This window comes from Roseibium salinum, from assembly GCF_026240905.1.
GTDB classification, from domain to species: domain Bacteria; phylum Pseudomonadota; class Alphaproteobacteria; order Rhizobiales; family Stappiaceae; genus Roseibium; species Roseibium salinum.
Genome location: NZ_JAPEVI010000001.1, coordinates 172015 through 229685, shown reverse-complemented (window position 1 = coordinate 229685; position 57671 = coordinate 172015). Strand labels below are relative to the sequence as shown.

51 protein-coding genes and 2 pseudogenes (2 of these 53 only partly in view) are annotated in these 57671 nt (G+C 62.1%); 27 read left to right on the top strand and 26 right to left on the bottom strand.

Annotation, left to right across the window (positions count from 1 at the left end):
- Together ON753_RS00955 and ON753_RS00950 are read left to right on the top strand one after the other, a co-directional pair.
- On the top strand, positions 1–2192 hold the 3' portion of the coding sequence (locus ON753_RS00955; RefSeq protein ID WP_265960674.1) for an arylsulfatase. The gene continues 343 nt to the left of window position 1, outside the view; the window shows 2192 of its 2535 coding nt (coding positions 344–2535); the start codon falls outside the window, past its left edge; it ends in the stop codon at positions 2190–2192.
- A 25-nt stretch (positions 2193–2217) separates the two neighbouring features.
- Positions 2218–3213 (top strand): formylglycine-generating enzyme family protein, encoded by a 996-nt coding sequence (locus tag ON753_RS00950; protein WP_265960673.1) that lies wholly within the window; start codon positions 2218–2220, stop codon positions 3211–3213.
- 23 nt (positions 3214–3236) lie between these two features.
- Here ON753_RS00950 and ON753_RS00945 read toward each other — a convergent pair whose 3' ends face one another.
- Positions 3237–5378, bottom strand: a complete 2142-nt coding sequence (locus tag ON753_RS00945) for an ATP-binding protein (protein WP_265960672.1) — start codon at positions 5376–5378, stop codon at positions 3237–3239.
- Entirely contained in the window at positions 5378–6118 is a 741-nt protein-coding gene (locus tag ON753_RS00940) for a response regulator transcription factor (RefSeq protein ID WP_265960671.1), read from the bottom strand. Before ON753_RS00940 ends, ON753_RS00945 begins: the two co-directional genes overlap by 1 nt.
- A gap of 210 nt (positions 6119–6328) precedes the next feature.
- On the opposite strand from ON753_RS00940, the gene ON753_RS00935 reads away from it, so the two are divergent.
- The 6 genes from ON753_RS00935 to ON753_RS00910 all read left to right on the top strand — a co-directional run bounded on the left by ON753_RS00935 (position 6329) and on the right by ON753_RS00910 (position 13828).
- The gene (locus ON753_RS00935) at positions 6329–7369 is read left to right on the top strand and encodes an ABC transporter substrate-binding protein (RefSeq protein WP_265960670.1); all 1041 of its coding nucleotides are present in this window, start codon (positions 6329–6331) and stop codon (positions 7367–7369) included.
- 206 nt (positions 7370–7575) lie between these two features.
- Complete coding sequence (locus ON753_RS00930) at positions 7576–8604, top strand: ABC transporter substrate-binding protein (RefSeq protein ID WP_265960669.1); 1029 nt, start codon at positions 7576–7578, stop codon at positions 8602–8604.
- A gap of 85 nt (positions 8605–8689) precedes the next feature.
- Positions 8690–10921, top strand: coding sequence for an ABC transporter permease (locus ON753_RS00925; protein ID WP_265960668.1), 2232 nt, complete (start codon positions 8690–8692; stop codon positions 10919–10921).
- The gene (locus ON753_RS00920; RefSeq protein WP_265960667.1) at positions 10918–11979 is read left to right on the top strand and encodes an ABC transporter ATP-binding protein; all 1062 of its coding nucleotides are present in this window, start codon (positions 10918–10920) and stop codon (positions 11977–11979) included. Before ON753_RS00925 ends, ON753_RS00920 begins: the two co-directional genes overlap by 4 nt.
- A 16-nt stretch (positions 11980–11995) precedes the next feature.
- The gene (locus ON753_RS00915; protein ID WP_265960666.1) at positions 11996–12805 is read left to right on the top strand and encodes an inositol monophosphatase family protein; all 810 of its coding nucleotides are present in this window, start codon (positions 11996–11998) and stop codon (positions 12803–12805) included.
- Positions 12806–13009: 204 nt separating this feature from the next.
- Entirely contained in the window at positions 13010–13828 is an 819-nt protein-coding gene (locus ON753_RS00910) for a class I SAM-dependent methyltransferase (protein WP_265960665.1), read from the top strand.
- 60 nt (positions 13829–13888) lie between these two features.
- Here the strand turns inward: ON753_RS00910 and ON753_RS26775 are convergent.
- Positions 13889–13987, bottom strand: a pseudogene (locus tag ON753_RS26775) (IS5/IS1182 family transposase); the annotation flags it as partial.
- A gap of 20 nt (positions 13988–14007) precedes the next feature.
- Positions 14008–15060, bottom strand: coding sequence for a LacI family DNA-binding transcriptional regulator (locus tag ON753_RS00905; protein WP_265960664.1), 1053 nt, complete (start codon positions 15058–15060; stop codon positions 14008–14010).
- Between the two features lie 310 nt (positions 15061–15370).
- On the opposite strand from ON753_RS00905, the gene ON753_RS00900 reads away from it, so the two are divergent.
- The 12 genes and pseudogenes from ON753_RS00900 to ON753_RS00845 all read left to right on the top strand — a co-directional run bounded on the left by ON753_RS00900 (position 15371) and on the right by ON753_RS00845 (position 27110).
- Positions 15371–16660, top strand: a complete 1290-nt coding sequence (locus tag ON753_RS00900) for an ABC transporter substrate-binding protein (RefSeq protein WP_265960663.1) — start codon at positions 15371–15373, stop codon at positions 16658–16660.
- 84 nt (positions 16661–16744) lie between these two features.
- On the top strand, positions 16745–17626 hold the full coding sequence (locus ON753_RS00895) for a carbohydrate ABC transporter permease (RefSeq protein ID WP_265960662.1): 882 nt from the start codon (positions 16745–16747) through the stop codon (positions 17624–17626).
- A 9-nt stretch (positions 17627–17635) separates the two neighbouring features.
- Positions 17636–18475, top strand: a complete 840-nt coding sequence (locus tag ON753_RS00890; RefSeq protein WP_265960661.1) for a carbohydrate ABC transporter permease — start codon at positions 17636–17638, stop codon at positions 18473–18475.
- A 25-nt stretch (positions 18476–18500) separates the two neighbouring features.
- Entirely contained in the window at positions 18501–19595 is a 1095-nt protein-coding gene (locus ON753_RS00885; protein WP_265960660.1) for an ABC transporter ATP-binding protein, read from the top strand.
- Positions 19596–19694: 99 nt separating this feature from the next.
- A complete protein-coding gene (locus tag ON753_RS00880) occupies positions 19695–21638 on the top strand; it encodes a heparinase II/III domain-containing protein (RefSeq protein WP_265960659.1) in 1944 nt (647 codons plus the stop codon).
- Between the two features lie 193 nt (positions 21639–21831).
- Positions 21832–22563, top strand: a complete 732-nt coding sequence (locus ON753_RS00875; RefSeq protein WP_265960658.1) for a spermidine synthase family protein — start codon at positions 21832–21834, stop codon at positions 22561–22563.
- Positions 22564–22732: 169 nt separating this feature from the next.
- Positions 22733–23644, top strand: a complete 912-nt coding sequence (locus tag ON753_RS00870; RefSeq protein ID WP_265960657.1) for an agmatinase — start codon at positions 22733–22735, stop codon at positions 23642–23644.
- Between the two features lie 167 nt (positions 23645–23811).
- Positions 23812–24048: a type II toxin-antitoxin system Phd/YefM family antitoxin gene (locus tag ON753_RS00865; RefSeq protein ID WP_265960656.1), complete on the top strand. Its 237-nt coding sequence runs from the start codon at positions 23812–23814 to the stop codon at positions 24046–24048.
- Between the two features lie 173 nt (positions 24049–24221).
- Positions 24222–24458, top strand: a complete 237-nt coding sequence (locus ON753_RS00860; RefSeq protein WP_265960655.1) for a WGR domain-containing protein — start codon at positions 24222–24224, stop codon at positions 24456–24458.
- Positions 24459–24780: 322 nt separating this feature from the next.
- Positions 24781–25128: pseudogene (locus ON753_RS00855) on the top strand (transglycosylase SLT domain-containing protein); the annotation flags it as partial.
- 171 nt (positions 25129–25299) lie between these two features.
- The gene (locus ON753_RS00850; RefSeq protein WP_265960654.1) at positions 25300–26310 is read left to right on the top strand and encodes an ATP-binding cassette domain-containing protein; all 1011 of its coding nucleotides are present in this window, start codon (positions 25300–25302) and stop codon (positions 26308–26310) included.
- Positions 26307–27110: an ABC transporter permease gene (locus ON753_RS00845; protein ID WP_265960653.1), complete on the top strand. Its 804-nt coding sequence runs from the start codon at positions 26307–26309 to the stop codon at positions 27108–27110. The genes ON753_RS00850 and ON753_RS00845 overlap by 4 nt, the downstream gene beginning before the upstream one ends.
- Positions 27111–27141: 31 nt before the next feature.
- Here ON753_RS00845 and ON753_RS00840 read toward each other — a convergent pair whose 3' ends face one another.
- The 14 genes from ON753_RS00840 to ON753_RS00775 all read right to left on the bottom strand — a co-directional run bounded on the left by ON753_RS00840 (position 27142) and on the right by ON753_RS00775 (position 38995).
- Complete coding sequence (locus ON753_RS00840) at positions 27142–27903, bottom strand: Crp/Fnr family transcriptional regulator (protein ID WP_265960943.1); 762 nt, start codon at positions 27901–27903, stop codon at positions 27142–27144.
- Between the two features lie 5 nt (positions 27904–27908).
- The gene (locus tag ON753_RS00835; protein WP_265960652.1) at positions 27909–28508 is read right to left on the bottom strand and encodes a c-type cytochrome; all 600 of its coding nucleotides are present in this window, start codon (positions 28506–28508) and stop codon (positions 27909–27911) included.
- Positions 28509–28557: 49 nt separating this feature from the next.
- Entirely contained in the window at positions 28558–29109 is a 552-nt protein-coding gene (locus ON753_RS00830; RefSeq protein WP_265960651.1) for a copper chaperone PCu(A)C, read from the bottom strand.
- A gap of 12 nt (positions 29110–29121) precedes the next feature.
- Positions 29122–29718: an SCO family protein gene (locus ON753_RS00825; protein WP_265960650.1), complete on the bottom strand. Its 597-nt coding sequence runs from the start codon at positions 29716–29718 to the stop codon at positions 29122–29124.
- Positions 29643–30575 carry an ABC transporter ATP-binding protein gene (locus ON753_RS00820; protein ID WP_265960649.1) on the bottom strand — a complete coding sequence of 311 codons (933 nt, stop codon included), beginning with the start codon at positions 30573–30575 and terminating at the stop codon, positions 29643–29645. Before ON753_RS00820 ends, ON753_RS00825 begins: the two co-directional genes overlap by 76 nt.
- Positions 30572–31285 carry a hypothetical protein gene (locus ON753_RS00815; protein ID WP_265960648.1) on the bottom strand — a complete coding sequence of 238 codons (714 nt, stop codon included), beginning with the start codon at positions 31283–31285 and terminating at the stop codon, positions 30572–30574. Before ON753_RS00815 ends, ON753_RS00820 begins: the two co-directional genes overlap by 4 nt.
- A complete protein-coding gene (locus ON753_RS00810) occupies positions 31285–32232 on the bottom strand; it encodes an ABC transporter permease (protein ID WP_265960647.1) in 948 nt (315 codons plus the stop codon). Before ON753_RS00810 ends, ON753_RS00815 begins: the two co-directional genes overlap by 1 nt.
- Positions 32233–32328: 96 nt before the next feature.
- Positions 32329–33705, bottom strand: a complete 1377-nt coding sequence (locus ON753_RS00805) for an ABC transporter substrate-binding protein (protein WP_265960646.1) — start codon at positions 33703–33705, stop codon at positions 32329–32331.
- 403 nt (positions 33706–34108) lie between these two features.
- Positions 34109–34639, bottom strand: coding sequence for a TlpA family protein disulfide reductase (locus tag ON753_RS00800; protein WP_265960645.1), 531 nt, complete (start codon positions 34637–34639; stop codon positions 34109–34111).
- Positions 34639–35427, bottom strand: a complete 789-nt coding sequence (locus ON753_RS00795; RefSeq protein WP_265960644.1) for a GntR family transcriptional regulator — start codon at positions 35425–35427, stop codon at positions 34639–34641. Before ON753_RS00795 ends, ON753_RS00800 begins: the two co-directional genes overlap by 1 nt.
- A 41-nt stretch (positions 35428–35468) precedes the next feature.
- Positions 35469–36422, bottom strand: coding sequence for a HEAT repeat domain-containing protein (locus tag ON753_RS00790; protein WP_265960643.1), 954 nt, complete (start codon positions 36420–36422; stop codon positions 35469–35471).
- A 13-nt stretch (positions 36423–36435) separates the two neighbouring features.
- Complete coding sequence (locus ON753_RS00785; RefSeq protein ID WP_265960642.1) at positions 36436–36669, bottom strand: 4Fe-4S dicluster domain-containing protein; 234 nt, start codon at positions 36667–36669, stop codon at positions 36436–36438.
- A gap of 129 nt (positions 36670–36798) precedes the next feature.
- Positions 36799–38529 carry a fumarate reductase/succinate dehydrogenase flavoprotein subunit gene (locus ON753_RS00780; RefSeq protein ID WP_265960641.1) on the bottom strand — a complete coding sequence of 577 codons (1731 nt, stop codon included), beginning with the start codon at positions 38527–38529 and terminating at the stop codon, positions 36799–36801.
- 67 nt (positions 38530–38596) lie between these two features.
- On the bottom strand, positions 38597–38995 hold the full coding sequence (locus ON753_RS00775; RefSeq protein ID WP_265960942.1) for a DUF971 domain-containing protein: 399 nt from the start codon (positions 38993–38995) through the stop codon (positions 38597–38599).
- A gap of 135 nt (positions 38996–39130) precedes the next feature.
- On the opposite strand from ON753_RS00775, the gene fdxA reads away from it, so the two are divergent.
- Positions 39131–39457: a ferredoxin FdxA gene (fdxA, locus tag ON753_RS00770; RefSeq protein ID WP_265960640.1), complete on the top strand. Its 327-nt coding sequence runs from the start codon at positions 39131–39133 to the stop codon at positions 39455–39457.
- A 120-nt stretch (positions 39458–39577) separates the two neighbouring features.
- Positions 39578–40393 carry a ferredoxin--NADP reductase gene (locus tag ON753_RS00765; protein WP_265960639.1) on the top strand — a complete coding sequence of 272 codons (816 nt, stop codon included), beginning with the start codon at positions 39578–39580 and terminating at the stop codon, positions 40391–40393.
- Positions 40394–40799: 406 nt separating this feature from the next.
- Here ON753_RS00765 and repC read toward each other — a convergent pair whose 3' ends face one another.
- The 4 genes from repC to ON753_RS00745 all read right to left on the bottom strand — a co-directional run bounded on the left by repC (position 40800) and on the right by ON753_RS00745 (position 46666).
- Entirely contained in the window at positions 40800–42074 is a 1275-nt protein-coding gene (repC, locus tag ON753_RS00760) for a plasmid replication protein RepC (RefSeq protein WP_265960638.1), read from the bottom strand.
- Positions 42075–42358: 284 nt separating this feature from the next.
- The gene (repB, locus tag ON753_RS00755; protein WP_265960637.1) at positions 42359–43345 is read right to left on the bottom strand and encodes a plasmid partitioning protein RepB; all 987 of its coding nucleotides are present in this window, start codon (positions 43343–43345) and stop codon (positions 42359–42361) included.
- Positions 43342–44568, bottom strand: coding sequence for a plasmid partitioning protein RepA (gene repA, locus ON753_RS00750; protein WP_265960636.1), 1227 nt, complete (start codon positions 44566–44568; stop codon positions 43342–43344). Before repA ends, repB begins: the two co-directional genes overlap by 4 nt.
- A gap of 502 nt (positions 44569–45070) precedes the next feature.
- Entirely contained in the window at positions 45071–46666 is a 1596-nt protein-coding gene (locus tag ON753_RS00745; RefSeq protein ID WP_265960635.1) for a GMC family oxidoreductase, read from the bottom strand.
- A gap of 1719 nt (positions 46667–48385) precedes the next feature.
- Between ON753_RS00745 and ON753_RS00740 the strand changes: the two genes are divergently transcribed.
- Complete coding sequence (locus ON753_RS00740; protein WP_265960634.1) at positions 48386–48775, top strand: antitoxin Xre-like helix-turn-helix domain-containing protein; 390 nt, start codon at positions 48386–48388, stop codon at positions 48773–48775.
- Positions 48772–49464, top strand: a complete 693-nt coding sequence (locus ON753_RS00735; RefSeq protein ID WP_265960633.1) for an RES family NAD+ phosphorylase — start codon at positions 48772–48774, stop codon at positions 49462–49464. The genes ON753_RS00740 and ON753_RS00735 overlap by 4 nt, the downstream gene beginning before the upstream one ends.
- Positions 49465–49503: 39 nt before the next feature.
- Here ON753_RS00735 and ON753_RS00730 read toward each other — a convergent pair whose 3' ends face one another.
- On the bottom strand, positions 49504–50718 hold the full coding sequence (locus tag ON753_RS00730) for a site-specific integrase (protein ID WP_265960632.1): 1215 nt from the start codon (positions 50716–50718) through the stop codon (positions 49504–49506).
- A 556-nt stretch (positions 50719–51274) separates the two neighbouring features.
- Entirely contained in the window at positions 51275–51739 is a 465-nt protein-coding gene (locus tag ON753_RS00725; RefSeq protein ID WP_265960630.1) for a WGR domain-containing protein, read from the bottom strand.
- A 446-nt stretch (positions 51740–52185) separates the two neighbouring features.
- On the opposite strand from ON753_RS00725, the gene ON753_RS00720 reads away from it, so the two are divergent.
- The 3 genes from ON753_RS00720 to ON753_RS00710 are packed head-to-tail and all read left to right on the top strand — an operon-like array spanning position 52186 to position 55998.
- Positions 52186–53571 (top strand): MBL fold metallo-hydrolase RNA specificity domain-containing protein, encoded by a 1386-nt coding sequence (locus tag ON753_RS00720; RefSeq protein ID WP_265960629.1) that lies wholly within the window; start codon positions 52186–52188, stop codon positions 53569–53571.
- Positions 53568–55052 (top strand): thymidine phosphorylase family protein, encoded by a 1485-nt coding sequence (locus ON753_RS00715; RefSeq protein WP_265960628.1) that lies wholly within the window; start codon positions 53568–53570, stop codon positions 55050–55052. Before ON753_RS00720 ends, ON753_RS00715 begins: the two co-directional genes overlap by 4 nt.
- A gap of 16 nt (positions 55053–55068) precedes the next feature.
- Positions 55069–55998 carry a ribose-phosphate diphosphokinase gene (locus ON753_RS00710; protein ID WP_265960627.1) on the top strand — a complete coding sequence of 310 codons (930 nt, stop codon included), beginning with the start codon at positions 55069–55071 and terminating at the stop codon, positions 55996–55998.
- A 99-nt stretch (positions 55999–56097) separates the two neighbouring features.
- Here ON753_RS00710 and ON753_RS00705 read toward each other — a convergent pair whose 3' ends face one another.
- Together ON753_RS00705 and ppsA are read right to left on the bottom strand one after the other, a co-directional pair.
- Positions 56098–56313 carry a hypothetical protein gene (locus tag ON753_RS00705; RefSeq protein ID WP_265960626.1) on the bottom strand — a complete coding sequence of 72 codons (216 nt, stop codon included), beginning with the start codon at positions 56311–56313 and terminating at the stop codon, positions 56098–56100.
- Between the two features lie 45 nt (positions 56314–56358).
- Positions 56359–57671: the 3' portion of a phosphoenolpyruvate synthase gene (gene ppsA / locus ON753_RS00700; protein WP_265960625.1), read on the bottom strand. 1066 nt of this gene lie beyond the right edge of the window; the window shows 1313 of its 2379 coding nt (coding positions 1067–2379); its start codon lies off the right edge, out of view — the gene reads right to left on this strand; the stop codon is at positions 56359–56361.

The window sequence follows — 57671 nt, the reverse complement described above, 5'->3', positions numbered from 1 at the left end:
AGCTCGCCGCGGAAGGACTGAGCTACACGAGCATCCACTCCACGTCCCTGTGTTCGCCGACGCGCGCAGCGCTCATCACCGGGCGCAACCACCATTCCGCAGGCTTCGGGGTAATCTCGGAGCAGTCGACCGGATATCCTGGCTACAACAGCATCATTTCCAAGGACAAGGCAACGGTCGGGCGGATCCTGCTCGACAATGGCTACAATACCTCGTGGTTCGGCAAGGACCATAACACGCCGGCTTTCGAAGCCGCCAAGTCCGGCCCCTTCGAGCAGTGGCCCACTGGGATGGGCTTCCAGTACTTCTATGGCTTCGTGGGCGGTGACGCCAACCAGTGGCAGCCGGACCTCTTCCGCAACACGACGCAGATCTATCCCTTCGAGGAGTCGGAAGGCGAATGGAACCTCGTGACCGCGATGGCGGACGATGCGATCGGCTGGATCAACGACATGCACCAGATCGATCCGTCGAAGCCCTTCTTCGTGAAATACGCCCCCGGCGCGACGCACGCCCCGCACCACCCGACGAAGGAATGGGTCGAGAAGATCGAGGCAATGAACCTCTTCGACGATGGCTACGAGGCGTTGCGCCAGACAATCTTCGAGAACCAGAAGAAGATGGGCCTGGTGCCCCAGGACGCGAAGCTCGCGTCCTGGCCCTCGGAACACATCAAGCCCTGGGATCAACTGACCGATGTGGAGAAGAAACTCTTCATCCGGCAAGTCGAGGTTTTCGCGGCCTACGCTGCCTACAGCGACCACGAGATCGGCAGGGTGATCGATGCTGTCGAGGAAATCGGCGAACTCGACAATACTCTGATCATCTACATCAACGGCGACAACGGGACGAGTGCCGAGGGCGGCCCGCTTGGCACTCCGAACGAAGTGGCGTTCTTCAACGGGCACAACATGATACCCGCTGAGACCCAGATGCAATGGTACGACGTGTGGGGCACCGAAGAGACCTACAACCACATGTCAGCCGGCTGGGCCTGGGCCTTTGACACGCCCTTCGACTGGTTCAAGCAGAACGCTTCGCGGCTCGGTGGCATCCGCCAGAACATGGTGGTGTCATGGCCTGCAAAGATCACCGACAAGGGCGGACGGCGTGACCAGTTCATGCACGTGATCGACGTGGTGCCGACGATCCTCGAGGTCACGGGGATCCCCGCACCGAAAGCGGTCGACGGAATCGAGCAGGCCCCGATCGAAGGCACGAGCTTCGCCTATACCTTTGATGCCGCGAACGCCGACACACCGAGCCGCCACACCACCCAGTACTTCGAGATGATGGGCCAATGGGCGCTTTACCACGAGGGTTGGCTCCTCAGCACCAAGGTCAACCGCACGCCATGGGACGCCTTCGGGCCGGCCAACACGGATCCGCTGAACAACCAGGTGCTTGAGCTCTACGACCTGACCAAGGACATGAACCAGACCACCGACATTGCCGCGGCCAACCCGCACAAGGTCGACGAGTTGAAGACGCTCTTCATAGAGGAGGCAAAGAAGTACCAGGTCTTCCCGCTTGACGCTTCATTTGCCGCCCGCATCGTTGCGGCGCGCCCGAACATCACGGCGGGGCGGTCCGAGTTCGAGTACACCCGGCCGATGGTCGGCCTGCCCCAGGGCAGCTCGCCGGGACTCCTCAATGCCTCCTACACCATCACGGCCGAAATCGAAGTGCCCGAGGGTGGGGCCGAGGGCATGATCCTGACTTCGGGCGGGCGCTTCGGCGGCTATGGTTTCTACCTGAAGGACAGCAAGCCCGTCTTCTTGTGGAACATGGTAGATCTGGAACGGATCAAGTGGGAGGGGACCGAGGCGCTCAGCCCCGGCAAGCACGTGGTGGAGTTCGACTTCGTGTATGACGGGATGGGTGCAGGGACGCTTGCCTTCAACGACTTCAGTGGCATCGGGAAAGGCGGGACCGGAACCTTGCGGGTCGACGGAAAGGACGTTCACACCCAGGACATGAAGCAGACCCTGCCGATGATCCTGCAGTGGGACGAAAGTTTCGACATCGGCTCGGATACCCTGACCGGCATTAACGACGAGGACTACAAGCCCCCCTTCACCCTGACTGCAAAGCTGGACAAGCTGACGATCAAGGTCGACAGGCCGCAATTGTCCGAGGCCGACATTGAAAAGCTGAAAGGCGCAATGCGCAACAACTCGTCAAGCGAGTAGCCGGCAGCAGAAGGAGAATCAGGGGTTGGAAGCATTGTTGCGTCTCCCGGGGATAATGCTCGTCATCGCCGCGCTGTCGACACATGTCGTCTGGGCTGGAATGCCGGATGGCCCTGCCGTCAACCTGACGCTTATCGAAATTCCCGGTGGCACATTCGCCATGGGATCCGAGCAGCATCATGTGGAAGAAGGACCAGTCCGCGAGGTCACGGTGGCTTCCTTCCGGCTATCGGCAACGGAGGTCACGAACGCCCAGTTCAGAGCCTTTGTCGAGGCGACCGGCTACATCACAACTGCCGAGCGCACCCTTGACCCTGCGGAGCACCCGACCTGGCCGCCTGAACTGCTCAAACCCGGCTCAATGGTGTTTCGGATGCCGGATCAAGTCGCCGGAACGGCCGATATCGGCCGGTGGTCTTATGTGGCCGGTGCCAACTGGCGCTCCCCGGAAGGACCAGGAAGTTCCATCGACGGCCGGGATGAATTCCCTGTGGTTCAGGTCTCCCACGAGGATGCGGCAGCCTTTGCCGCATGGGCCGGTGGGCGTCTGCCAACAGAGGCAGAATGGGAGAATGCCGCGCGGGGTGGCATCGACGGTGCGGAATTCACCTGGGGTGAAACCTATGATCCCGAGGAGGGCTGGAAGGCCAATTCGTGGCAGGGCGTTTTTCCCGCCTACGACTCCTCCGAGGACGGCTTCCACGGGATCGCGCCGGTCGCAAGCTTTCCACCGAACGGATACGGCCTCCATGACATGGCAGGGAACGTCTGGGAACATGTGGCCGACTGGTATGTCCCCATGCATCCGGACCAGAACCAGACGGACCCGCATGGTCCTCCCCGGGAGCTGGCGGCGCATTTCTCCGATCCGTCAACCGGAGCGCGGCACGTCATCAAAGGCGGCTCCTGGCTTTGCGCTCCAAATTTTTGCTATCGCTATCGTCCAGCTGCCCGGCAGGGACAGGAGCAGGGACTGGGCACGAACCATATCGGCTTTCGTGTGGCGTTCGATGCTGATTGAGACAGCTTTCAACATCCGCACGATCACGACAATTCTTCGAGCTGACGGCCGGCCTCTGCGGCCGGGGCGAGTTCGCGCGGGAACCTGAGCTTCACGGTGGTTCCCCTTCCCGGCTCGGAAAAGATGCGGGCCGTTCCCCCGCTCTGGCGGACGAAGCCGTAGACGACGGCCAGGCCGAGCCCCGCGCCGCCGGCGCCTGCCCTTGTGGTGAAATAGGGCTCGAATGCCTTGTCCACCTCTTCCCGGCTCATGCCGACGCCTTCATCATGCACCGACACGGCGACTGCGTCGTCTTCGGCGAAGGTCTTGACGCACACCTCGCCTCCCGCCGGCATTGCCGAAGCGGAGTTGAGGCACAGGTTGAGGACCGACTGCTCGAAAAGTTCCGGATCCAGCATCAGGGGCGGAAGGTCGTCGTCCAGGTCCAGCCTGAGGCGGCAATTCTTCCCGATCGCGATTTCCAGGATGTCCGCCATGCCGTGCAGCACCGAGGAGATGTCGACGCTGCTCAGATTGACCGGTTGCTGCCGGCCGATGGTCAGCATGCTGCTGGCAAGGGAGCGTCCGCGGTCCGCGGCCTTGCGGATGCGGGCGATGTTGCGCATCTGCTTGTTGCTGAAGCCGCCTTCCCGCTCCAGAAGCCCCAGGCTGCCGGTAATGATGCCGATCGTGTTGCCGACTTCGTGGCTGAGCTGGTGGGTCAGGCGCATGATCCCGTCGAGCCGAAGCGCCTTGGCCGCTTCCGCTTCCTGCCTGTCCAGCAGCGTCACGTCACGGGCCAGCAGAACGATGCCGTCGTCGTTCTGGTGCGACAGCGAGATTTCGGTAACGGTTTCGTCCGGCCAGCGATGCCGCACCGAGACAGGCCCGCTGAGAAGGCGCCCGTTTGCGCGATCCGGCAACGTGTCCGGCGGGATCTCGGCAATGGGTGCGAGGAACTGAACCAGCGGCAGCTTGCGCGCCGAGCCCTTGTGCCCGATCAGTTCGATGACGCGCCGGTTCATGGTAACCGGTTGTCCGGCGGCATCGAAGATCGCGATGCCTTCATGCATGCTGCGGAAGGTGGAGCGGATCGTGCGTGCGGCGGCTTCCGCCGTCCTGCGCAGGCGCGTTACCCGGTCCACGCTTTCCTTGAAGGCCTGGAAGGCCCGCTGGAGATCCAGCAGCTCGGTCTCATCACCCTGATAGACGGGGGGACCGACATCCTTCTGCCCCTTGGCCAGTGCGTTCATGCCGCTGGACAGGGAAACGATGCCCTTGGAGACGCGGATCGCCGAACGGATCGACAGGACGGCGATCGTCAGGACCAGGAGCGACGCGGCCGCCACGATGACCAGCAGTTGTTGCAAGGTTTCCGAGGTGGACTGGAAATCCCTGTTCAGGGTCTGCGTGACGATACCGGACTGGGTCTCGGTTGCCTGTGAAAGCTCGCGCGCAACATTGTGCAGCCTGGCTATGGCGGTCCGCACGCTGAACATTTCCAGGAGATAGTCGGTCTGCGCGGCAAACACCCGCTCATAAGGTTGCAGGGCATTCGCCGGCATCATCCCGGTCCCGCCCGGTGTGCCCGGTTCTCCCTGCGTTTCAGCCACGTATCTGCGGCGCAACTCGCCAAGTTGGAACAGGCTTCCCGCGCTCGAAACGGAATGGACGATCGCGTTCAGGCGCTGGCGCGGCTCCTGGTGGTCCGCCGTTGCTTCGACCGCAATGACGCCGAGCGCGGACGAAACCTCTTCCTTGTGCTGCTGCGCGGTTTCGGCCCTGGCCGCAAGGGCGACGGTCAGCTTGCGTATCTGCCCCAGAAGCTCGAGGATCTGTGTATTGGCCGCCCGGTAGGCTTCCTCTCCGGGCGGATATTCCGGCAGCGAACGGATCAACTCGTCCACCTGGGCGACGAGCGCACGGCTCTTGCTGGAAACGGCATAGGGCGACGTCGCATTCATGAGGAAAGGCGCGCTGGAGACGAGATCGGACACCTGCCGGGACACCAGAGACGCATCGGCCAGGCTGGAATAGGCCTGCAGCCCATAGGCCGCGGTTTCCTCCCGCGCCTTCAGGAGACCGTAGATCGCGATTGCCGACAGCGCGAAGGCCACGGCGCAGATCAGCACGATGGCCGCCGGAAGCCTGAAGGCAATGGAGGAAACGAGAGGGCGGCTGATCATCACGGTGCCAGGGGCGGGTCCCTGTGAAGGACGTACCCCTTTCCCCTCCGCGTCTTGATGTGGCACGGCAGGTCCGGGTTACGCTCGATCTTCCGGCGAAGGCGCAGGACCAGCACGTCGACGTTCCGGTCGATGAGCCGGTCCGTCTCCGCTCCGAGCTGTTCCAGGATCTGCGCCCTGCTCACCGGTTCGTTCGGCGTCGCGGCCAGGATCTCCAGAAGCGAGAACTCTGAAGACGTCAGCGTCCTGGTCGGATGTGACGTGCACACGGCCTTGCGGTTGACAAGATCGATGACCCAGTCACCCAACAACAGCGCCGTCGGCCCGTGCTGGACATTCAGCGATTCCTTTTCACTCTTGAAGGCGGGATGCATCCGGCGCAGGACAGCCTTTATGCGGGCGGTCAGTTCGATCGGCTCGAAAGGCTTGACGACATAATCGTCCGCCGCCGTCTCCAGTCCGAGCACGCGTTCCGCGGCACTGCCGGCCGCCGTCACCATGACGATGCCGATGTCGGTCTGGGACCTCAGCTTCTGTGCGAAGACCCGGCCCGACATGCCGGGCAGATTATGGTCGACAAGCACGAGGTGAAACCGCTTTTCAGCCAGGATGCCGGCGGCCTCTTCCGCGGTGCTTGCGGTATGCGGCAGCCATCCCTCTGCTTCCACCAGGTCCGAGATGAGTTCCGCCATATCCGGATCGTCTTCGACGATCAGGATGGCGACGCCTTGGTCAAGCAATTTCAGTCCTCCCACCGCCATCATATGCAGGCCCCGCAAATATGCAAAGCACTGATTTTTCAGATATTTGTCATAATTGTAAGGCCTGTAATATTTGTAACTCTTTTTCTTGCCCGGCGAAACAACGGTAACCAAACTTCTGTTGCCAAGCGCGCCCTATCTGCCATGCTGGTTTCCGGTCTGGAGCCTGGCTCCGGCCTGGGAGGAAACATGAAACCATTCACGTCACTCGGAGCGGGTGCGGCCCTTTGGCTGTGCACGGCGCTCACGGGCGCTTCAGCGCAGGACCTCAGCGTCCTTTGCGCGGTCGACGAGAGCTGGTGCCGGGCCATGGACGCCGCCTTTGAAGCGGAGACCGGCCTGGAGGTTTCCACGGTGCGCAGGAGCACGGGTGAAATCCTCGACCGGCTCCGCCATGAACGCGACGACCCTACGGTCGACGTCTGGTGGGGCGGTACGGGCGACACCCACTTGCAGGCCGCCGGTGAAGATCTCCTGGAGCCGCACCGCTCGCGCCATGCCGGCGACGCCCTCCCCTGGGCTCAGAATTTCTATCAGATATCCGGCGGCAAGGCGTCCGGCGTCTATGCCGGGGCGCTCGGGTTCGCGTATAATCCCGATGTTCTGGCCCGCCAGGGCATCGATGCGCCGTCCTGCTGGAAGGATCTCACCGATCCGCAATACCGCGGTCTCGTGCAGATGGCGAATCCGACTTCTTCGGGAACCGCCTTCACGATGCTTGCGACGCTCGTCCAGCTTCTGGGCGAAGAGGAAGCCTTCCAGTATCTGGCTGCGCTCGCCGGAAACATCGAACTTTTCACCACGGCCGGTGCGGCGCCGGTCCAGGCGGCCGCCCGGGGGGATACCGGGGTCGGCATCTCCTTCATCCATGACGCCGTCACCCAGAAGCTCGCCGGCGCGCCGCTCGTCATCGTCGCCCCTTGCGAGGGAACCGGCTACGAGATCGGCGCCGTCAGTATCGTCAAGGGCACCGGCAACCTCGAAGCCGCCCGGCGGTTCGTGGATTATTCGATGAGCCCCGAAGGACAGGCAACCGGCCACGCCTCGGGACAGAACCAGATACCCTCGAATGCCAGGGTGGCCCTGCCGCCGTCCGCCCCCGACATTTCGCTGATCCGTATGGTCGACTACGACTTCTCGACCTTCGGTTCGCCCGACCAGCGGCGCAGGTTGCTGGATCGCTTTGACAACGAGGTGCTCGGCAAGGCCGAGCCGATAGCCACGCAATAGATCGAGTTGTCCGCGTTCCCTCGAACGCGGGATGCTCCGGAGGACAGAACTTGGAAATCTGAATCTGGCCGGCAACGGACCGCTCCGCGGCTCCGAACGGGAAAGCTATGCCCGGTGCCGGTCACGACCCCAGCCAGCCGGCTGGAAACGGTTCGTCTGCCTGCCCTGTGCAGACGCCGGGCCAAAAGCCAAAAGTGGAGGAAAACATGTCTATGAAAACTCTTTCGATCGCGCTGTTCGCGACGGCCGCGACGTTGTCGGTCCCATCTGCCCAGGCAGCGGGAGACCTCAACCTCATCTGCTCCGCCGATGTCGTGATCTGCGAGCAGCTCCAGGGGGACTTCGAGGCGAAGCACGACATTAAGGTCAACATGGTTCGCCTGTCATCGGGCGAAAGCTACGCCAAGATCCGGGCCGAATCCCGCAATCCGAAGACCGATATCTGGTGGGGCGGGACCGGCGATCCGCATCTTCAGGCCGCCGCCGAGGGCCTGACGCAGGAATACAAGTCCGAGATGCTCGATGAACTCCATGACTGGGCGCGCAAACAGGCGGAAAGCTCCGGCTACAAGACGGTCGGCGTCTATGCCGGTGCGCTCGGCTGGGGCTACAACACCGACATCTTCAAGGACAAGGGCTACAAGGTGCCGGCCTGCTGGGCGGACCTCCTGAACCCTGAACTGAAGGGCGAGATCCAGGTTGCCAACCCGAACTCTTCCGGCACGGCCTATACCGCTCTGGCCTCGCTCGTCCAGATCATGGGGGAAGACGAAGCCTTCGACTATCTGAAGGAGCTGAACAGCAACATCTCCCAGTACACCAAGTCGGGTTCGGCACCGGTGAAGGCCGCGGCGCGCGGCGAGACGGGCGTCGGCATCGTCTTCCTTCACGATGCGGTCGCGCAGGCTGCCTCGGGTTTCCCGGTCAAGTCCGTCGCCCCTTGCGAGGGGACCGGTTATGAAATCGGCTCCATGTCGATCGTCGAGGGCAGCCGCAATCTTGAAAATGCCAAGATCTGGTACGACTGGGCGCTTACGCCGGAAGTCCAGTCGCGCATGAAGGAAGCCAAGTCGTTCCAGCTTCCCTCCAACAAGTCCGCCGAAATTCCCGAAGAGGCGCCGAGGTTCGAGGACATCAAGCTGATCGACTACGACTTCGACAAATACGGCAATCCGGATACCCGCAAAGCCCTCCTGGAGCGTTGGGACAGTGAGATTGGCGCCATCGCCAACTGACCCGACTCCCGACGGGACCCGCGCCGGAGGCATCCGTCTCCGGTGCGGGTCTCACCCATGATCAAAACCAAAAACAGGGGTGGCCATGCTGAGTGGCAACAAGCGGCTGAATGTCCTTTTGGGGCTGGGGATCGGCGCATTTCTTCTTCTGCCCTGGTACAGGGTGGAAAGCGGTCTCTTCGAATTTGAGTGGCCGTCCGGATTTCCCTTCGCGGCGGATCTCGCGCCTGGCATTCTTCAGATCGTCTCGGAAGGCCGGGTCTGGCTGATCGTCGCCCTGCTACTCTTTCTTCTCGGCGGCGCTGCCCGGTTCATGAGCGATCGGCACAAGCGCGGTCGTCTGCTCATCGTCTCCGGAACGGCAGGTATCTTCTTTCTGGCCCTGCAGGGGCTGGCCATCAGCTTTACCGGCTGGGCCTGGACATTCCCCGAAGCCGCATTCGGTGCACTGCCCACCGGCCAGCCCGCCATGGGAGCCGGAGCCGTCCTTGTTTCCTTCGTTTTCGTGCTCTTCATCGCCTTCGGCCTCGCCGAGCGCGGCTTCATGAAAGGCGATGCCTTTGTCGTCGGATCGATCTCGATCCTCATCCTTCTGGTGACGGTTTTCGTTTTCTACCCGATCGGCAGCATGTTTGCCGGATCCATGCAGGATTTCGACGGCTCGTTCAGACCGGAGGGGTTCATCCGCAATATCCAGGACCCCGGCATCTGGAGCCTCGATTGCGTTGTCGGTGGCGCCCGCTGCGGCGTCGCCTGGCGCACACTGTTTCTGGCCGTGATGACGGGTCTGGGCTCCACCGTTCTGGGGCTCGCCTTTGCCCTGGTGGCGACGCGCACCAACTTTCCGTTCAAGAAAGGCCTGCGGCTGTTGACGGTCCTGCCGATCATCACGCCGCCCTTCGTGATCGGCCTCGCCCTCACCCTTCTCTTCGGCCGTTCCGGCATCGCCACGCAGGCCCTCGACACCGTGTTCGGCATCGAGCCGAGCCGCTGGCTCTACGGCCTGACCGGCATCTGGATCGCGCAGGTTCTCTCCTTCACCCCTATTGCCTTCCTGGTGCTCATCGGCGTCGTCGAAGGCGTCAGCCCCTCCATGGAGGAAGCCTCGCAGACGCTGCGGGCCGACCGCTGGCGCACATTCTGGTATGTGTCGCTGCCGCTCATGAAACCCGGCCTGGCGAACGCCTTCCTGATCGGCTTCATCGAGAGCATGGCGGATTTCGGCAACCCGCTGGTGCTTGGCGGCAGCCATGGCGTCCTGTCGACCGAAATCTTCTTCGCGGTTGTCGGATCGCAAGTCGATCCCTCGCGCGCCGCCGTCCTGGCCATCGTGCTGCTTTCCTTCACCCTGTCGGCATTCCTTGCGCAACGCTTTTGGCTCTCGGGAAAGAATTTCGCCACCGTTACCGGCAAGGGCGACAGCGGCATGCATGCCGGCCTGCCCATGCGCCTGTCGATCCCGATCTACGGCATCGTGCTTCCCTGGATGGCGTTCACGGTCATTGTCTACGGGATGATCATCTTCGGAGGCTTCGTGAAAACCTGGGGCCTGGACAACTCGCTGACCCTCGAGCACTACGCCCGCGCATTCTCGGTCAGCTTTACGGACGGTGCGCTGGTGTGGACCGGTGTCGCCTGGAATTCCTTCTGGACGACCATGGAGATCGCCCTCATATCCGCGCCTCTTACCGCGGCAGTCGGCCTTCTGACGGCCTATATCGTCGTGCGGCAGACCTTTGCCGGCAAGAACGCCTTCGAGTTCGCCCTCATGATGAGCTTCGCCATCCCCGGCACGGTGATCGGCATCAGCTACATCATGGCCTTCAACCTGCCGCCGCTCGAAATGACCGGCTCGGCCCTGATCCTGATCGCCTGTTTCGTGTTCCGGAACATGCCGGTGGGCGTGCGCGGCGGCATCGCGGCGATGAGCCAGCTCGACAAGAGCCTCGATGAAGCCTCGCTGACGTTGAGGGCCAACAGCGCACGCACGCTGCGCAAGGTGATCCTGCCGCTGCTGCGTCCGGCCATCACCGCCGCCCTGGTCTATTCGTTCGTCAGGGCCATCACGTCCATCAGCGCGGTCATTTTCCTGGTCAGCGCCGAATACAACATGGCCACCGCCTACATCGTCGGCCTGGTGGAAAATGGAGAATACGGCATCGCGATCGCCTATTCCTCGATGCTGATCTTCGTGATGATCACGGTCATTGCCGGCTTCCAGCTGCTTGTCGGCGAACGCCGCCTGCGGCGGGAAAATCGCGTCTCCGGCGTCGCCAAAACACGCAAATTCCGTCTCGGGCAGGAGAAAACCGTATGACCGACCTGAAGCCCGGCTCCGTCGTTTTTGAGAATATCCGCAAAGACTTCGGTGCCTTTACCGCAATTCCCGACCTTTCCCTCACCATCGAACCCGGCACGCTCGTCACCCTGCTTGGCCCGTCCGGTTGCGGCAAGACCACCACCTTGCGCATGCTGGCAGGCTTGGAACATCCGACTGCCGGCAGGATCCTGATCGGCGGGCGGGACGTGACCATGGTTCCGGCACATGAGCGGGATGTGTCCATGGTGTTCCAGTCCTATGCGCTCTTCCCGCACATGGATGCCCGCGACAACGTTGCCTACGGCCTGGAATCCTCGGGCTTCAAGAAGCAGGAAGCCAGGGAGCTCGCGGAAGACGGACTCGCCCAGGTCGGCCTTGCCGGCATGGGGCATCGCCTGCCGGCCGAACTGTCGGGCGGCCAGCAGCAGCGCGTCGCCGTGGCCCGCGCCCTGGTTCTCAACCCGCAGGTCCTCCTCCTCGACGAACCCTTGTCGAACCTTGATGCCAGGCTGCGCCGCAGGGTGCGCACGGAGATCCGCGAGCTGCAGCAAAGGCTCGGCCTGACCGCCGTCTACGTGACCCACGATCAGGACGAGGCCCTGGCGGTCTCGGACCGGATCGTCGTCATGAAGGAGGGCCGGATCGCCCAGACCGGCGCGCCGCGGACCCTTTACGAACAGCCGGCCTCGGCCTTCATCGCCGACTTCATGGGCGAGGCGAATGTCATTTCCTGCGAGGTCCTGGAGCTGGACGGAGACCATGCCGTGATCGACGTCGGCGGTCTGCAGCACAGGCTGCCGTCGCGGCAAAACGGGCCCGGCAGCGCCAAGCTTGCCGTCCGGCCGGGAGCGATCGTTCTCAATCCGGAAAGCGGTTCGGGAATCGGCGGCGAAATACTCACCGCGGCCTATCTCGGTGGCCATGTCGAATACGAGATCGAGACGCCGGTTGGCAATTTCTTCGTCATCGACCACTCCGTCGAGCATTTGCTGGCGCCCCGCACCGCCGTTTCCCTTGGCTTCCGCAACCGCGGACTGGCGTTGATCGACGGGTGACATGAGAACCGAAACAATGGCACCAACCGTGACCCTTGAAAGCCGGTTCGCGCTGGCAGAGGAAATCGCCGAAGAAGCGGGCGCCCTGGCGCTGGACTATTTCCTGCGCCGCCGGGACCTGCAGGTTGAAATCAAGACCAGCATGCAGGACGTTGTGTCGATCGCCGACCGCGATGTCGAAACCCTGATCCGCCAGCGTCTGGAGCAGGCCTTTCCGCAGGATGGCATCCTGGGCGAAGAACACGGTTACCGGACCGGCACCAGCGGCTACACCTGGGTAGTCGACCCGATCGACGGCACCTCCGCTTTCGTCCACGGCCTGCCGAACTGGTGCGTCTCCATTGCTCTCTTGGCGGAGGGTGAACCTGTCGTGGGCGTTATCCGCGTGCCTTGCGAGCGCGAAACCTTTGCGGCCATGAAAGGCGGCGGAGCGACGCTCAACGGCGAGAAGCTGCAACTGGATCCTTCAAGGACACTGCAGAACAGCCTGACCGGCATCGGCGGCAACCACCATGTCCCGCCGGCGGTGATCGGCACCGCCATCAGCAACTTGCTGTCGGCAGGCGGCAACTACATCCGCACCGGGTCGGGGGCCCAGATGCTTGCCTGGGTCGCCGCCGGGCGCCTGGCCGGATATTTCGAGCCCTACATGCACGCCTGGGATTGCCTTGCCGGCTACTGCCTGATCAGCGAAGCGGGCGGCCACTATCTGCCCTTCCCCGTCGAAGGCGACGCAGTCCTCAACGGCTCCCCCGTTCTCGCAGCCGGCCCCGGCGCCTACGAGGACCTCCTTGCACTGTCCGGGGTGGCGGGAACCGAGACCTGAATAGCTCGTGTTCTTTTTGCCGGTTGTGTTCGGCGCAAAAGGGGCGAATGGGCAAAATTCCGATGGATCTTCTGGTTTGGTATACCGGCATGTCCGGGGCCGTCTCAGCCGGCACGCACGGACGGTCCGGGCAAGGTATCGCCGCCATGGGGAGCATGGTAAGATGATGCGACGAACCGGACCTCGACGACAGGAGTTCATGGCGTGAACTACAGCGAATTTGGCAAGCTGGAGTCGGTAGGCTGGTCGGATCACGCAACCGTCGATAGCTACGTCGCCTCGTTCGCGAGGGCCACGGACATGGCGATCGGCCCGATCGTGAAGGCGTCAGGCGCGGGAAGCGGCAAGCGCGTCCTCGACCTTTGTTGCGGCCACGGTGCCGGCATCGAGGCGCTCCTTGCTGTCGGGGCGGAGGTCACCGGGCTCGACTTCTCGCCCGCCATGCTAAGCCAGGCTCGCAGCCGTGCCGAAGCTGCCGAACTGATAGAGGGCGACGCGCAGTCGTTGCCGTTCTCTGACGGGACGTTCGACGCCGTCGTGTGCGCCTTCGGCATGATGCATGTACCTGATCAGCCGAAGGCGCTCTCGGAGGTGCATCGCGTACTCCGACCGGGCGGCATCTTCGTCATGACTGCTTGGTGCGGACCCGACCGGTCCCACGCGTTCCGGATTGCTTTCGGGTCAATTCAGGCACACGGAGATCCTCAAACATCGCTCCCACCGGCGCCGGACTTCCACCGCCTGGCGGATCCAGCGACGGCGGAGGCCCTGCTTTCGGATGCCGGGTTCAGGAACGTCCAGTCGAGCACAATCGAATGCGCCTACGAATTCGATCAACCGGACGGCCTTTGGAAGATCTTCTCGCTTGGGACCGTCCGGGCGAAGATGCTGATCGACGCGCAGCCACAGGCAAACCGCGAGGCGATCAGGCGGGCCATGGTGGAGGCGGTAGACGACCGGTTCCACAATGGCTCAAGACTTCGTGTGCCCGCGCCGGCGGCTCTCGTCTCCGCACAGGCTTAGATAGCCGAAAACCGCTCGAGGTGAGCAGAGCGCCTTCCTGCCGCGCGTCACACCGCCAAAGCCGAAATCACGCCAGGAATAGAAATAGCCCGGTACGGTCGAAATCGGAGGAAAGTCTTTCGGCAACGCCCGCCACTGACTGCCGCTGCCCTTGTTGTATGAACATCCGCCGGAACCGACTACTTGCCCAACTCTTCGGATTTTGAGAGCTCCTCCGCCTTCGCGGGGATGTCGTCACCACTGACGCGCTTTGCGGAATCGCGGACAATCAGCAGCGGCTGGCGCCGCAGTTCGTCCGACGGAGGTTGGTCTGTGACCATCGATATGATCTGCTTCATCACCGCTTCGCCCGTCGCCTCGCTGAACACGTCGACAGTGGTCAGGGCCGGCGTGACATAGCGGCTTGTCGGAATGTTATCGATGCCGGCAAAGGCCACGTCTTCGGGTATGCGGAACCCGAGCGCTCGCGCTTGCGTCATCAGGCCGATAGCAACCAGATCGTTGCAGCCGATCACCGCCTGCGGCCGGTCCGACCGAAGGAGAACCTTCGCGGCGACCCTTTCACCAGCCTCGCTCGTCGGCTCTTCCGCGTTGAACTCCATCAATTCGATACCCGCAGGATCGAGGACGGCATGAAGCCCGCGCAGACGCTCCACGTTCCAGGCGGCGCGGGGATAGCCCACATAGCCGATCCGGGTGAACCCCTGCTGAGCCAGATAGCCGGCAAGAAGCGACGCGACCTCGACACTGTCCATGCCGACGGAGACGACGCCCTGGCGCTCCGGCTGACCGAGAAAGGCGACCGGTTTGTCGAGTTCGGCGAGCCAGTCGACCACATCCTTCGGAATGCGCGCGCTGACAATGAGCCCGTCGGTGCGCAGTACCAGCGGCTCGAGAAGCTCACGCACCCCGGTAGACTTTTCCTCCAGATCGACGACGAGGAGGTTGTAGCCATTGGCAAGTGCCACACGGTTTGCCCCCTTCATGACATTGGCATAGTGGGGGTTTGAAATATCCATCACCGCAAGGCCGATGGCCGTCGTCCGGCCAGTGACCATGCTGCGTGCCGCCGGATTCTGGCTGTAGCCGAGGTCGAGGATCGCCGAGCGCAGCTTTTCCTCAACCGACGGGGAGAAGGACTGCTGGCGGTTAATGTATTTTGAAACGGTTGCGATGGAGACACCCGCCGCCTCGGCGACATCCCGGATCGTGGCTTTCTTGCGCTGGTTCATGAAGAGGTAAACGATTTCCTTTTTTTGATCTTATGTTTGTATCCTGCCAGGGCGACACTTGCAATCATCACCTGCATTTCTCCAAATTCGGCTCCAGATCCCCAACCTCAAGGCGAGAGAACGCCATGTGCGCAACAAAAATACAAAAATATGAAAATTACATGCCAGAAATTTTAGTTAAACGTTTTCTTGAAATCATAAAAATACCAGCCTATAGTCCTCTAACCATCCGGGAGGATTTCATCAGGGCGCCGCAGAAACACCAGCGCCCGACAACGCGGAGCAGGATGGCAGAATGTGGAGGAGACCTATGAAGACAATCGGCACGGTCGCATCGGCGGCCCTGATGAGTATTACCCTTGCATCGGCGGCCGAGGCAGCCGACCCGCTGAAGGTCTGGATGCGTTATGGCGACAACGAAAAAGCTGTTCTGGACCAGATCAGCAAGGATTTCACCGAAAAAACCGGCATTGAAATCGACCTGTTCCTGGCCAACACCGATTTTGAAACACGTCTTGCGCGCGCCGCCGTGGGCGGCTCGCTTCCCGATGTGGTGGTCAATGATGCCACCTCGATGGGCCAGTTGCTCGACATGGGCATACTGAAGGAAATCGACCGCAGCGCGGTCCAGGACGGCGACCAGCTTCACGACGTCGCCTGGCAGAGCGTGCAGTCCCAGGACGGCAAATACTACGGCGTTCCGACGTCCGCCCAGGCCTTTGCGGTCTTCGTCCGCAAGGACTGGCGCGAAAAACTTGGCTACGACGTTCCCAAGACATGGGACGAGCTCTATGAACTCGCGCGCGCCTTCACCGAGGACGATCCGGACGGCAACGGCCAGGCGGATACCTACGGCTATGTCATGCCGGTATCGGCAACACGCGGCTATGCCACCTGGTTCCTGTCCGACCTGATCTGGCAGGCGGGCGGTCAGTTCCTGGAGCAAAAGGGCAATGGTTATACCTCCTCGCTCGGTACCCCCGAAGTCGAGAAAGCGGTTTCCTTCGCCCGGGATTTCATATGCAACGGCTATGCCCAGCCGTCGGCGATAACCGCAACCACAGGCGACGCCACGCCGGTGTTCAGTTCCGGGCAGGCCGGCATCTACCGATCCGGTCCCTATCACCTGGCCCCCTTCAGCAAGGAACCGGGCCGGGAGGTCATCGAAGTGATTGCTCCGCCGGCCGGCCCTGCCGGCCAGGGCGAACTTGCCGAAGGCGAAGCCGCATTCATCATGGGTTCTACCGAACAGGAGGACGCGGCCCGGCAGTTCATCGAATACCTGATCTCCGCAGACGGTCAGAAAACCGGCATGGCCGCGGGCATTGATTCCAGCCCGATCGTGCGGCTGCCGGTCAACAAGAATGTCGATGTCGCCGAGGTCCAGCCCGATAAAGCCTGGGCCACCTATGCCGAGCTCTACGCCACGAGCGGACATTATTTCCCGCGCGTGCCGAACTGGAAGCCGATCCGTCAGATGACTGCCGACGGCTTCAACCGGATCCTCGCGGACTGTTCGTCCGATATCACCGCCGGGCTTGCCGAGATTGACGAAACAGTCAATGCGGAACTCGCCAAGCAGGGCGTCCGGGCGAACTGACCTCCGGTCACCGTCATCAAGCAACCTGCCGGCATTGCCACCCCGGTCATACCGGCAGGTCCCCGATGGCATGAGGATGATAGTATGAGCATCGATCCCAAGCGCTGGAGATGGACCATTCCGTGGCTGTTTCTCGCCCCGGCGCTGATCTTTTTCACATGGTTCAAGTTCGTGCCCATCATCAAGGGCCTGATCATGAGCTTCTACGAAGTGAAATTCGTGGGGGCCGATGAATGGGTGGGGCTGGCCAATTTCCAGCTTGCCCTGTCCGACAGCGCCCTGGGCGCGGCGGCGGCGAACACACTGATCTATGTAGTCTCCACGACGATCGCCGGCGGTCTTCTGGCCTTCGCGGTGGCGCTCATCCTGGAGGGTCAGGCGCTGCATATCCGCATCATCCGGACTGCGATCTTCTTTCCCGCCGTCACCTCCGTGGCGGTCCTGGCCGAAATCTGGCGCATCCTGTTCTATCCGGCGTCGACCGGCGTGGTGAACAGCATCCTTGGTTTCTTCGGCGGCGCGCCCCAGGGCTTCATGTCGGATCCCAACCAGGCGCTCTTCGTGGTGATCCTGCTGCAGGTCTGGAAGAATGTTCCCTACAGCATGGTGATCTTCATTGCCGGGCTGGCCGGTATCAACCGCGAGCTCTACGACGCGGCCGATGTCGACGGTGCCAGCCCGCTGCGCAAGCTCTGGCACGTCACGGTTCCCGGGCTTGTTCCGGCCTTTTCCGTCGTGATCATGCTGTCGCTCATCCGCGGGTTCCGGGTCTTCACCGAAGTCTACACCACCACGGGCGGCGGGCCGGCGGGCGCGACCGAGGTCATCATGACCAACATCTTCAAGACGGGATTCGAACGCCTCGATTACGGCTACGCGGCGGCGGTGTCCTTCATGCTCTTTGCGTTCACGGTGGGACTGACAGTCGTTCATGTGCTCATCAAGAACCGTTTCTCCCATACGTGAGGAAGCCCCATGAAGACGACCTTCCCCCAGAAGCTTGCCCGTGGCGCCGTCTACACGCTGCTGGTGATCGTTTTCTGCGGCCCCTTCTGGGGCATCCTGGTCACCGCATTCAGCAAGCACACGGTCCAGCCCGGCCAGCTGCTGCTATGGCCGAATGAGCCGACGCTGGACCATTTCGTCTATGCCTGGGTCGAGGTGAGAGCCTGGATCTACCTGTTCAATTCGCTACTGGTGGTGATCATCGGCACGGCGCTGCAGACCCTGGTGAGCGCCCTGGCCGCCTATGCCCTTGCGCGCAAGCGGTTTCGCGGGGCCGCCTTTGTCAGTCTCGCCATCCTGTCGACGATGATGCTGCCGGACGAGGTGATCTCGATCCCGCTTTATCTGATCCTGCACCAGAAGATCCCGCTCCTGGGTGTGTCGATCTACAATTCCTATGCGGCCCTGATCCTGCCGCTGGTGGGCTGGGCATTTTCGGTCTTCCTGCTGACGGAATTCATGCGCGCCGTGCCGCGCGACCTGGAGGATGCCGCGCGCGTGGACGGCGCCAGCGAGCTGCAGATCTTCTGGCGGGTCATCCTGCCGCTGGTAAAACCTGCGCTCGGAACGACAACGATCTTCGGCTTCCTGATGATCTGGGACCAGTATCTGCTGCCCCTGATCGCCGTCGACGACCGGGAACTCTATACGATCCCGGTGGTGCTGCGGTCGCTCCGGGTCGACGAGATCATGCAACAGAACATCTTCATCGCCGTCACGGTGATCGCCACCGTGCCCTGCATCGTCGTCTATCTCCTGCTTCAGAAACAGTTCAACCGCGGCCTCATGTCCGGCGCGGTCAAGGGCTGAAGCGCGAAAGGTTTGGGTGAAAGCCATGGGTTCAGTAAGCCTCGAGAATGTCAGCAAATCCTTCGGTCCGGTAAAAGTCATCCACAATGTTTCGCTGGAGATCGACGAAGGAGAGTTCTGCGTCCTGATCGGTCCCAGCGGATCGGGAAAATCAACCCTGTTGCGCATCATCGCCGGTCTGGAGGACGTCACATCGGGCCAGATCTCGATCGGCGGCCGGGAGGTGACCAGCCTGCCCCCCAAGCATCGCGACATCGCGATGGTCTTCCAGACCTATGCCCTTTATCCGCAGATGACGGTGCGAGAGAATATGGGTTTTGCGCTGAAGCTCGCCGGATTGCCGAAGGCGGAAATCACCGCAAAGGTTGACGCGACCGCCCGCATGCTCGAGCTCGAACAGCTGCTCGACCGCCTGCCGAAAGCGCTTTCCGGCGGTCAGCGCCAGCGGGTCTCCATGGGCCGGGCCATCGTCCGCAACCCGGCCGTCTTCCTGTTCGACGAGCCGCTGTCGAACCTCGACGCCAAGCTCCGCGTTCAGGTGCGCGGCGAGATTGCCGACCTTCACCGGCGCCTGCAGACCACCTCTGCCTATGTCACCCACGACCAGGTGGAGGCCATGACGCTCGGGCAGAAGATCGTGGTCCTGCGGGACGGCCGCGTGGAACAGATCGGCCGGCCGCTCGAACTCTATGACGATCCGGTCAACACCTTCGTCGCAAGCTTCCTCGGCACGCCCTCGATCAACCTGATCGAGGCCACGGTGACCGCGAACGGCGGGGAGGCAGGCGCACGCCTGAGCGACGGGAGCATCATGCCGCTCGGCCATGGTCACGACTGTTCGGAAGGCCAGAAGATCTTCTACGGCATCCGGCCCGAACATGCCCGCCTGGTTGAGGGCGAGGAGCCGGGGTCCATCCGCGCCACGATCCACGCGGTGGAGAATACCGGTTCCGACATGGTGATCGTTAGCGACGCCGACGGGTTCCGGATCACCGCCGCCTTCAAGGAACAGCGCAAACTGGAACCCGGAGACCGGATTACCATCGTCCCCGCCCCGCACAAGATCCGGATCTTCGACGCCGTCACCGGGAAGCGGATCCGGCGCACCGAAGACGTCTGAAACGAAGAACAAAGACCCACCGAGCGTCTGCCGCCGGCCTGCGCCCGCGGCCTCCATCTGTGCCACTCGGCGGCCTGCAACTGAATGTGGAATGAAGCAATGTTTGAAGACGCGATGAAAGTCGAGCGGCTGTTTGAAGGCCTGATCAGCACGCAGGACTGGAAGCCCTTCCCGCAGATCGACGATCGCGCACGCTGGCGGGAAGTCGGGCGGGATCCGCGCCTGGAGCTCTCGGTGACGGCCATCCTCGCCTATGCCGATGAACTTCTGGAGGGCGATATCGACCCGCTGACAGGCACGATGTACATGAGCTTCATGACAACCGGCGACCGTGTGGACTATGAGGAAAACTATTTCCGGCGCCGTTATGAGCTCTCCCATCTGGTGATTGCCGAATGCTTGAGCGCCCAGGGAACCTATCTCGACCGGATCATCGACTATATCTGGGCAATCCTTGGAGAGGTCACCTGGTGCGTTCCGGCCCACAACTTCGCCGGCCAGCATGAAATGGTCCTGTTCAAGGAACCCAATCCCTGGAAAGTCGCCGACCCCATGCCGGTTGCAGGCGATGATTACCTCGATCTCTTTGCCTGCGAGACCGCGGCGATCCTGGCGGAGACCTGTTATCTGCTGCGCCCGGTGCTGCTTGAGAAGGTGCCCGCGCTCTACCACCGGGTCCAGCGCGACATCGACCGGCGTACGCTTGCCCTCCTAGAGGGGCCGAAGCTCTACGGCTGGTATCTCGGCCGCAACAACTGGACACCTTGGTGCGCGCACAATCTGCTTCTTGCGGCCTGTTATGTGGTGGAGGACAAGTCTCGGCTGGTCAGCATCGCCGCCAAGCTGATGGGGCCAATGCAGCGCTTTTTCGATACGATCGAGGAGAGCGGAAGCTGCATTGAAGGCCCGAGCTACTGGATGGTCAGCGCCGGACGGCTGGCCGGGTTCGCCGATCTCGTGGAAAGCCGGTTCCGGCTTGATCTGGACGCCGGCAACAGCCGGAAATTCCGCAATTTCGGCGAACACATCGCGCCGCTTCACATTGGCGAAAACCGGTTCGTCAACTTCGCCGACGGCAGCCTCAAGATCGATTTCGACCACGGGCTGCTCAGCCGCTATGCCCGGAAGATCGACTCCGCATCGCTCGCCGGCCTGATCTGGGACGACGTCGACCGCGTCGCCCGGCGCAAGCTGTCGCGGTCCGTCAAGGCACGCGGCCACAATGAATACGCCCGGCAATTCCTCATCCATCTGACCCGGCTGCTGTTCTGGACGCCTGACCTGCACTCAGACGGCTTTTATCGACCTGAAAAGAGCGTCTGGCTGTCGGACATGCAGGTCATGATCTCCCGCCAGAGCTGTGAGCCCGGCACGGGCGTCATGCTCAGCGCGATTGCCGGCAGCAACGACCCGCACATCAATCACCATTCGCACAACGATATCGGTCATTTCAGCGTTTATCTGGACGGCGAACCGCTGATCATTGATCTCGGCCAGGGAGCCTATTCGAAATCCACCTTCACCGAGACGCGCTACGACATGTGGCACATCAGCTCGAAGGGCCACAACGTGCCCCGGATCAACGGTATGCTGCAACGCGCCGGACCCGCCGCGGAAAGCCGAAACGTTCGTTTCTCGCACGAGGGCAGCCACAGCATGCTCAGCCTTGATGCAAGTCCCGCCTATTTCACGGACCCGGGCACGCAACGCATCAACCGCCACATCACCTTTGATCACCAAACAGGCGAAATCGGGATCGAAGACGAGGTGGACCTCGATACGCCGCTGACGGCATTCGAACTCCCGCTCCACATCTGCGACCGCACCATCGCGGTTGGAGAAGACGGCCTCTATCGGATCAGTGGAAAGAACAACACCCTGCTCATCGAGCCGGACAATCTGTTACCCTTGGAAGTCGAGAAGATCGAAATCACCGACCCCCGCCATCTGGAAGTGTGGGGGCGGCAGGTTTTCAGGATCCGTTTCGTGGCGCGGGATCTGAAAGCTGGACGTTTCGGCTTGAGGATCCGTGCGGAGGCGTGACGCCGGCACCACTGCCGAACCGGTGCATCCCCATTGTCCTGCTTGCGGAGGCATGCGACTTATTCAAGGTCGAGAAACCGTCGCTGGCCTTTCGTGACGAAGTAGGCGAGGCTTGCCCGACGCTGCCGCGCCGATGACGATCACCGGCCGCATGGTTCCTGGTTTCACCGCCCTCACTCAGAAAGACGATTGCTTGACCCCCTTGTTTGCAGAACTCGATTATCAGGTCACGGAACTGGGCACGCTTGTGCTCCGCCGCCGCCGTGACCTCGGCACCGGCGAAGACATCTACGAGATCAAGCTCAACGACGAATTCCTGATGTCGTCCAAGTTTACCGTCTCGGAGGTAGCTCTCGGGCGCATTGCGCTGGAGGCACTGTCCAAAGCGGATCTTCGCATCGTCGTCGGCGGGCTCGGGCTCGGCTACACGGCGGCCGCTGCACTCGAGGCGCCGAATGTGCGCTCGATGCTGGTCGTCGACGCCCTGGCGCCGGTTATCGAATGGCATGAGCAAGGCCTGTTGCCTCTCGGCAAGGAGCTTACGGCAGACGGCAGATGCCGGTTCGTTCACGGCGACTTTTTCGCCATGGCCGCTTCGCCCCAAACCGGCTTCGATCCGCTCAATCCGGGCGCCCGCTTTCATGCGATCCTGCTGGATATCGACCATTCGCCGACAGAGGTGCTGCGGCCGTCGAATGCCGCTCTCTACACTCTGGAGGGATTGAGGATCCTCGCCGAACACCTGCTGCCAGGCGGCGTCTTTGCACTCTGGTCCAACAATCCCGAGGACCCCGCTTTCACGGACGTGCTGGCCGAGGCCTTTGGCGAGGCCCGCGGGGAAGCTGTGGTGTTCGATAATCCAATCCAGGGGCGGGAGGCCCAGCAGTGCGTTTATCTGGCACGCAAAGCCGGAAGTGTGGGTTGAGGGGCAATCTCTTGCTGGTCAACCTCACGGCCGGACGGGCGCATTTGCGGATGCCCACCGATCCGACCGCAGAGCTATGACCTAGTGTGCTTGTGCTGATAGCTTTCCCAACTCCATTGTGTACCCTTTATCCGGAAATCTCGCCTATCATCAGCAGAACCATCAGGAAATGACCACCTCACCTCCTTTTCTTGGCTTGCCCGATCGCCTTCCCGAAAGCCGCGTGCCCCGTGCAGTGATATTCGGAGCAGGTCACGGCAGCACCTATCCCGGGAAGGATAGCAGCGGCCATGCCTCGGCACCCGACGCCATCCGCGCTGCGAGCCAGGGCGATGCCCTGCTCGTCGAGCACTGGGATTTCGATCTCGGCGGGCCGCTATTCGACGGTAAACCGGTCTGCTGCATCGACGCCGGCAACATCCCGACCACCATGCATGACAATGCCGGCAACCGAGCCCGGATCGAGGCGAAGACGCGCGCGGTTCTGGCATTGCCCGCTGTACCGATCCTGCTCGGCGGTGACGATTCCGTGCCCATTCCCTTCCTCGCCGGCTTTGCGGATCACGGACCGGTCTGGGTCCTGCAGATCGACGCTCATATCGACTGGCGCGACGAGGTGCATGGCGAACGCTACGGCTATTCGAACCCGATGCGCCGGGCGAGCGAGATGCCGCATGTCGCCGGCATGGTGCAGGTCGGCATGCGAAGCGTCGGCAGCGCACGCCTCGCCGAAATTGAAGCGGCGCGGCGTTATGGCAGCCACCTGGTGACCGCCCGCGAGGTTCATGCCCAGGGCATCGAAGCCGCTCTCCGGCATATTCCGAAAGGAGCGCGTGTCGTCGTGACCCTCGACTGCGACGGCCTCGATCCCGGCATCATGCCGGGCGTGGCGGCGCGGGCGCCCGGCGGCCTCACCTACACACAGGTAATCGACCTGATAGCGGCCCTCGGCAGGCAGGCCAGGATTGCAGGGTTGGATCTTGTCGAACTCTATCCGCCTGCCGACGTAGACGATCTATCGGCCCTGACCGCCGCGCGCCTTCTTGTCAATGTGATCGGCGCAATTGTCAGACAGGATTGACAAGCGGCACCCACGCGAGTTCCGTCGCCTGCCGCGATTGCGTTTTTCAATGCTGTTTGGCCAACTGATACGTCAAATCGCGCTGAGCACAGGAAACGCTGGCGGGGATTTGCTTCGCAATGAAGGATATCCATCCGCAACATGCTTAGTTGGTTCAGGTTAGGGCAATGATAACACTGCAGGACGCAAAAAACCGGTTCAGCGCCATTGTCGAGGCGGCACTCGCAGGGCACCCCCAGGAAATATCCTGGCGAGGAAAGCCTGCCGTCGTCGTTGTCTCTGCAGACGAATATTCCCGATTGCTAGGGCAGGCGCGACGCGAAAGCTTTGCCGAGCATCTTTTGGCGTTTCCAGGTGATGCTCTTACGCGTTGCCAGGCAAAACCGCGAGACGTGGACTACTGATTTACTTCCCAGGCGGAATCTCTGCCATCTGCATCGTATGCCCAACGCGGGATTCCGACTTTGGAGGAACGAACTGGCCTGTTCCTCAATCCATCACCGCCGTGAATCGCCGGACCGTTTTCGATTCAAAAGCTTCATTGGACGGCCCGGATGCGTGAGCACACAATGACGGCATGGAACCGGAAGACGTTGTTCTGATGCGCATCGACAGGAGCCGGAACATGGCCCGGTTCTACCGGCTGTCGATCGAACCGGCACTCTTCGGCGGCTTTGTTCTGCACCGCTCCTGGGGGCGCCTCGGAACCTGGGGGCAGACGCGTCTGGAGCATTGTGCGGACCTCGCCGCCGCCCGTGCGCGCAAGGCGGAATTGACCGCGCAAAAGCTCCGGAAAGGCTATGAGTGCCGATAGGCAGGCCGCTCGCCAGCTCCGTCGCATATTCAGGTGTGGGTGGATCTGCGCTTCTGCTGATGACGACAGCACAGGTTGGGCACGACGCAAAAGCCGCGGCCGCCGCATTCAATGAAGATTGAACGGCCGCAGCCCGTGTTGTATGAACAACCGCCGGGGGGCAACGAGCGATACGGAAAGTGACGGGTCCTTGTCTCCATTCTTCCGATTTCTGAGCGTCGGCACGCTCCTCATGGCACCGTTCCTCATCGGCTGCAGCACGGCAGGCGGCGACGCGGACGAAATGATGGCCACCGGCAGCACGGCCGGCGGGCACGATTCCGAACTCGACGGGCTGATCGCCAAATACGCCGCGCATTACGACGTGCCGGTCGGACTGGTGCGCCGCGTGGTGGAGCGGGAGAGCAATTTCAACCCGGCCGCCCGGAACCGCATCTATTGGGGTCTCATGCAGATCCGCCACGACACCGCCCGGACCATGGGATATAGCGGACCGGCGAGCGGGCTGCTGGACGCCGAGACCAACCTCAAATACGCCGTCAAATACCTGCGCGGGGCCTATATTACCGCCGACGGCGACGAGGATCAGGCGGTGCGCTTTTACGCCAGCGGCTACTATTACGACGCCAAGCGCAAAGGCCTGCTCGAGGAAACCGGCCTGAGAAGCTGAACCGGCGCCGGCCGGCCGTCGACACCCTGCAGGCAGGATGATGGCAAGAAGTGTCCGCTGCCTCTGCTGGCTGTCTTCAAAAATACAACCAAACCGGTATATGTCTTCACGCTGCCCGATTGGGCAGGGCCGTTTTGTCTCCGGCATGGGGACCTGTCGAGAGAGGCTACAATGAACGATGCAGTGCTGACGAACCAAACCGTGACCGCGCAGAAGATCGCACCGCCCGCGATCTCCGTGCGCGGGCTCGTCAAGCATTTCGGCGACGTGAAGGCGCTCGACGGCATCGACCTTGATGTGCCGAGCGGCATGATCTTCGCCATCCTGGGACCCAACGGCGCCGGCAAGACAACGCTGATCCGCGTGCTTGCCACGCTGCTTTCGCCCGACGCGGGCTCGGCCGACGTCATGGGACACGATCTCGTTGCCGATCCGCAGGGAGTGCGCGGCGTGATCGCCATGACGGGGCAGTTCGCCTCGCTCGACGAGGACCTGACGGGGCGCGAGAACCTCCTGATGCTGGCGCGCCTTTGGGGCTTTGCCGGGCAGGCGGCAAAGCGGCGGGCGGACGAGCTTCTGGCAGCATTCGATCTTTCGGACGCGGCAAAGAAGCAGGTGAAGTCGTATTCCGGCGGCATGCGCCGCAGGCTCGACATCGCCGCCTCGCTCGTCGTCACGCCGGGCATTCTGTTCCTCGACGAGCCGACCACAGGCCTCGATCCCAAGGCCCGCCAGGGTGTTTGGCGGATGATCCGTCAACTGGCGCAGTCCGGCGTCACCGTGCTTTTGACCACGCAGTATCTGGAGGAGGCGGATCAGCTCGCCGCGCGCATCGCCGTCATCGACCACGGCCGAAAGATCGCCGAGGGGACGAGCCGTGAACTGAAGGCGGAGATCGGTTCCGGCTTCCTCCACGTGGCGCTGGCCGACCAGGCGCGGCTCGACGAGGCGGCGGACATTCTGGAAGCGCGCCTCGGCAACAGCGTGCAGCGCAACGCCGAAGGCGCGCAGCTCTCCGTCGTGGCCGAAACGCCGCAGGCGGCCAACGAGGCGCTTGCCGCGCTGATCGCCGGCGGCATCGAGCTTGCCGATTTCTCCATGGGTTCGCCGAGCCTCGACGAAGTGTTCTTCGCACTCACCGGGCAAGGACTGGAAGACGAAAAGCAGGGAGAAGAAGAATGAGCGAGATCAGTCCCGCCACGCTGCAGAACGTATCGCGGCCGCCCGCGCCGTCGGCCTTTTCCAACGCGCTCGTCTTCGGATGGCGGGCGGTGCTGAAGTTCAGGCACGTTCCGGAGCAGCTCTTCGACCTCGTCATGACGCCGCTCATGTTCACGCTGCTGTTCACCTTCGTGTTCGGGGGCGCCCTCGCCGGCTCGCCGGGCGACTACCTGCAGTTCTTCCTGCCGGGCATTCTGGTGCAGACGGTGGTGTTCAACTCCGTCTATTCCGGCATGGGTCTTTCGACGGACCTTTCGAAGGGACTGTTCGAGCGCTTCCGCTCGCTGCCCATCTGGTCGCTGTCGCCCTTCGCCGGGCTGATGGTGGGCGACGTCCTGCGCCATCTGATCGCCGGCGCCATCATTCTCGGCGTCGGGCTGGCCCTGGGCTACCGGCCGGAAGCAGGCGTCACGGGGGTGGTCTTGTCCTTCCTGCTGCTGATCGCCATCGGCTTCGGTGTGGGATGGATCTTCCTCGTCCTGGGACTGCTTATCCGCACACCCATGACGGTGATGACAATCGGCTTCACGTTCATCTTCCCGCTGGTCTTTGCCTCGAACATCATGGTGCGGCCCGAGACCATGCCGCGATGGCTCGAGGCTTTCGTGTTGCTCAACCCGGTCTCGCACATGACCACGGCGCTGCGCGGTCTGATGGCCGGCAGCGCGACGCCGGGCGAAGTGCTGCTTGCGCTGGCGGCTCCGGTGGTGCTGACGATCACGCTGTCGCCGGTGGTGCTTTGGCTGTATCGGCGCGACTGAGGCTGCCGAACCGGCTCGATCGATCGGCCGCTCAGCAGGAGCTGTCGGTTTCCGCCTGCAGGAGGTCGTAGTTCTCGATGCTGAGCCTGCCCCGGCAGGCGGTGATCAGGCCTTTCTTCTGAAACTTGTCCAGCGTCATCGTCACCCATTGGCGGGTCGAGCCGACGATGGCGGCGAGGTGATCATGGGTGATCTTCTTTTCGACCACCAGCCGGTTGCCTTCCGCCCGCCCATGGGTGTCGCCGAGAATGATCAGAAGCTGGGCGAGGCGCTCGGTGACGGATCTGGTGCCCAGCATCTGCACGAGGGCCGAATAGCATTTGCCCTTCGCCACCAGGCCGTTGATCAGGCAGATGGCGAAGGATGGCATGGAATCGACCAGCTGACGGATGCGGGCGCCGGTGAGATAAAGCAGTTCCACGTCTTCCTGAACATCCGCGGACCACATATGCGTGCCGCCGCCGAAGATCTCCGGTCCTCCGATGAAATGCCCGTGCGTCCAAAGCGCTAGCGTGATTTCGCGGCCTGACGGCCCGGCATAGAAGGTGCGCACGCTGCCCTCTTCGATCAGCCAGATGCCGCTGTGCCGGTCGCCCTGGAAAAAGACGCCTTCGCCTTTCCTGAAACGGCAGACGGAACCTGCGGCCCTTACGGTCGCCAGCTCGTCCGCGGTGAGCCGGCTGAGGAAATCCGCGCCCTCGTCGAGGTCCGACAGAACCTCGCTCAAATAGACGGCGGAGACGCGATCCGGTGTCTGAACCGCCTCGCCCTTCATTTTTCGCGTGCTGAGCATCTTGTTCACGGGGTCCTCTCCGGTCGTTCCCGGCCGGCGATGAAGGCCGACAGGGCTTTGATCTCGTCGTCTGAAAGCTGTGCCGCGACTGCCCGCATGACCTCGCCCGGGTCGTTGGTGCGATCGCCGTTCTTGAAGTCGGTCAGTTGCTTGGCGAGATAGTCCGCGTGTTGGGCTTCGAGCCACGGCGCCAAAGGCAGGCCCGGATCCGTCTTTCCGTGACATGACAAACACGCCGGAACCGGACCGCGTCCCAAGGCAAACAGTATTTCGGCCTGTTCGGTGCCCTTCTCTTCCAGGGGCGCCGGAGGCGGGGCCGGCAGGGATGCGAAATAGGCCGCGATCTCGGAGAGCTCCGCAAGGTCCACTTCCGTGGTGATCGCCTGCATCTGGCCGCCGTCGTTGCTCCGGCGGTTGCCGTGGAAATCCCGGATCTGTTTTTCGATATAGGCGGCGCGCTGGCCTGCAAGTTTCGGGAATTTCGCCATCGGACTGATGCCGTCGAGCGAATGGCAGAGCCCGCAGACCTCCCAGGGCGCCATGCCGCTGGTGTCGATCATGTCGGCCAGAGCAATCCGAGCCGACTGCGTACTCGTCAGAAACACGGCGAGACTCATGAAGCTGAAACGCCAGAAACCGGTCACGGGGAAAGCCTCAGTTGATGTTCATGGGTCCGTGGGAGTGGCTCGGCATGTCGCCCGGTCTGGCGACCTTCACCTCAACGTCAAGCTGCTGGCCGGAGCCAAAAGCAAGCGTGACCGTGACCCTGTCGCCCGGCTTCAGAACCTTTGCGGCGCCCGTCAGCATGATGTGCAGGCCACCGGGGGCAAACGTCACGCTGCCGCCGGCGGGAATGGAAAGTTGTGCCACCTGCTCCATGGCCATCAGACCGTCGGCCATGGATGTCTTGTGGATGTGGCCCGCGGCAAAGGCCGGGCTTTCCACGGCAACCAGATCGACATCCGCGCCGCTGCCGTTTTCCAGCACCATGTAGACAGCCGCCGTCCTGACGCCGGGCGGCGCGGCGGGCGAGATGGCGTTGCTCGCCACAAGCCCGGCAGCCGCTGCGCCCTGCATCAGGTGTGAGTGTGAATGGCCCTCACCGGCCACTGCCCGTCCGACCCCCAGCCCGGAAACAACCAGAGCCAGTAGGGTCAGCGCCGATGCACAGAGGCACGAAAAAATCCGGTGGCCTGCAAGTTTCATGAGGAACTCCTGTCAGTTCACCGCATCCAGTCCGCGCATGTGGCGAAAGAGGTAATTGGCGGTGTTGAAGGGATGGAACGGCGGGCTGATCTTGGCGGTGACCAGCCCGTCCGGATTGATCACCGTGACCGCGGCACTGTGGGTGACGTCATAGGCATCGTCCTCGGGCCCGGATCTCTCCAGCCGGTAGAACCCGTCGATGCTTTCCACCAGCTTGTCGATGTCGCCCCTTTCGCCGGTGATGCCGGTAAAGGAAATGCCGAAATGCCTGACGTAATCCTCAAGCAGCGCCGCGTCCCGGTCCGGATCGACGGCCAGGAAGACGACCTCCGGGAGCCTTTCCGGCGAGACCAGTTGCGAGAGTTCGGTGCGCACGGCTTCCAGATTGGCGAGCGTGAACGGGCAGACGTCCGGGCAATGAGTGAAGCCGAGGAAGAGAAGCGTCCAGCGGCCTTTCAGGTTCTCCTGCGTGAAGGGCCTCGTGTCGTGCGCGGCCAGGGAGAATTCCTCAACCGGCACCGGCTCGTCCAGGATCACGCCATTGACCGCCTGGGCGCGCGCGGCGAAGGAAAAACACACCAGACAGACACTGAGGACGGTACGAAGCATGGATCACCTGTTCTGCTGTTCGAAGGCCTTGAGGCTCTCGGAGCGGATCTGCTCGAGACAGATCTTCTTGAGCTCCATAAACTCGGAGCTCGTCGCCATGGCCGACTCCTCGGCCTTTGCAGTGTGACGTGAAGATCGTCGATGATGGATCCGGGGCTGGCGCTCATGACCAGCACGCGGTCGGCCAGGAAGATGGCCTCGTCCACGTCATGGGTGACGAAGACCACCGTGATGCCGAACTCGCTCCAGAGCGACAGCAGGTTCTCCTGCATCATCAGCCGCGTCTGGGCATCCAGCGCGCCAAAGGGCTCGTCCATCAGAAGAACGGACGGATAGTTCGCCAGCGCCCGCGCGATGCCGACGCGCTGCTGCATGCCGCCCGAAAGCTCGGCCGGATACTTGTCCGCGAATTTGGACAGGCCGACCATTTCAAGAAACGTGTTGGCGATGGAGCTGCATTCGACATTGCTGCGCCCGGCAACCCTGGGGCCGAAGGCGATGTTGTCGCGAATGGTTTTCCAGGGAAACAGCGAATATTGCTGGAACACCATACCCCGGTCCGGGCCGGGCCCGGTCACGGCATTTCCGTCCACCGTGACCGTGCCGCTGGACGGCGTCACGTAGCCGGCGATGGAGTTCAGCAGCGTCGATTTTCCGCAGCCGGACGGCCCCAGAATGCAGACGAATTCCCCCGGCCTGATGTCGAGCGAGGTTCTCTTGACCGCCTGACTGGCGGAGACGCCTTTGCCGAAGGTGATTTCGACGTCCTCAATGACGATATGACCGCAGTCCTTCTGTGCAAGGGCACGGGATCTGTGCGGAATATGTTCCTTCAACGATACGACCTGGGTGTTCATGCATGCACTCCGTTCTGGGAGGAAGTCTTCCGGCCGCGGCCCGGGGTGCCGGTGCCGAAACGGGAGGTGGCGGCGGGCTCGGCGAGCCCTAGCGTGCTCAGCGCCAGGAGCCCGTATCCGGCCATGGTCAGCCACGGACCGATCGGTTCGATCCAGAAGGCCGTCGAAACGCCGAGACCGAGCATGGAAAGGCCGACGATCCAGGTCGGCGTTGCACAGCACACGACCCAGCTCATCGTCGCCGACGTGAGGGCGACGAACCCCGCGCCGAGCCCGGTCGCCGCTGCCGACTTGAGGCGCGTGCCGCCGGAACAGCTGGTTCTTGCCTTGAGGAGAAGGATGTTGGCCGCCAGGAGTGCCGCCAGCACCATGACCAGCAGCACCTTGTAGGGGATGATGTTCAGCGCCCACTCGGAAATGCCAAGGCCGTAGTCGTAGTTCATGTAGCCGAATTCGAGCAGATATTCCTCGGCAACGATGGGCGGCACATCCCGGAAGGACGGCGTTGATCGGAATATCTTCCAAACGCTGGCCGGCCAGTTGTAGGCGATCGCGTAATTCGGCAGGGCTCCGAAACGCACGACCAGGGAGGCCATGAGCAGCAGGTAGTAACCGAGCGTGAACCCGGCGACCAGCAGCAGCCACAGCCCAAACCGGGACCTGACGACCCTGCCCGCGGTCGACAGCCTGGCGCCGAGATCCGGAGCCATCACCTTGCCCTCTTCTGCCAGGCGAGCAGCGGCTGCATGGCCAGCTTGACCGCATAGGTGGACAGCGTTCCAAGCCCGCCGATCACCAGCATGCCGACGACGATGTCCGGATAGTTGATGAGCGAATAGGCGTCCCAGGTGAAATAGCCGATGCCGTACTGGCCGGAGATGATTTCCCCCGCGAGCAGCGAGAACCAGCTCACGCCCATGCCGATGGCAAGGCCGGCGGCAATGCTCGGGAGCGCAGCGGGCAGGATGACATGCCAGAAGATCTGCAGTCCGGACGCGCCGAGCGATTTCGCCGCGCGCACCAGGACTTCCGGTGTCTGCTCCACGCCGTGCAGCGTGTTGAGCACGATCGGAAACAATGCGCCGAGCAGGGTGATGTAGATGATCGACGCCTCTTCCGTCGGCCACATCAGGATCGCCAGCGGGATCCACGCCACGGCCGGGATCGGGCGGAGCACTTCGATATAGGGATAGATCAGCGCGCAGGCGATTTTCGACCGCCCCATCAGCACGCCGGCAAGGATGCCGATGACGGCGGCCGTCAGGTATCCGGTCAGGATGCGCTGCATCGACACGCCGATATGGATGTAGAAATCCCGTTCACCGAGATGTGTCCAAAAGGCGCTGAAAACCTTTCCCGGCGAGGGGACGTTTTCGAAATTGATATAAAAGTCAAACTTGTAGGTTGTCGCCAGGTGCCACAGGAGAATGCCGAGCGAAAGAGACAGGACGCTCAAGGCAATCGTGAGCGCGTTCCTCTTGACCAGACCGGCACCGTGCACGGCCGCATTCACGATGGCCCTGGTGACATCCCCGCCGGATAGCCCGGGCGCATCGGCAAAGCCGACCAGGTCTTCCGTCCTTTGGGCAGGTTCCGCAGGCTCTCGCGCATGCGCCCTTTCGTCGACCGCGTCCGCGGCCTGACCCATTTTGCTCATTCAACTCTCCCTCGATATGCTCGGCAACCGGCCCGATACGCGTGACCGGATCGTTGGGGCCGTGCCGCGGGAAACGCCGCGGCACGGCCGTTATCGTTATTCGGAAGGAATGAAGGCCGCGACGGCGGTCGGCAGGTCGATGACCTGACCCTTGACCTCAGCCGCATGGGCTTCGGCATCCGGCTTGCGCAGGAAGGTTTCGTAGGCGCCGTCCTCGCCGAGGACGAAATAGGCGGTCTTGGCGAAGAGTTTCAGCCCGGTCGCCTTGTCGTAGACATAGGCTGCGTTGAGCTTCGCGCCGGTTCCCTGGAATTCGGCAACGGCCTTCAGGAACTCCGGCAGGGTTTTGTACTGCAGGATGCCGTCGCGGGCGTGCCAGATTTCCACCGGAAGACCTGCATTGGCGGTTTCCGGGTCGACGATCGCCGCTTTGTCGGCTTCATAGTCCATGCCGAGATCGGCATAGGCCGCCTTGATATAATCCTCGGTGATCCATTCGTCGAAATCGAGTGGCGGGATCGCCTTTTCCTTCACCAGAACCGTGTGATCCAGCTTCAGCGCGTCGACCCATTTGTCCTTGATGGTCGGATCAAGGGTCAGGTGGCCGCCATTGGAGAAGTAGATGTAGAGAACCTCCTTCTCCACACCGGTCCATTTCTCCATCAGGTCGACGGCTTCGCTCGGGTTTTCCTCGATCCAGTTGCCCGCTTCGATAACCGCCTTCAGGAAGGCGGTGACAACTTCAGGGTGTTCCTCGGCAAAATCCTGCCGGACGACGACGCCATGAAGATAGGGAACGCCGGTCTCGCTGCCGTCATAGATCTTCCGGCCGGTGCCGCGGAATTCCATGATTTCCGACCAGGGGCAGAAATCGGAATGGGCGTCAATCTTGCCGGCGGCGATGTTCGCCGCCCCGACTGCCGGGCTCTGGTTCTTCAGCGACACCTCTTCGGTAATGCCGGTGTCCTGCATGGCCTTCAGCAGCATGCCCCAGGCCGCGGAGCCCACCGGCGTCGACACCGATTTGCCCTTGAGCTGGTCGAGGGAATAGATGTCGGAGGCCGCCGGGACCACGACCGCATTGCCGCTGCCCTTCAGGTTGTAGCCCGTTCCGGCAATATAGAGCGTGCGCAGGGAGTCTGTTTCCTGGAACTTCGCGCCGTTCACGATCAGCGGATAGTCCCCCATCACTCCGATATTCAGCTTGTTGGCCAGCATCTGGTTGGTGATCGGGCCGCCGGAGGAATAGTCGGCCCAGGTGATGTTGTATTCGACATCCGCATAGGCCCCGTCCTTCGGCAGGTGTTTTTCCAGAAGCTGCTTTTCCTTCACCACGATGCCCGCGGTGTAGGTGTCGGTGCACATGCTCTGGTGGCCGATTGCAATATCGATGGTTTTCGCCAGTGCAGGCATGCTGGGCAGAGCGGCGGTAAGCGCCAGCCCCAATCCAAATCCAAGTCTCATGTGCTTCATTTGCCTTCCCTCAAGTAGTGCCGCCTATCTCAGGACGGATTTATTGGCGCAAAAGCCGTGCCAGCTTTCGGGAGGGTCTTCCGGACGGACCCGTAGTTGCTTGAAGGAATTAGGTATTTTCAGCCTGGACCGATCGCAGCGGACAAAGGCAATCGGCGGTGAAGACCGGCAGTCGCTCAAGGGCGGGGCAGATTGCGCGGTTTTTGTGCAGCGCACCAAGAAACCGGATAATACAAGTTGGAAAAACACGTATTAAATTTTCGGTCAGTTCAGAGCGGGAGAGAACTGGGTTAAGAAGCAAGGCTTCGCACCCAAGATCATTTCGTTCGAAAAACGAATAAAAAGGTTATACGGCCGCCCAACGTGGCGTCGAGCAGCTTGAAATACTTGGATTTACATCGGGTCAGCTCAGCGACTTGAGACCCGCAATCATGGCGGGCGCGTCCCAGACACGCTCTCCGATGGCCCCGAAGATCACCTGGCCGTCACCATTCAGGATGTAGGTGACCGGCAGGCCCCGGATGAACCATTTGGCCGGCAATACCGAGTTGCCGTCAAGCAGGATCGGCAGGCCGTCGTGATCGATTTCACCGAGGAAGGCTCTTATCCGCTCTTCCTTGTCGCCGACATTCACCGCGAGCACAGCGTAGCCCTCCGTTCCCAGCAGCCGGCTGAGCCGGGCCAAAGACGGCATTTCCTTGCGGCAGGGCGGACACCAGGTCGCCCAGAAGGAGACAAGCACCGTTTTGCCGCGATAGTCCTCAAGCCGGTGCGTGACACCGTCCAGGTCCGGGATGTCAAGCTCGGGAGCGTCTATCGCAATCGGCGGTTCGGCAAGGCCGAGGGACCGGAAGTCGTATTCCGCTCCGAAGGCAGGCGGTCCCGCGACCGCCGCAGCAGCAATCCCGCCCAAAAGCACACGCCGGTTCAACATCACCATCTCGGCACCCTGATCTTGAATTGGTGGCAGTCCGGACGCACGAACAGATATTCGTAGTCTATCGGCTGGCCGGACGCGTCATGGGTCAGCCGCTCGGTCCTGATGACACCGTCCCCTGCCTTGACGTTCAAGAGACGGCCCACGTCAGCATCGGCGGGCACGACAGTCATGGTGATGTCGGCAAAGCCGATTTCGATGCCGATCCGGGTTTCGATCAGCGTGAAGATATCCGCATGCGCAAGGTCCATATCGAGGAGCTTGCGGCCGATGGAGAGCGGAAAGTAACTGACGTCGATGCTCATGGCTTCTCCGGCCGCAATCCGCACGCGGCGGATCTTGACCAGATCCACCCCGCGCTTGAGATTGAGCGCGGCGGCGGCAGCGGCCGGGGCAGGAACGACTTCGCCGGAAAGAACCTCGGACCTCGTTTCGACGCCAAGGGGGGCCATCAGTTCGCCAAAGCCCTGCAGGCGGCCGAGATCCTGCACCGCCTGCAGCGTGCAGACGAAATAGCCCTTGCCCTGATGTCCGACGATGAGACTGGCGTCCCTCAATACGTTAAGGGCCAGCCGGATGGTGACCCGGCTGACCCCGAAACGCTTCATCAAGGCGCTTTCGCTCGGAAGATAACTGCCGGGCGGATAGTCGCCCGAGAGGATCGCTTCCATCAGCGTGGTGCCGATCTCCTGGTATTTCGGCGGGCGGGAAGAGGTGCCGGCGAGCTGGCGGCCGCCTTCACTGGACTTGTCCAGCTCCTTCACGAGTTCCACCGGTCCGGTCACCCGTCACCTCTCCTCTCAGGCCTTGTTGCTCTGCAGCATTGTTACCCGATTTTTCCCAAAGCCCAACGAACATTTTTACGGACGTCCGGATCCGGATCGTCGACCAGGCTCTCAAGATAGGGAAGCGCGGCCCGGTCGGCGATCTCGCCAAGGGCCGCCGCAGCCTCCTTGCGCAGGTTGGAGGTCAGCTCATCCAGCTGGGCCCCGATCCTGTCGATGGCCTCGCTCACCTTCTGCACCCCGAGGCTGCGCACCGCTTTCACCCGGACCTGCCAGTAAGGATCGTCCAGCAGCACGATCAGCTTCTGCGCGTCCTTGCCGATGGGGAACCTGCCGAGAACTTCCGCGGCAATTTCGCGGACTGCCCAGTTGTCGTCGCCAAGGGCCGCCAGAAGCGCATCCCTGGCGTGAGACGATTTGGTGAAGGCGAGCGCGCTGACGGCGGTGCGCCGGACTTCCGGGTCCTCGTCACGGCAGCAGGCGATCAGGGCCGGCAGCGCTTCCTCCGCCTTGAGATATCCCACCACGCCGACGGCCTGGATGCGCACCGCGGCGACTGGATCCTTCATCGCTTCGATGCCATTGGCCAACGCGTCCGGCCGGCGCAGCTGCTTGAGGCCCAGGAGCGCACCTTCCCTCACCTTTGCATTCTCATGAGCGGTCAGCTCCAGCAGCGGATCGGCCGCTTCAGGATCCTTCAGTTCGGCCAGGCTGTCGGCCGCCACCCGCGACACCTTGCCATCAGCATCCTGAAGCGCCTTGCAGAGTGCGGTGGCGGCGGCCAGACCGTCGAACTCGCCGAGGGCGATTGCCGCCTGAAGGCGAACTTCCGCGCTTTCGTCTTCAACTGCTCTTGCGATCATCGGGATTGCGTCCGGATCGGCCGTGTCGGCAAGATCCATGACCGCGACGCGGCGGACGGCCGGGTCGGGATCATTCAACCTGTCCGCCAGGTCCTCGAAATCGCTCTCGTCTTCGAAGGGTTCAAATACCATGGGTTCTCCCTCCTCAGCGCAGCAGATACGGAATGTTGACGGTCACCGCATTGGTCGGGCAGTCCGCCTCGCAGGGCATGCAGTACCAGCACTCGTCGTACTTCATATAGGCCTTGCCGGTCAGGTCGCTGATGCGCAGGACATCCAGCGGGCAGACATCCACACACACCGTGCAGCCCTTGTCGGCAATGCATTTCTCGTCATCGACCACCACGGGAACGGTTGTCGGCGTATTGGCTAGAGGCATATTCGTCTCCGTTCTTGTTCTGGCTTGCCGGTCAGGTCCGGAGCAATCCGCGTCTCTTGGCGCAGATCCGTTGCTCCGACTGACTGAAATCGATCGGCTTTGGACGTTCCCGGTCGAACGCCCACTGCTTCAGGCGGTGATGCGCTGCTTGTAGTAGGCATCCTTCTCATCCTCGGCGATCGGGATGATGTAGGGCTGAACGTCCTTCTTCTCGCAGGCCATGGCGCCGTCCTGCTTGGACAGGAGAACGTGGCACTTCCAGTCCGCGTCGTTTGAATCCGGATAGTCGGAGCGCCAGTGATAGAGACCCCAGCGGCTTTCGGTCCGGTAGAGCGAGGCGAAGGCGGCCATGTCGGCGCAGTCGAGGATGCTGGCAACTTCCATGGAGCGCATCAGTTCATGCGCGTCGCGGGCCATCATCTGCGTTTCCATATCATTGCGGACTTCGGCAAGGCGGCTCTGGCAGAGTTCGTATTTGGCCGTCACCTTGGGCGGCTGCAGGTAGTCGTTCACCAGGCGGCGGATCTTGTATTCGATCTGGTTCGGCGGAATGCCATCCTCGCGCCTGGTGGGCGCCAGAACACGCTCCTGTTCGAGACCGATGGCGGCATCGTCGAACTCGTCGAAATCGACGTCGCCGGCAAAGTCGATAGCGTGTTCGCCCGCGATCGCACCGTTTGTGAAAGCGCCCAGCATGTAGTTGTGCGGAACGCTTGCCATGTCTCCGGCGGCATAGAGACCCGGCACGGTGGTGCGGGCGAACTCGTCGACATAAACCCCGGAGGCCGAATGACCGGAGCAGAAACCTATTTCCGAAATATGCATCTCGATCATCTGCTCGGAGTATTTGGTGCCGCGCTGCTCGTGGAAACGGCCGCGGCTCGGCCGCTCGACCGTGTGCAGGATATGCTCGATATGGTCGGCAGTATCCTTGTGCAGGTGGTTGAGCTTCAGGAACACCGGTCCCTTGCCCGACTGCAGTTCGTTATGGAACTCCTGCATCATCTGGCCGGACCAGTAGTCGCATTCGATGAACCGCTCGTTTTTCGAGTTGGCCGTATAGCCACCGAAGGGACCGGCCACATAGGCGCAGGCGGGACCGTTGTAGTCCTTGATCAAGGGGTTGATCTGGAAGCACTCCAGGTTCGCGAGCTTTGCCCCCGCGTGATAGGCCATGGAATAGCCTTCGCCGGAGTTGGTCGGGTTCTCATAGGTGCCGAACAGATAGCCCGATGTCGGCAGGCCAAGGCGGCCGGCGGCGCCCATGCACATGATGACGGCCTTCGCCCTGATCACCAGGAACTCGCCGGTGCGGGTGTTGACCGCAATGGCACCGGCCGCGCGGCCGCTCTTGCCGGTCAGCAGGCGCGTTGCCATGTAGCGGTTGGAGATCAGAACGCGCGCCCGGCGGAGCTGCCGGTAGAGCGCCTTCTTGACCGTGTCGCCGTTCGGCATGGGCAGGACGTAGGTTCCCATGTGGTGAACCTTCTTCACGTCATATTCGCCGTTTTCGTCCTTCTGGAAGCGGATGCCGAACTGGTCCAGCTCCTCGATGATCGAGTAGCAGTTCTGGGCGTATTTGTAGACGGCCGCCTGGTCGCAGATGCCGTCATTGGCGATGGTGATTTCCTTGGTGTATTGCTCTGGCGTCGAATGGCCCGGAATGACGGCATTGTTCAGCCCGTCCATGCCCATGGAAATAGCGCCGGAGCGTTTCACATTGGCCTTTTCCAGAAGAATGACCTTGGCATCGGGGTTCTTCTTCCGTGCTCTGTAGGCCGCCATCGGCCCGGCGGTGCCCCCGCCGATGACCAGCAGGTCGCACTCAACTTCATTCAATCCTGCACGAAGATCATCCATGCCACTCTCCACTCTCTCAAATGTCTGATCGAAACTGTAGGGCCGCCGCGCCGGGCCGGTCGGTCAACTAATTGCCCTTCAGAAAGTCTTCCGGCCCCAGCGCCCGCCCTTGCGGCCGAACGGCCGCCTCCCCGGCCAGTTCCCGCAGGTAGACCCATGGAAAAATGCCGCGGTCGTAACCATCTGAGAAAACGATGTTGACCGCGTAGGATCCGATGGGACGGACCGCCGTGATGGTGAGATCCGGCGCAGCGGGGACCGCCAGTCCGCTCAGACGCTGCTTCTTGCTGCGCGCCGACTGGCTGTTGTCCCTGAGGAAAGGCGCGGCGAAGGTCGAGACGTTTCCGTCCGGCCAGTGAAGGCTCAACGTTTTGCCCTTGCGCCCGACACGGACTTCATCGGGCGCTTCGCCGTCCGTGAGGTCCTTCCCGGTGGCAAGCGGCGGGGCGTCGTGCTCTGCAATCATGGTCAAGAGGTCAGCTCCTTCAATTTGCTGAAGTCAGCTGAGCACGGCCCGGGCACCGCCAATAGCAACTAATTGACCGACTCTTCGGGAAAGACTGGCAATAACGGTCTGAGTTCACCAAACCGGAGGGGCCGCATGACCTTTGTCGTTACAGAGAATTGCATCAGGTGCAAATACACCGACTGTGTTGAAGTCTGCCCGGTGGATTGTTTCTACGAAGGCGAGAACATGCTGGTCATCAACCCGGACGAATGCATCGACTGCGGTGTCTGCGAACCGGAATGCCCGGCTGAGGCCATCCTGGCGGACACCGATCCGGAAGCGCAGAAATGGCTCGATCTCAACACCAGATACGCGGCCCTCTGGCCGGTCATTACCGAGAAGATCGACGCGCTGCCGGATGCAGAAGAATGGAACGGTGTCGGCGGCAAGCTGGAACACCTGAGCGAAAAGGCTGCCTGATCGATGGCCGCCCCGCCGCAAGGCCGGACGGAACCCCGCCCTGGGGCGAACAAGCTGTTTCCTGGAGGCATTTTGCCATCCATTTCGTACGCCGACACGCATGAACCGAAAGAACCTGCCATGAATGTCATGACCCGCCCGGAAGAACTGGAAGCCCGCGCACCTGCCGGCACTTTCGTCGAGACCGTCACCGAGGTGACGCATTACACTGACCGACTGTTTCATTTCCGCATGACCCGGCCAGCAGGCTTCCGCTTCAGGTCCGGCGAATTCGTGATGATCGGCCTGATGATCGACGGCAAGCCTGTGTTCCGCGCCTATTCCATTGCCAGCCCCTCGTGGGCGGAGGACATGGAATTCTTTTCGATCAAGGTTCCCGACGGTCCGTTGACCTCGCACCTGCAGAAGATCCGGCCGGGCGATGCGATCCTGATGCGCAAGAAGCCGACAGGAACGCTGGTCAATGACGCGCTGATTGCAGGCAAGCGGCTCTACATGTTCTCCACCGGCACGGGCATTGCGCCCTTTGCCAGCGTGATCCGCGATCCGGAGACCTACGAGAGGTTCGACGAACTGATCCTGACCCATTCCTGCCGGGAAGTGGCGGAACTGGCATACGGCCAGGAACTTGTCGCTTCCATTCGTGCGGACGAGATGTTGAACGAACTCTTCGACACCTCGAAGCTGCAGCTCTACAATTCCGTTACCCGGGAGGATTTCCCGGTCAAGGGCCGGATCACCGACCTGGTCGCGAACGGCAAACTGTTCGACGATCTCGGCGTCGCCCCGCTCGATCCGGCCACGGACCGCGCCATGATCTGCGGTTCGTCCGACATGCTGAGGGACACGAAGGCGTTGCTGGAAAAGGCCGGGTTGACCGAAGGGGCGAATAACCGGCCCGCGGAGTTCGTGATCGAACGCGCGTTCGCCGGTTAGGGCCCAGGACCGCGGCGGCGTTGTTCCTGCCCGGTGGATAATTGCGAGCGATCGACCACTCCCGAATGTCATCACCGTTAATCTTTGTTTCCCACGAGCAGATGGCGGATATCCGGTGTCTATCTTTCCAGGCGCCACCCATGCTGACCGCCGGCCCTGAGCGCGGCGAAGGCTGCCAGTCGCCAACGTCAGTAGTCCGTGGCGGATGAAATCCTCCGACATGACTTCATGCCATCCGAACCCGACTTCATAGGCATTGACGCAGCTGACCGTGCGTCCGTCCGGCAGCGTGGCGGTCTCAAGCTTCACGGAATGTCTCCTCCCCGGCTGTTTCATCTGCCACTCCACGGACCGAAAGACAGGCTGATGTGTTTGCCGCAAAGGGTTGAACGGCGCCAGCGGAAAATCATCCGGCCGCCAGACCGAACAACGACTTTGCAAGAGCCAGTTTGCCTTCGACGGCGCGGTCCACCATGGCGCGGAAATAACCTCCGGGGCTGTTGATCCGGTCGGGATCGCGCAGGGCCTTTTCGGCGACCACCGCCAGGATCGCGGCGGCGGCATGCCTGCCGAGCTTGCCACAGGCGGCCCCATAGGCGGATTCCGACAGTCCGATGCCGACACGCAGGACCTCGGCGGCAGACATCAGCTCGAGCCAGCTGCCAAACGAGAGGCCGAATTCGCTCTGGACGGTCCTGCAGGCGCTTTCCAGCAGAGAGATCGAAACGGCATCCAGGGACATGGAATGCTCAAAATCCGCCTTCCTTGTGCGGTTCTGCGGGGTTTTCGGGCTGGAATGGCCACCCCTGCGCTCCGCTTGCTCCCTTTCAGGAGCTATGTCGCCGCCTTTGGCGGCGTCAGTAGGTAAGTTGATGTCGACCGCGTGAGCGGGCGTCCGATTATTAGAACAAGAGTCAGGAGAGTTTGTATTAAGTAAAGGGGTGACATTCATGTCGTCCTCGCCCGACATATTACCCTTTTCAGAGGGTACATCCTCTTCGCTGGAGGCCTCCGACAGGAACTCGACAAGCAGGTCGTAAAGGTCCTGCAGGTCTGCCGCCTTGTCCTGAACTCCCCTGCCCCCGTCCAGAATGGCTGTCATCCGGTCCTGGAAGTCGGAAAGGTCCACAGTCGCGGTCGCCTGGATGATATCGACAATCGCCCTGGAAACCTTCGTCACCGTGCGCCGGGCTTCCCGCTCCGCATTGAGTTCCGCCTGCCACTCATCGGCAAGCCGTTTGATTTCCCGGTAGCGGATGCGCGCCGGCGTGAAGTCCAGGCCGTAAGCGTAGGTAATGTCGCCATTGCCGTTGCGATGAACCCAGCGGCGGCCGGTCGAGCTGTCGCGATAGGCGAGAATTTGAGCTTCCACGAGCTGTTTGATCGCCCGCATCACCGTGCGCTCGCTGCGGCCGACATAGGCGGCGAGTTTTTCGTTCGAGATCGCGACCACCGGCCGGGCAGCACCGTTCCAGTCTTCCGGCTTTGAAAGGCCGAGGAGGATGTCCAGAATCTGATACATCGTCGCTGTCAGTCCCAGGGGCTGGGCAGCTCTCTTGAGCGCAATGGCGACCTGTGACTTGCCCACGTCGGGAATATCGTTCGACATCGCCAGGCGTTGGGATGCAAGTACCCCCGGCGTGACCTTCCGAAATGAAGACACGTTCGAAACGGTAGACATAATAACTCTCCGTTCGCCGACGCAGGATTAACGCGGCGCTATAGGGTTCGGAGGTCCGGATGGGAGGAATTCGGCAGAAATCCACCGTTCACGCGAGAAGACTCTTGCGTGGTGATTCGGGATGCACTACAACGGAATGGCTTAGGGTTTCCGTTGGGACTTTCCCATCTGAACCATGGAATTCGGGGCTATCTGGTTGCCGCCAGATGGTCCCATTTCATTTTCGGCTTTTCTCTCTCGCATTCTCCTTTCAGTGATTGTCAGGCGCTCCATGAGCCCGGCAGCTAGTCCTGATCGTCCTCTTGCCGGAGGAAATCAGCATGCAGATCCGGGAGCTTCTCGGTGAGCCATCTTGCAAAACGGGCCTCAGCCTTCGGAAACGTCATCGTCGATGATGACGCCGTCGCCTTGAACTTGCCGACAACTTTTCCGGCCGACCTGATCTCGACCTGGGCCGGCTTTGTCGCATCCGACTTTTGCCGTCCCTTGGCCGCTCTGGAAGCCAGCCGCATGCGCTCCGCGCCGTCTCCTTCCAGGAAGGCGGGCTCCGTCACTATCCTGCGGATGCGGTCGGCGGCCTTTTGATCATCGAACAGCTTTGAAAACTCGACCCATGCAGGACGGCCGACGCCCTTGGCCCGGCCGATGGCGTGAACGATATCGTCCGGGATTGCATTGGCGACCTTCAGAAGGACGGAAATATTCGTTTCCTTCTGGCCAAGGATCGGCTCCATCTCGCGCTGTTTGATGCCGGCGTTCTTCAACTGCACGGCCCAGAGCGCCTGCTCGATCCAGCTCAAGTTCTCGCGGACGCCGTTTTCCAGGGACTGCTCCCTGATCAGTTCGGCATCGGTGAGCTCGCGGACATAGGCGCGAACCCGAACGGTTTCCGGTTTGTCCGTTTCCCTGTGCAGTTCCTGGAGAACGGCCGTCCGCCGATGGCCATAGGCCAACTGATAGCGGCCTTCCTCGCTGGGATGCGGGCGGACAAGAACGGGCAGCTTCTGCCCTTCCGCCTCGATGGACGCTTTCAGATCCTGCAGCGCATCGGCTGCTTCCGCATCGGTTTCAAACCTGTCGCGGAACGGCGACGGATCGATCTTGTCGGGGTTCAGCGAGAGGACCGTGTCCGCCGACAGGCTCGTGAGCGCCTTGCCGACGTTGCCGACGACAGGGGAGCCCATGCGGCGATGGCGCGGCGACTTCGGCACGACTTCGGCCACGTCCCTCCCCTCGCCTTCCGCCATCTGCTGGAGAATGGATTTTTTCATGTCTCTCGTCCCCAAACACGCTTGATGATGCCGAGAATTTCCTCGTTGACCCGGTCGGCGCTTTCGCGGGCGCGCTTATAGGCGTCCCGGCCCACTTCACCCGATTCAAGCTCGTAGAGCGACTTCTTTGCAACGCCGCCTGCGGCAATCGCCGTCGATTCCCAGGCCTCGGAAACCAGCACGTCCTCCGCGAAGAGGCGCCGCATGATCCCGCTCATGTATTTTTGCGGTCCGTCGTTCGGGTTGACGCGGGTAAGCAGGAACCGGATCCACTCGTGGTCGAACTTTGCCCCGAACGCCTCCAGGGTTTCCGCCAACTCGGAAATCATGATCAGGAACTGATTGCACGACGCCACGTCGAGCATCGCCGGATGGACGGTGATCACCAGTGCGGTCGCCGCATAGAGAGCGGCAAGGGTTGAGTATCCCAGCGATGGGGGCGTATCCAGGACGACGACATCGTAATTGTGTTCGACGGAGGCAATTGCGTTGCGCAACCGCTCAAAGAACAGTCCGAGTTCATCCCTGTGGTTGTTCGCAAGATAGGAAGGCGTGTCGAACTCGAAATCCATCAGTTCCAGGTTTCCCGGAACGATGTGGATCCCCGGGAAATACGTGGCCTGGATAATCTCGGCCAGCGCCTTGCGGTCGTCATCATACCGCAAGGCCGCGTAGGCGGTCTCGTTCGAGTCGAGATCGAATTCAGGCTGGATTCCGAAGGTCGAGGTCATCGAGGCCTGCGGATCGAGATCGATGCACAGGACGCGGTATCCCTGGATGGCGAGATAGTGCGCCAGATGAACCGAGGTCGTCGTCTTGCTGGACCCGCCCTTGAAATTCGCCGTGGCGACCACTTGGAGGCGCTCGCCTTCCCGGCGGTGCGGCAACAGGCGCAGCGCGTCTTCCGGCCGCTGCTCCGCCAGGTATTTCCGCAGCTCCCAGACCTGTTCGATACTGTAAATGCGCTTGTTGTTTTCCGCCCTGCTCGGCTGTGGCCCCTTGCCTTCGAGCGTCAGGGACCGGAGAGTGCTTTCCGGGATGCCCAGGAGCTTCACGAGATCCAGGGTCGAAAATGTGCGGCCGAAGACTTTGTGCGACTCCGGGGGATACATCCGCGCACGCATGGAGTTCAACTCGGCGGAGAGCTGGCGCGTATAATCCTCAATCTTCTTCGCCGTATCCGGCTTGGGGGGAATGTGTGCCGGATTGTCGCTTACTGCCATTCGGCTCTCCTGACGGCAAACGCCTTGGTCGTGACCTATTTGCCGTCAGGAGTGAATGAACTCGCTAGAAATTGCAAGGGTTATTAGGTTAACGAGAGTTTAACGAAAGTCCTGCGTGCAGCGTAACTCCAATAGCCTCCGTACCGGATATTCGGCAGACGATCTACCCGCGTTGCAACAGACAGACCGAACCGCTACAGAAATTCGTGTGAGATTCCAGGCGATTGCCTGATTTCGCCAAGCATTATTCTCGGGCGGTGTGCCTCGTCGATTTCACCGCCGAACCGCCGAAAACGGGCTTGTTCGCCCGCGCCTTCCGCTTCCTCAATCCACAGCTTGAGCACGCCAAGGCGTTCTTTCGACTCGGAAAATGGCGGCGAAGGCTGATTCTTTGGCCGGCGACTCAGTTGGATCCGGCAAACCTCTGCCCTCCCCTCCGCGGCCCGCCGTTACCGCCGACAGGTCGACATCGCCGGGAGAAAACCCATCGCCTTTCAGAATGTCAGGTGGCGCCGCGGATCAGGTCCGCTGCCTTTTCGGCAATCATGATCACCGGCGCATTGGGATGGCCCGTATTTATGGTGGGCATGACCGAGGCGTCGGCGATGCGCAGGCCTTCGAGCCCCCGCAACCGCAATTGGGGATCGACCACGGCCAACTCATCGACTCCCATCCGGCAACTTCCCACCGGGTGGAATGATGTTGACGACATGGCTAGGATATCGGCCGCAAGCGCTTCGTCACTGTCCAGACTCGGACCTGGGGATATTTCCGCTCCGCGAACGGAATCGAAGGCGCGCTGCGCGACGATCTCCCGCGCCCTGCGGATCATTGCAATCATGACACGGAGGTCATCCTTATCGCTGAGATAGCCGGGATCGATCGCCGGGCGGCCGAGCGGATCGTCCGTCATGATTGTCACCCGCCCCCTGCTGCGCGGGCGTGTCGGAAAACCGGAAATGGTAAAGCCGTGACGGTCGGGCGGCCTGAATTCAGGCGCGGCCGGGCTGATGAAATACGGGATCATCAACAGCTCGATGTCGGGCACGGACGCAGTCGGCCCGGAGCACAGGAACGCACCTGACTCATAATGGTTGGTGGTCAACGCTCCGCTGCGGTCGGTCTCGTAGCGTTCCTCCAGATCGGCAAGCTCTTGCGCATCTCTTCCGAAAAGCGTGAGCGGCCTGGTGATCTCCCATCGCGAGCGATAGTGAAGATGGTCCTGGAGGTTCTCACCTACCCCCGGAAGGCCATGTCGCACTTCAACTCCAGCCGCTTGCAGACATGCCGGCGGGCCGATGCCGGACAGCTGCAGCAGATGCGGCGATCCAATCGCGCCCGCGCAAAGGACCGTTTCGCACTCGGCGCGCGCATGACGGCTTTTCCCTCGATGCACGTAGTCGGCACCGACCACCCGGCCCCTCTCGATCGTCAGGCGGGTGACGGTCGCCTTGGTCACGACCTTGAGGTTGGGCCGGTGCATCGCGGGAGTCAGATAGGCGCGGGCCGTGCTGCCGCGTTCGTTCCCGCGAATGGTTGCGGGGAAATAACCGCAGCCGCGGATGTCGCTTCCGTTGAGATCCGGATTAAAGGGGATGCCTGCTTCCTGGCAGGCCGCTATGAACATTTCCGTCAGTTCGTTCCGCTCGGCCTGTTCGCTGACTGCGAGCGGGCCGCCGAACCCGTGCAGCGCGCCATTTCCGGGAGCGTGAAAGTCCTCGGCCCGCTTGAAATATGCAAGTACGTCGTCCCAAGCCCATCCCACGCAGCCGATCTGTCGCCAGTGGTCGTAGTCGGATGGATGTCCACGCAGGTAGATCATGTAATTGATCGAACCGGTACCGCCGACACCACGCCCTCGGGGAAACCCGATCTGGCGTTTGAAAAGTGCGGTCTGGGGCGCGGTGCGATAACCCCAGTCGAATTGCGTATTGGGCAGTGCTCCGATTTTTGCCGGAGTGGTGATCCGCGGATCATCGTCCGTCCCCCCGGCCTCGAGGAGGAGAACAGATGCATCGGCCTCCTCCGACAGCCGCGCCGCGAGCACGCAACCGGCCGAGCCGGCACCGATGACGATATAGTCGTATACCTCGGCCATTCCTGGCCCTCCTCGCCCCGTCGCAAACGATCTCACAAACGCCCCATCAGACTCAAGCCTAAGAAGAACATTCGCGCGGCGGCCTTCGGCGTTTTCAGTTTACTGGCCCGCGGAGCCGCTGATTTGCGCCATTCATCGAGGTCGACTTATCAATTGATAAGGCAGGGCCGCCAGCGGCCGCTCCTTAGCTCCTACCGCGGGCCTGCAGACAAGTGACACCGCGTTTCCGCTTTCCTCACAGCCAGGAAACCTGCTCCGCGGAAAACGCAGTGCCGCACCAGACGGCGAGAGAGGGGAGAGGATGGATGCCAAAAGGACCGGCGGATGCGACCTCTATTCGACCGCACCTTCGATCGCCGCAATCCGGCGCCAATGTGGCCAGTGTGCGAGAGACGCCTCTTCGCAGCTTCTGTACAGTCGCGATCGTCGTCCGTAGCTCCGTCCTCGTAAACCTGAGGAGAGGAGGGGGATCCGAAGCCACCGCGATGGGACTTATCAACTGATAAGCCGACACTGCATCCGGTTCAATTTGATCGCTTGGCGCCACAAGTCTGCGCGGCGGCATGAAACTACTCAGCGGAGAAAGGCGCAAGTCGGGCTGTTCGCAGTCATCACATCTGCTGCCCACACTTCGGCCGAATAGACTTGTCCGCATATCCAAGGCATCTGAGACTGAACCTCAGAACACTCAGTTTCCGTCTCTCGCCAGAGGGTGCAAATGGCACCATCCATTGTCGTGACGCTGATCTCGCTTGTGGCCGCTCGAAGGCGTACAACGCCGCCGCCGTACAGCCTATGAACGGTTTGGAGCACCGAAGGAAGTTCGGCTGACTGGCGGCCGCACAGTCAACGCTGGGTGCGGAGCGCATCGTGGATGCTCGGCCTTGAGGCCGGATGCCTGGGATGAGCCGTGCTTGTGGATGCAACGCCGCGCCATGATCGCCGGCAACTCAGATCACGACAACTGAGGACGGTAAGTCCAGCCCACCTCTTACAGCCATCGACACAGCTGCATTCCGAAAGCCCCTGGCTCGACGATTGACCGATACCATTGCCCTGTGTGAAGGCGCGTGGAAATGGCTTCTATTCATTGTGACCTTCAAACAGCTGCTCATCAATTTCGGGCCGGCTCAGTCATAGGCTCTGCGCCCTTGGGCGCGCGGGTTGCTAACGTCACTTCCGGAACGGCCCCGCCCAAAGCGTTCGCCCACAGAGGTTATGGTGTCGTTCCTCGGGCCGCAAAGCTGAACGCGGCGCCTGGTGGTCGCGCGCCTGTCGCTGTCGCGGGGGATTGCCCGACTTGGCTTCGACAGGCATGAACGCTCCGTCCATCAGACCGCGCAGTCCATCCAACCCGCGAAACGCCTGAAGTCGGTACGACCAGATATGGTGCAAAGGAAATGGCAACAATCGACGGTGTAATCCGGAGCGACACGGCTAAGGCGCCTCCATTCTCCGACCAGGCCGTTTCCACCAAAAAACTGATCAGTTTCGTTCCAGTTTCCTGAACTTGCCATGGCGCGCACCGGCTGGAGCAGAGGAGGGAGGCTACGGGGACCCCGCGCATATAAACGAACGTGCACCGCGTGGGAGGCTTCCAACGCGGTTTGGAATGACGGAACAAGCGAAGGCCGTTGCCCGGCTTATCATGATCAGGCCATATGGCCTTGTCTTTACACCCATATGGCCTTATATTGTGCCATCAAGGAGAACATGACCATGGAAAGCGCCGTCAAAGAACGTCCGGTGGCCGATGTCCAGGCTGTCGCCCTCAAAGCCTTCAGCCGCATTGCCGAGGCGTGGTCGCTGACCGGCCGGGAAGCGGCGGCCCTTGCCGACATGTCGGACTCGACCTGGAAACGTGCCAAGAAGCCCGGATTTTCCGGAGAACTGACACGCGACCAGATACTGCGACTCAGCGCCCTGGTCGGGCTCTACAAGTCGCTCGAACTCTATTTCAATCCGCCGGTTGCGGAACAGTGGATCAAACTGGCCAATCGAGGCCCCGAATTTGACGGCCAGCGCCCGATCGATGCAATGATCCGCGGCGGTTTGCCGAAGATCCTGCGCGTGCGCACCTATGTCGATGCGCTGCGGGGCGGTGTTTGAAGATCACGAGCATAAACGACCGGGGACTGGTCCGCCTGATTCCGGCGACATATCACAAGCCGCCGGTGCTGCGCGGGCTCGTCGATACCGACGAGGAAGCGGAAATCCTCGCCGAGCTTGAAGGCGAGACCAGCGCCCGCCTGATCGCGGAGCGCGACGGCAGCCCGGCCCTCGACAGGCGCGAGCTGGTGTTCGCCCGCCGGGCTCACGACCTGAAACTCTACGGCGAAAGCCATATCAATGCGGCCTTCACCTACACGCGCCCGACCGGCAACCGTTTCAACGGCGGCGATCGGGGGGCCTGGTATTGCAGCTACGACGTTCTGACCTCGGCCGAAGAAGTCGGCTTTCACAGAACCCGGGAACTCGGGTTTATCGGCGTTTTCCGGGACGAAGCGCGCTATGTCGAGCTTCTGGCGGACTTCATCGGTGATTTTCCTGATCTCAACGGCACGCCGGAGCATCCCGCCCTGAGCGCAGATCCGGAGATCGGCTATCCGGAGGGCCAGGCGCTCGCCGCAGCCCTTCGGCGGGAGGGACATCGCGGACTGCTTTACCCTTCGGTGCGCCACAGGGGCGGGCGGTGTTTTGCCGCCTTCGACCCGGGCATCATCCAGAACGTCCGCCCCGGCGCCAGCTGGCAGCTGACCTGGAACGGCACGCCGGAGTTTTCGGTCGAAGGAATTTGATGGGGCCGGGCATTCAATGCCGAGCTGCCGGGCGACTGCTCACCCCAGCATGCGTGCAGACCGCCGCCGGCCACGTCCGGCGTCGTTGTAATAGGACGACGCCTGGGCAAGCGATCTGTGGCGGGACTGGAGCATGGCATCCTGGATGGGAATGTCTCGGTTGGCGGCCTCGGTGAGGAAACCGGAGCGCAGGCCGTGGGCGGAGAAGTCCCGCGGGTCAAGCCCGGCGCGGGCGCAGCGGGCCTTCAGAATAGCATTCACCGACTGCGGGGTGAGGGCGCGGCTCTTGACGTTGCCCCATTGATCGATCGCCCGGAACACCGCCCCCTCCGAGATTTCTGACGCTTCCAGCCAGGTTTTAAGAGCTACGACGGGACGGCCGATCAAAAGCACGGCATTGTCATCGGAAGGGCCCTCGGTTTTGGTCCGGCCGAGGCGGAGGCCGGCGGCGGGCAACAGATCGCTGTCAGGATCGTTCGGATCGGCGGGCAGGGGATCTTCCCAATCGATCTGGCTGAGGCGCAATCCTGCCAGTTCCGAACGGCGCCGGCCCCCGGAAGCAAAGCCGGTCAGCAGCAGCGCCCTGTCGCGGATATCCGCCAGGGACGGCCCTGAAACCTCCGTCCCCTCGCAGGTCGCCAGCAGGCGTTCCAACAGATCGGCGGTGACGGCCTTGCGGCTCTTGCGGGTTTTCGGGCGGCCGGCGACGCGCACAGCCAGACGCAGGGCGGAGCGCACGTCCGGCGCGGAAAAGTGCCCCGAAACGTTGCGCCAGCGGTGCAGCGTCGACCACGAAGCCAGCCGGCGCTGGACCGTTGACGGGGCATGCGGCTGGCGCGGGCCGCCGGCTTTCGGGCCGCGCAACAGCTTTTGCGCTTCAAGCATATCGGCAATGTCCTCGGGCATGCCGTGCGCCGGGTCCTTTTCGCGTTGTTCGGGATCCCAGAGATGATGCGCGATGAATTTGAGGATCAGCGGGACAGGCGCGGGCCAGGGCAGGGCCGCGCCCGTCGCGGCCAGACACCAGGCTTCGAGATAGGACAAATCGGAGGTGAGGGCGCGCAGGGAATTGGCACCCATGCCTTCCCTGGCAAGATGGCGCAGGGTCTCGACGTCGTCATCGGTCAACAGCTGCGCCAGTTGCTCGACCCGGTCCGTCGCGCCCATGGCGGGCAGGATTGCAGACAGGGTGTCGAGCTTTCCCACTCTTGCGCTGACACCGTCGTTGCGGTCGGGAAGGCGGCCTCGGGACATGGTTTTCGCTCTTCGAAAGGGTCGATGGGACGGGTGATTGCGGACTGAGTTTAGCGGAATCGGTCTGAAATTGATAGACATCGATAAGCTTTAATTATCATTATCTATGTATCCAAGTTGACGTCTATCCATGTAATGATAGTTTTCGCCTTGCTTGTTATGGTTAATAAGGTATTATCACGCTATCTCAACGGCTTAGGATCTCCCGAAACACCTCAGGGAGCTGCCCCGGCTCCAGTCTTGCTGGACCCTTAGACGCCGCCAGTCGCGCGCCCGCCCGCGCCGACGAACGCCTCCGGCGCAGCCCCGCGCTTGCCGGCCTGCTCCACCAGCTCGGCCCCGGCATGCCCAGGAGTTGTCCGGCCGCAGCCGCTCCCAGGCGCGGGCGTGCTGTGAACCCTTTCGTTCCCAGATGAGAACCTTGTTTCCGGCCGGGGCGGCAGGTTTGGACTGGCTCTGTGAGACACTTCTGGATGAGGCGGCACAGGTCAGAGGCCGGCAGGTGCTGTGCTTCCTGCCTGTCGACTTGAGAGGAGGGGAGGGGAGGGCGGACTTTCTATTTGCGCGTATAGCCGCGTTTCAGCTTCCGTCCGGTCAGCTGCTCCTTGCGCGCCTGGGCCGCGCTGAACTCTGCACAATATTCCAGACGCGACTGTCCCCACGTGCCGAGACGTCCCCACGATCGGTGGACAACAAAGCCTCCGAAAAACGTCGGCTCGATCGATAGCGAATAGAACCGTGCCATGTTGCGGCGCGGTTCAATGCGCATCAGAAGAATGAGGTTGTCATCGGTCTCCATGCCAACATTGTGCCAATGCGCGCGGCGGTGGTCCAATGAAGAATCTGAATCGAATACCGTCCCACGTTTCAGAATAACGATGGATTCAGTGTGAACCGTGAATAGATCATGGAGGGCGTTGTCGATATGGTGCGCTTTCCGATGCAACACGACGTCAGCGTGCGTTTCCAGGTGCTGTCGTCTTCCAGCGCCGTAGGCGAGACGCTGATCGAGACTGCACATGTGATGCAGGCCGATCTTGGCGGGCGGTTTCGAGCGCAGCCAGCTGCGGGGGGTCGGTGTTCGGCTGTACTACAAAAACGCCGATTGCAGATGACAGCGTTCATCGATTTCTGGCGAACTGACCGATAGTTGCGCTGGAAACGATGGTTGCTTTCCTCTCCACGGCAGGCGCTTGTCACGGAAGAAACCGGTCCGTCGAGACGGTCGAAACCATGGCCTGGGTGTTTCCGGCGGACGCCGACGTCCACAAGATGAAGAAGCCGGAGAGATTGCCCCAAACGACCGTGATCTAGCTTCCACCTGCGTCCTGAAGCGATGGATAACACCTTCACCCGCGGCGTCTTTTAACCCGATCCGTCCTGCGCATGCGCAGGATCAAATCCCGGCTGTCTTTTTTCAGGCATCATTCGACCAGTGCCAACGCCTGTGAAGAAGAGGTATGTCGAGTGAACCGCCAGCCCCACCCAACCCTGCGCTTTCTGGGCGCAGCGGGAACCGTCACCGGATCGCGGTATCTGATCGAAACCGGCCGGCGCCGGATCCTGGTCGACTGCGGTTTGTTTCAGGGGTTCAAACAGTTGCGCGCCCGCAACCGGAAACCCTTTCCGGTGCGCCCGTCCCACATCGACACGGTACTGTTGACCCATGCTCATCTGGATCATTCCGGCTACCTGCCGGCGCTCATCCGGGCAGGGTACAGCGGGCGGGTCCTGTGCACCGAGGCAACGGCGGAACTGTGCGGTCTGATCCTGCCCGACAGCGGGCACATCCAGGAAGAGGAAGCGCGCTACGCGCAGCGCAAGGGCTTCTCGAAACATGAAAAGCCGTTGCCGCTCTATACTCAGAAGGATGCGGAAGCGGCGCTGACGCACCTGGATATCCGGCCGTTCAACCGCCGGCTCGATCTCGGCGACGGAATTGCCGCGACCTTCATTCCCGCCGGCCATCTCCTCGGGGCCGCGCAGATAAGGCTGGAGGTCGAGGATACGGTCGTGCATTTCAGCGGCGATCTCGGCAGGGACTGCGACGCGCTGATGCGCCCTCCCGTGGCTTTCGAAGGGGCGGATGTGCTGGTGTGCGAATCCACCTACGGCAACCGCAGTCACAAGGACATCGACGCGGAAGCGGAACTTGCGCCCATCTTGCGGCGGGTTTTCGGCCGGGGTGGCACGGTGCTGATTCCGGCTTTCGCGGTCGGGCGGGCGCAGGGGCTCATGTATCATATCGCGCGGCTGATAAATCGGGGCGAGATCCCTTATGTGCCGGTGTATCTCAACAGCCCGATGGCGGTGGATGCGACGGAGATCTATCACCGGCACCACGACGAGCACCACGTTTCGTGGGAAGACTGCAAGGCAATGTTCACGCTTGCCAAGCGCGTCCACACGGTCGAGGAATCGAAGGAACTGAACACGCGGTTCGGGCCGATGATCATCATCTCGGCCAGCGGCATGCTGACCGGCGGCCGCATCCTGCATCACCTTGTCAGCTTCGGCGGCGACAGGCGCAACGCGATCCTGCTGTCCGGGTTTCAGGCCGGCGGCACCCGTGGTGCGTCCCTGGTCGATGGAGCCCGGCAGTTGCGGATGTTCGGACGGGACTTTCCCGTCAACGCGGAAGTCGTTCAGCTCGAGGCCTTCTCCGGCCACGCCGATGCGGGTGAGATCCTTGCCTGGATGCGCCATGCGGACCAGGTGCCGCGCATGACGTATCTCACCCACGGGGAACCGGCTGCGGCGGACACAATGCGTTTTAGGATCGAACACGAACTGGGCTGGCCGGCCCGCGTGCCGGAACATCTGGAAAGCATCGATCTGGACCACCCGCGATGACCGACACGCTTGCCATCATTCCCGCAGCGATAGACACCTACCGTCAGCCGGTGGTCTACATGCATGAGGACTGCCACATCTGCCGCTCCGAGGGCTTCGCCGCTCAGACCCGCATCCGTATTGACCTCGGTTCGCGCTGGCTGATTGCGACGTTGAACGTGGTCATGCGCGGTGGGTGGTTGAACGTACACGCGGCTGCGCTCTCCGCATCCGCGTGGGAGGCGCTCGGTGCAAGCGAGGGCGACCGGGCACGCTTTTCGCACCCGGAGCCTCCCGCCTCGACCTCCGCGATCCGGGCCAAGGCCTATGACGGCAGACTGAATGAGGCTGACTTTGCCGGCATCGTCCGGGACACTCTTGAAAACCGGCTCTCCGATCTTGAGCTTGCAGCCTTCTTCGCCGCCTGTGCTGGCGAGCGGATGGATACACGCGAGACAGTGTCGCTGACCCGCGCGATGCAGGCCGCGGGCGCGACGCTCGTCTGGGGTGGAAGGGCAATCCTCGACAAGCACTGTGTCGGCGGACTGCCCGGCAACCGGACGACTCCCATCGTCGTAGCAATCGTCGCAGCGGCCGGGCATCTGATTCCCAAGACCTCAAGCAGGGCGATCACCTCGCCGGCCGGCACCGCCGACACGATGGAGGTGATGGCGCCCGTGGCCCTCGATACGGCGGCACTCAGGCGCGTGGTCGAGGCGGAAGGCGGATGCATTGTCTGGGGCGGCGGGATTCACCTCAGTCCTGCGGACGATCATTTCATCCGCATCGAGCATGTCCTTGATTTCGACAGCACCGGCCAGTTGGTGGCAAGCATATTGTCGAAGAAGGCAGCAGTCGGCGCCACAAGGGTCCTGATCGATATCCCGGTCGGGCCGACAGCCAAGGTGCGCTCGGCCCATGCCGCACGGGTTCTCGGGTCGATGCTCATCTCGGTTGCCGAGGCCATCGGTTTGCACGTCGAATTGCATCGAAGCGATGGAAGTGCCCCGGTCGGGCGGGGCATCGGACCCGTGCTGGAGGCAATGGACGTTCTCGCCGTACTGCGGCGAAATGCGGATGCGCCGGCGGATCTGCGCACCCGCGCCATCGATCTTGCCGGCAAGCTCCTCGATATGGCGTCAGGCTCCGGGCTCCGGAGTGGCCGTGATCTGGCGCAGTCCCTGCTCGACAGCGGCGCCGCGGAGGCGAAATTCATGGCGATCTGTGCCGCCCAGGGCGGTTTTCGCGAGCCGGCACCCGCATTTCAAAGCACGGAAATAACAGCGCCCACGGCAGGAAAAGTCGCCGCCTTCAACAATCGGCTGATCGCCCGGGTTGCCAAACTGGCCGGGGCACCACGTCAGAAGAGCGCCGGCGTACGGCTTCTGGTGCGCTCCGGCGACCGGGTCGAGGCCGGCGAGCCACTTTACGAGATCCACGCGGAAACACCGGGGAGCTCAAATATGCGCGCAGCTATGCGGAGAGCCAGCCAGATATCGTGACCTTGTCGGAGTCTGGATGACACGTCTCCTGATCCCATTTCCCGATATGGCGCCCCTGGCCGAGGAACTGGGGTCGCTCTTGGACGCGAATATCCGTCCTCTGGGATGGCACCAGTTTCCCGACGGCGAGAGCCTCGTAACCCTGCCGGCCGGTCTCGATGGAGCGGACGTGGCGATCGTTGCCTGCCTGCGGGATCCGGACCGGTCGGCGCTGCCATTGCGTTTCGCTGCTGCGACCGCGCGGAACCTCGGCGCCCGGCAAGTCGGGCTGATCGCGCCTTACCTGGCCTATATGCGGCAGGACCGGCGGTTCCATGACGGCGAGGCCGTCAGCGCGCGGCTCTTTGCCGATTTCCTTGCTGAAAGTTTCGACTGGCTGGTGACGGTCGATCCGCATCTGCACCGCATCCGGCGATTGGGCGAACTGTTCCCCATGCCCGCAGTCCGCGCCGCATCAGCGCCACTGCTTGCCGACTGGATCAGGGTGCACGTCCCGGACGCGGTCCTGTTGGGACCGGACAGCGAGAGCCGGCAATGGGTCGCCGAGGTCGCCAGGTTGGCGCACCGGCCCTTCCAGGTGCTGGCAAAGATCCGCCACGGCGATCACGCCGTCGATATCAGCGTGCCGGACGCAGATGCACTGTGTGCAGGTGTCCCAGTCATCCTTGATGACGTTGCCTCGTCGGGCAGGACACTGATGCAGACCCTCCAGCACCTGGGCAATGCGAGCACACGGCCACCCGTCTGTCTGGTGATCCACGCCGTCTTTGCGGGCAGCGCCTATGACGACATACTGGCCGCCGGAGCGTCCCGGGTCGTCACCACGAATACCATTCCCCACCCAAGCAACGCGATTTCGGTCGCGTCCCTTCTGGCCTACGCAATCCAAGACGTGGAGCAGTGCGGGACTGGATCCGGGTCAGGCGACCATTCTTCTCATGCGTGAGGGGAAGCTGTGCGACGGATCACGTCGACATGACACCGGTCATGGACTTCGATCCCACCGGCACGTCAATAGGACCGCGGGTGTCGCGCACTGCAAGTCCTATGCGCATCCTATGCGCAACTCCGGTGAGGGGTTCATGACAAGTCTGCGGGCGATGCCGTTTCCCGGCAGGCTGGCAACCTCGATCACGATCTCGGGATCGGTCAGCGTCACCAGCCGGTTCGAGATCGCCGGCAACTGCCCATCGTATCTGATGTCGGCGATCCCGCCGCCAAGCCGCACGATATGGCCGATGCGCGTGTCGCTCTGCATCATCCCCTGCTTTCCTTGCGACGGTGCCCAACAAGTGGCCCGATCGCTTCAGTGCTTCTGCGCGGCCTCGGCCGCCGCCACCTGCCGCTTCACAGCCACGAAACTGTCCGGGCTGACCGAGATGGAGTCGATGCCGCATTCGACAAGGAAGGCGGCGAACTCCGGATGATCGCTTGGCGCCTGGCCGCACAGGCCGATCTTGGCCCCGGCCTTGCGGGCCTCGGCAATCACGTTGGCGATCATCCACTTGACGGCCGCATCCTGCTCGTCGAACAGCTCCGCCAGTTCACCTGAATCGCGGTCCACGCCGAGCGTAAGCTGGGTAAGGTCGTTGGAGCCGATCGAGAAGCCGTCGAAGCGCTTGGCAAACTCCGCCGCAAGCACGACATTCGACGGGATTTCGCACATGACGAAGACCTGCAGGCCCTGTTCACCGCGCTTCAGCCCGTTCCCGGCCATCACCTCCAGCACCCGATCGGCTTCCTTGGTCGAGCGGCAGAACGGAATCATGACGACGACGTTCCTGAAGCCCATCTCGTTGCGCAGTCGACTGATGGCCTGGCATTCCAGCGCGAAACCCTCGCGATAGCGCGGCGAGTAATAGCGCGCCGCGCCCCGGAAGCCGATCATCGGATTGCTTTCCTCCGGTTCGAACTCGGCACCGCCGATCAGCCCAGCATATTCGTTGGTCTTGAAGTCGCTCATGCGCACGATCACGGGCCTGGGGTAGAGCGCGGCGGCGATGCGGGAGAGCCCGCGCGAAAGCCGGTCGACGAAATACTCGGTCTTGCTGGAATATCCCGCCGTCAAGTCGGCGATCTCGCGCTTTGCTGCCTCGTCCTTCAGCTGGTCGTAGCGCACCAATGCCATGGGGTGTACGCGGATATGGTTGGAAATCACGAATTCCATGCGGGCAAGCCCTACACCGTCGGCCGGAATGCGCCACCAGCGCGTTGCCGCGGCCGGGTTGGCCAGGTTCAGCATGATTTGCGTGCGCGTTTCCGGCAGGTCGGCCACATCCACCGTCTCGGTTTCGAAGCTTGCCGTGCCTTCATAGACAAAGCCCTGGTCGCCTTCGGCGCAGGAGACCGTCACTTCCTGTTCGGAATGAAGCACATGAGTGGCGTTGCCTGTGCCGACGATCGCCGGTAGGCCGAGTTCGCGGCTGACGATGGCGGCATGCGAGGTGCGCCCGCCATGGTCGGTGACGATGGCGGCCGCCCGCTTCATGACCGGCACCCAGTCGGGGTCGGTCGTGCCTGTGACGAGGATCGAGCCATCGACGAACCTGTCGATGTCGCGCGCATCCTCGATCAGGCAGACGCGGCCGGATACCACGGCATCGCCGATGGCGAGCCCCC

Bases quoted from the DNA above. Each gene is read 5' to 3' on its own strand.
- ON753_RS00945 (WP_265960672.1), bottom strand. From the start codon at position 5,378: ATGATCAGCCGCCCTCTCGTTTCCTCCATTGCCTTCAGGCTTCCGGCG.
- ON753_RS00935 (WP_265960670.1), top strand. From the start codon at position 6,329: ATGAAACCATTCACGTCACTCGGAGCGGGTGCGGCCCTTTGGCTGTGC.
- ON753_RS00930 (WP_265960669.1), top strand. From the start codon at position 7,576: ATGTCTATGAAAACTCTTTCGATCGCGCTGTTCGCGACGGCCGCGACG.
- ON753_RS00925 (WP_265960668.1), top strand. From the start codon at position 8,690: ATGCTGAGTGGCAACAAGCGGCTGAATGTCCTTTTGGGGCTGGGGATC.
- ON753_RS00920 (WP_265960667.1), top strand. From the start codon at position 10,918: ATGACCGACCTGAAGCCCGGCTCCGTCGTTTTTGAGAATATCCGCAAA.
- ON753_RS00915 (WP_265960666.1), top strand. From the start codon at position 11,996: ATGGCACCAACCGTGACCCTTGAAAGCCGGTTCGCGCTGGCAGAGGAA.
- ON753_RS00905 (WP_265960664.1), bottom strand. From the start codon at position 15,060: ATGAACCAGCGCAAGAAAGCCACGATCCGGGATGTCGCCGAGGCGGCG.
- ON753_RS00900 (WP_265960663.1), top strand. From the start codon at position 15,371: ATGAAGACAATCGGCACGGTCGCATCGGCGGCCCTGATGAGTATTACC.
- ON753_RS00895 (WP_265960662.1), top strand. From the start codon at position 16,745: ATGAGCATCGATCCCAAGCGCTGGAGATGGACCATTCCGTGGCTGTTT.
- ON753_RS00890 (WP_265960661.1), top strand. From the start codon at position 17,636: ATGAAGACGACCTTCCCCCAGAAGCTTGCCCGTGGCGCCGTCTACACG.
- ON753_RS00885 (WP_265960660.1), top strand. From the start codon at position 18,501: ATGGGTTCAGTAAGCCTCGAGAATGTCAGCAAATCCTTCGGTCCGGTA.
- ON753_RS00880 (WP_265960659.1), top strand. From the start codon at position 19,695: ATGTTTGAAGACGCGATGAAAGTCGAGCGGCTGTTTGAAGGCCTGATC.
- ON753_RS00870 (WP_265960657.1), top strand. From the start codon at position 22,733: ATGACCACCTCACCTCCTTTTCTTGGCTTGCCCGATCGCCTTCCCGAA.
- ON753_RS00865 (WP_265960656.1), top strand. From the start codon at position 23,812: ATGATAACACTGCAGGACGCAAAAAACCGGTTCAGCGCCATTGTCGAG.
- ON753_RS00860 (WP_265960655.1), top strand. From the start codon at position 24,222: ATGGAACCGGAAGACGTTGTTCTGATGCGCATCGACAGGAGCCGGAAC.
- ON753_RS00850 (WP_265960654.1), top strand. From the start codon at position 25,300: ATGAACGATGCAGTGCTGACGAACCAAACCGTGACCGCGCAGAAGATC.
- ON753_RS00845 (WP_265960653.1), top strand. From the start codon at position 26,307: ATGAGCGAGATCAGTCCCGCCACGCTGCAGAACGTATCGCGGCCGCCC.
- ON753_RS00840 (WP_265960943.1), bottom strand. From the start codon at position 27,903: ATGCTCAGCACGCGAAAAATGAAGGGCGAGGCGGTTCAGACACCGGAT.
- ON753_RS00830 (WP_265960651.1), bottom strand. From the start codon at position 29,109: ATGAAACTTGCAGGCCACCGGATTTTTTCGTGCCTCTGTGCATCGGCG.
- ON753_RS00825 (WP_265960650.1), bottom strand. From the start codon at position 29,718: ATGCTTCGTACCGTCCTCAGTGTCTGTCTGGTGTGTTTTTCCTTCGCC.
- ON753_RS00820 (WP_265960649.1), bottom strand. From the start codon at position 30,575: ATGAACACCCAGGTCGTATCGTTGAAGGAACATATTCCGCACAGATCC.
- ON753_RS00815 (WP_265960648.1), bottom strand. From the start codon at position 31,285: ATGGCTCCGGATCTCGGCGCCAGGCTGTCGACCGCGGGCAGGGTCGTC.
- ON753_RS00810 (WP_265960647.1), bottom strand. From the start codon at position 32,232: ATGAGCAAAATGGGTCAGGCCGCGGACGCGGTCGACGAAAGGGCGCAT.
- ON753_RS00805 (WP_265960646.1), bottom strand. From the start codon at position 33,705: ATGAAGCACATGAGACTTGGATTTGGATTGGGGCTGGCGCTTACCGCC.
- ON753_RS00800 (WP_265960645.1), bottom strand. From the start codon at position 34,639: ATGTTGAACCGGCGTGTGCTTTTGGGCGGGATTGCTGCTGCGGCGGTC.
- ON753_RS00790 (WP_265960643.1), bottom strand. From the start codon at position 36,422: ATGGTATTTGAACCCTTCGAAGACGAGAGCGATTTCGAGGACCTGGCG.
- ON753_RS00785 (WP_265960642.1), bottom strand. From the start codon at position 36,669: ATGCCTCTAGCCAATACGCCGACAACCGTTCCCGTGGTGGTCGATGAC.
- ON753_RS00780 (WP_265960641.1), bottom strand. From the start codon at position 38,529: ATGGATGATCTTCGTGCAGGATTGAATGAAGTTGAGTGCGACCTGCTG.
- ON753_RS00775 (WP_265960942.1), bottom strand. From the start codon at position 38,995: ATGATTGCAGAGCACGACGCCCCGCCGCTTGCCACCGGGAAGGACCTC.
- fdxA (WP_265960640.1), top strand. From the start codon at position 39,131: ATGACCTTTGTCGTTACAGAGAATTGCATCAGGTGCAAATACACCGAC.
- ON753_RS00765 (WP_265960639.1), top strand. From the start codon at position 39,578: ATGAATGTCATGACCCGCCCGGAAGAACTGGAAGCCCGCGCACCTGCC.
- repC (WP_265960638.1), bottom strand. From the start codon at position 42,074: ATGTCTACCGTTTCGAACGTGTCTTCATTTCGGAAGGTCACGCCGGGG.
- repB (WP_265960637.1), bottom strand. From the start codon at position 43,345: ATGAAAAAATCCATTCTCCAGCAGATGGCGGAAGGCGAGGGGAGGGAC.
- repA (WP_265960636.1), bottom strand. From the start codon at position 44,568: ATGGCAGTAAGCGACAATCCGGCACACATTCCCCCCAAGCCGGATACG.
- ON753_RS00745 (WP_265960635.1), bottom strand. From the start codon at position 46,666: ATGGCCGAGGTATACGACTATATCGTCATCGGTGCCGGCTCGGCCGGT.
- ON753_RS00740 (WP_265960634.1), top strand. From the start codon at position 48,386: ATGGAAAGCGCCGTCAAAGAACGTCCGGTGGCCGATGTCCAGGCTGTC.
- ON753_RS00730 (WP_265960632.1), bottom strand. From the start codon at position 50,718: ATGTCCCGAGGCCGCCTTCCCGACCGCAACGACGGTGTCAGCGCAAGA.
- ON753_RS00725 (WP_265960630.1), bottom strand. From the start codon at position 51,739: ATGTGCAGTCTCGATCAGCGTCTCGCCTACGGCGCTGGAAGACGACAG.
- ON753_RS00715 (WP_265960628.1), top strand. From the start codon at position 53,568: ATGACCGACACGCTTGCCATCATTCCCGCAGCGATAGACACCTACCGT.
- ON753_RS00710 (WP_265960627.1), top strand. From the start codon at position 55,069: ATGACACGTCTCCTGATCCCATTTCCCGATATGGCGCCCCTGGCCGAG.
- ON753_RS00705 (WP_265960626.1), bottom strand. From the start codon at position 56,313: ATGATGCAGAGCGACACGCGCATCGGCCATATCGTGCGGCTTGGCGGC.